This window comes from Trichocoleus sp. DQ-A2, assembly GCF_039961915.1.
Classification (GTDB): Bacteria; Cyanobacteriota; Cyanobacteriia; order Cyanobacteriales; family FACHB-T130; genus FACHB-T130.
Genome location: NZ_JAMPKD010000023.1, coordinates 1 through 57,671 on the forward strand (window position 1 = coordinate 1; position 57,671 = coordinate 57,671).

General features: G+C 46.9%; 53 protein-coding genes, 1 pseudogene and 1 riboswitch (1 of these 55 running past the window's edge). Of the genes and pseudogenes, 28 read left to right on the forward strand and 26 right to left on the reverse strand.

Features of this window, described 5'->3' with window-relative positions; all coding sequences use genetic code 11:
* The 7 genes and pseudogenes from NC997_RS20630 to NC997_RS20660 form a co-directional block, all read left to right on the forward strand.
* Positions 1 to 110, forward strand: a pseudogene (locus tag NC997_RS20630) (photosystem II protein D2); the annotation flags it as partial.
* Between the two features lie 673 nt (positions 111 to 783).
* A complete protein-coding gene (locus NC997_RS20635; RefSeq protein WP_190411714.1) occupies positions 784 to 879 on the forward strand; it encodes a 4a-hydroxytetrahydrobiopterin dehydratase in 96 nt (31 codons plus the stop codon).
* 179 nt (positions 880 to 1,058) lie between these two features.
* Positions 1,059 to 3,170, forward strand: a complete 2,112-nt coding sequence (locus tag NC997_RS20640) for an iron uptake porin (protein WP_190525522.1) — start codon at positions 1,059 to 1,061, stop codon at positions 3,168 to 3,170.
* 199 nt (positions 3,171 to 3,369) lie between these two features.
* A complete protein-coding gene (locus NC997_RS20645; protein ID WP_190525523.1) occupies positions 3,370 to 5,391 on the forward strand; it encodes an iron uptake porin in 2,022 nt (673 codons plus the stop codon).
* Positions 5,392 to 5,634: 243 nt separating this feature from the next.
* Positions 5,635 to 6,072, forward strand: a complete 438-nt coding sequence (locus NC997_RS20650; RefSeq protein WP_190411711.1) for an Rrf2 family transcriptional regulator — start codon at positions 5,635 to 5,637, stop codon at positions 6,070 to 6,072.
* Positions 6,073 to 6,195: 123 nt separating this feature from the next.
* The gene (gene cysK / locus NC997_RS20655) at positions 6,196 to 7,158 is read left to right on the forward strand and encodes a cysteine synthase A (RefSeq protein WP_190525524.1); all 963 of its coding nucleotides are present in this window, start codon (positions 6,196 to 6,198) and stop codon (positions 7,156 to 7,158) included.
* Positions 7,159 to 7,265: 107 nt separating this feature from the next.
* A complete protein-coding gene (locus NC997_RS20660; protein WP_190525525.1) occupies positions 7,266 to 8,102 on the forward strand; it encodes a J domain-containing protein in 837 nt (278 codons plus the stop codon).
* 148 nt (positions 8,103 to 8,250) lie between these two features.
* Here the strand turns inward: NC997_RS20660 and NC997_RS20665 are convergent, their stop codons facing one another.
* The 4 genes from NC997_RS20665 to groL all read right to left on the reverse strand — a co-directional run bounded on the left by NC997_RS20665 (position 8,251) and on the right by groL (position 13,498).
* Positions 8,251 to 8,916 carry a hypothetical protein gene (locus NC997_RS20665; protein WP_190525526.1) on the reverse strand — a complete coding sequence of 222 codons (666 nt, stop codon included), beginning with the start codon at positions 8,914 to 8,916 and terminating at the stop codon, positions 8,251 to 8,253.
* A gap of 182 nt (positions 8,917 to 9,098) precedes the next feature.
* On the reverse strand, positions 9,099 to 10,268 hold the full coding sequence (gene corA / locus NC997_RS20670) for a magnesium/cobalt transporter CorA (RefSeq protein ID WP_190432336.1): 1,170 nt from the start codon (positions 10,266 to 10,268) through the stop codon (positions 9,099 to 9,101).
* Positions 10,269 to 10,319: 51 nt separating this feature from the next.
* The gene (locus NC997_RS20675; RefSeq protein ID WP_190525527.1) at positions 10,320 to 11,480 is read right to left on the reverse strand and encodes a hypothetical protein; all 1,161 of its coding nucleotides are present in this window, start codon (positions 11,478 to 11,480) and stop codon (positions 10,320 to 10,322) included.
* Between the two features lie 323 nt (positions 11,481 to 11,803).
* Positions 11,804 to 13,498: a chaperonin GroEL gene (gene groL / locus NC997_RS20680; RefSeq protein ID WP_190432341.1), complete on the reverse strand. Its 1,695-nt coding sequence runs from the start codon at positions 13,496 to 13,498 to the stop codon at positions 11,804 to 11,806.
* A gap of 252 nt (positions 13,499 to 13,750) precedes the next feature.
* Here groL and NC997_RS20685 point away from each other — a divergent pair, with 252 nt between their 5' ends.
* The gene (locus NC997_RS20685; RefSeq protein ID WP_199306079.1) at positions 13,751 to 14,824 is read left to right on the forward strand and encodes a M4 family metallopeptidase; all 1,074 of its coding nucleotides are present in this window, start codon (positions 13,751 to 13,753) and stop codon (positions 14,822 to 14,824) included.
* 30 nt (positions 14,825 to 14,854) lie between these two features.
* Here the strand turns inward: NC997_RS20685 and NC997_RS20690 are convergent, their stop codons facing one another.
* On the reverse strand, positions 14,855 to 15,154 hold the full coding sequence (locus NC997_RS20690) for a protealysin inhibitor emfourin (RefSeq protein ID WP_190525528.1): 300 nt from the start codon (positions 15,152 to 15,154) through the stop codon (positions 14,855 to 14,857).
* Between the two features lie 134 nt (positions 15,155 to 15,288).
* The gene (gene fabG, locus NC997_RS20695; protein ID WP_190525529.1) at positions 15,289 to 16,053 is read right to left on the reverse strand and encodes a 3-oxoacyl-[acyl-carrier-protein] reductase; all 765 of its coding nucleotides are present in this window, start codon (positions 16,051 to 16,053) and stop codon (positions 15,289 to 15,291) included.
* 141 nt (positions 16,054 to 16,194) lie between these two features.
* On the opposite strand from fabG, the gene trxA reads away from it, so the two are divergent.
* Complete coding sequence (trxA, locus tag NC997_RS20700; RefSeq protein ID WP_190525530.1) at positions 16,195 to 16,512, forward strand: thioredoxin; 318 nt, start codon at positions 16,195 to 16,197, stop codon at positions 16,510 to 16,512.
* Between the two features lie 451 nt (positions 16,513 to 16,963).
* Here the strand turns inward: trxA and psb29 are convergent, their stop codons facing one another.
* The gene (gene psb29 / locus NC997_RS20705; protein WP_190425383.1) at positions 16,964 to 17,701 is read right to left on the reverse strand and encodes a photosystem II biogenesis protein Psp29; all 738 of its coding nucleotides are present in this window, start codon (positions 17,699 to 17,701) and stop codon (positions 16,964 to 16,966) included.
* 217 nt (positions 17,702 to 17,918) lie between these two features.
* Between psb29 and NC997_RS20710 the strand changes: the two genes are divergently transcribed.
* Positions 17,919 to 18,533, forward strand: coding sequence for a chromophore lyase CpcT/CpeT (locus tag NC997_RS20710; protein WP_190425386.1), 615 nt, complete (start codon positions 17,919 to 17,921; stop codon positions 18,531 to 18,533).
* A 50-nt stretch (positions 18,534 to 18,583) separates the two neighbouring features.
* On the opposite strand, the gene NC997_RS20715 is transcribed toward NC997_RS20710, so the two are convergent.
* From NC997_RS20715 to NC997_RS20730, 4 genes are all read right to left on the reverse strand, one after another.
* Positions 18,584 to 18,952, reverse strand: a complete 369-nt coding sequence (locus NC997_RS20715) for an STAS domain-containing protein (protein WP_190411700.1) — start codon at positions 18,950 to 18,952, stop codon at positions 18,584 to 18,586.
* 262 nt (positions 18,953 to 19,214) lie between these two features.
* On the reverse strand, positions 19,215 to 19,637 hold the full coding sequence (locus tag NC997_RS20720) for an anti-sigma factor antagonist (protein ID WP_190525531.1): 423 nt from the start codon (positions 19,635 to 19,637) through the stop codon (positions 19,215 to 19,217).
* Between the two features lie 74 nt (positions 19,638 to 19,711).
* Positions 19,712 to 20,758, reverse strand: a complete 1,047-nt coding sequence (gene hemF / locus NC997_RS20725) for an oxygen-dependent coproporphyrinogen oxidase (protein ID WP_190525532.1) — start codon at positions 20,756 to 20,758, stop codon at positions 19,712 to 19,714.
* A 19-nt stretch (positions 20,759 to 20,777) separates the two neighbouring features.
* Positions 20,778 to 20,936: a hypothetical protein gene (locus NC997_RS20730; protein WP_190432348.1), complete on the reverse strand. Its 159-nt coding sequence runs from the start codon at positions 20,934 to 20,936 to the stop codon at positions 20,778 to 20,780.
* Positions 20,937 to 21,123: 187 nt separating this feature from the next.
* Here NC997_RS20730 and NC997_RS20735 point away from each other — a divergent pair, with 187 nt between their 5' ends.
* The 5 genes from NC997_RS20735 to NC997_RS20755 all read left to right on the forward strand — a co-directional run bounded on the left by NC997_RS20735 (position 21,124) and on the right by NC997_RS20755 (position 25,371).
* Positions 21,124 to 21,615 (forward strand): SRPBCC family protein, encoded by a 492-nt coding sequence (locus tag NC997_RS20735; RefSeq protein WP_190411696.1) that lies wholly within the window; start codon positions 21,124 to 21,126, stop codon positions 21,613 to 21,615.
* Positions 21,616 to 21,902: 287 nt separating this feature from the next.
* Positions 21,903 to 22,967, forward strand: coding sequence for an Mrp/NBP35 family ATP-binding protein (locus tag NC997_RS20740; protein ID WP_190525533.1), 1,065 nt, complete (start codon positions 21,903 to 21,905; stop codon positions 22,965 to 22,967).
* A gap of 71 nt (positions 22,968 to 23,038) precedes the next feature.
* A complete protein-coding gene (rodA, locus tag NC997_RS20745) occupies positions 23,039 to 24,292 on the forward strand; it encodes a rod shape-determining protein RodA (RefSeq protein ID WP_190525534.1) in 1,254 nt (417 codons plus the stop codon).
* Between the two features lie 97 nt (positions 24,293 to 24,389).
* Positions 24,390 to 24,587 (forward strand): NAD(P)H dehydrogenase subunit NdhS, encoded by a 198-nt coding sequence (locus tag NC997_RS20750; protein WP_190411693.1) that lies wholly within the window; start codon positions 24,390 to 24,392, stop codon positions 24,585 to 24,587.
* 115 nt (positions 24,588 to 24,702) lie between these two features.
* A complete protein-coding gene (locus tag NC997_RS20755) occupies positions 24,703 to 25,371 on the forward strand; it encodes an HAS-barrel domain-containing protein (RefSeq protein WP_190411692.1) in 669 nt (222 codons plus the stop codon).
* Between the two features lie 51 nt (positions 25,372 to 25,422).
* Here the strand turns inward: NC997_RS20755 and NC997_RS20760 are convergent, their stop codons facing one another.
* Positions 25,423 to 25,602 carry a hypothetical protein gene (locus NC997_RS20760; RefSeq protein WP_190411691.1) on the reverse strand — a complete coding sequence of 60 codons (180 nt, stop codon included), beginning with the start codon at positions 25,600 to 25,602 and terminating at the stop codon, positions 25,423 to 25,425.
* 59 nt (positions 25,603 to 25,661) lie between these two features.
* Between NC997_RS20760 and NC997_RS20765 the strand changes: the two genes are divergently transcribed.
* Positions 25,662 to 27,779, forward strand: coding sequence for a cation:proton antiporter (locus NC997_RS20765; RefSeq protein WP_190411729.1), 2,118 nt, complete (start codon positions 25,662 to 25,664; stop codon positions 27,777 to 27,779).
* 127 nt (positions 27,780 to 27,906) lie between these two features.
* Here the strand turns inward: NC997_RS20765 and NC997_RS20770 are convergent, their stop codons facing one another.
* A complete protein-coding gene (locus NC997_RS20770; RefSeq protein ID WP_190411690.1) occupies positions 27,907 to 28,365 on the reverse strand; it encodes a hypothetical protein in 459 nt (152 codons plus the stop codon).
* A 168-nt stretch (positions 28,366 to 28,533) separates the two neighbouring features.
* Complete coding sequence (locus NC997_RS20775) at positions 28,534 to 31,563, reverse strand: valine--tRNA ligase (RefSeq protein WP_190525535.1); 3,030 nt, start codon at positions 31,561 to 31,563, stop codon at positions 28,534 to 28,536.
* 177 nt (positions 31,564 to 31,740) lie between these two features.
* Between NC997_RS20775 and NC997_RS20780 the strand changes: the two genes are divergently transcribed.
* Positions 31,741 to 34,032 carry an AAA family ATPase gene (locus NC997_RS20780; protein WP_242031276.1) on the forward strand — a complete coding sequence of 764 codons (2,292 nt, stop codon included), beginning with the start codon at positions 31,741 to 31,743 and terminating at the stop codon, positions 34,030 to 34,032.
* Positions 34,029 to 35,228, forward strand: coding sequence for a restriction endonuclease (locus NC997_RS20785; protein WP_190525536.1), 1,200 nt, complete (start codon positions 34,029 to 34,031; stop codon positions 35,226 to 35,228). The genes NC997_RS20780 and NC997_RS20785 overlap by 4 nt, the downstream gene beginning before the upstream one ends.
* A 108-nt stretch (positions 35,229 to 35,336) precedes the next feature.
* Here NC997_RS20785 and NC997_RS20790 read toward each other — a convergent pair whose 3' ends face one another.
* Positions 35,337 to 35,540, reverse strand: coding sequence for a hypothetical protein (locus NC997_RS20790; RefSeq protein ID WP_190411686.1), 204 nt, complete (start codon positions 35,538 to 35,540; stop codon positions 35,337 to 35,339).
* Between the two features lie 138 nt (positions 35,541 to 35,678).
* Positions 35,679 to 36,791, reverse strand: a complete 1,113-nt coding sequence (locus NC997_RS20795) for an acyltransferase family protein (protein WP_190525537.1) — start codon at positions 36,789 to 36,791, stop codon at positions 35,679 to 35,681.
* Positions 36,792 to 36,938: 147 nt separating this feature from the next.
* On the opposite strand from NC997_RS20795, the gene NC997_RS20800 reads away from it, so the two are divergent.
* The 5 genes from NC997_RS20800 to sipA all read left to right on the forward strand — a co-directional run bounded on the left by NC997_RS20800 (position 36,939) and on the right by sipA (position 41,033).
* Positions 36,939 to 37,112: a hypothetical protein gene (locus tag NC997_RS20800; RefSeq protein WP_190525538.1), complete on the forward strand. Its 174-nt coding sequence runs from the start codon at positions 36,939 to 36,941 to the stop codon at positions 37,110 to 37,112.
* 142 nt (positions 37,113 to 37,254) lie between these two features.
* Entirely contained in the window at positions 37,255 to 37,692 is a 438-nt protein-coding gene (locus tag NC997_RS20805; RefSeq protein ID WP_190525539.1) for a nucleoside deaminase, read from the forward strand.
* Positions 37,693 to 38,376: 684 nt separating this feature from the next.
* Positions 38,377 to 39,093, forward strand: coding sequence for a hypothetical protein (locus tag NC997_RS20810; RefSeq protein ID WP_190525540.1), 717 nt, complete (start codon positions 38,377 to 38,379; stop codon positions 39,091 to 39,093).
* A 291-nt stretch (positions 39,094 to 39,384) separates the two neighbouring features.
* Positions 39,385 to 39,520, forward strand: a riboswitch (cobalamin riboswitch).
* Positions 39,521 to 39,562: 42 nt separating this feature from the next.
* On the forward strand, positions 39,563 to 40,615 hold the full coding sequence (locus NC997_RS20815) for a sirohydrochlorin chelatase (RefSeq protein ID WP_190525541.1): 1,053 nt from the start codon (positions 39,563 to 39,565) through the stop codon (positions 40,613 to 40,615).
* Positions 40,616 to 40,724: 109 nt separating this feature from the next.
* The gene (sipA, locus tag NC997_RS20820; RefSeq protein WP_190525542.1) at positions 40,725 to 41,033 is read left to right on the forward strand and encodes a regulatory protein SipA; all 309 of its coding nucleotides are present in this window, start codon (positions 40,725 to 40,727) and stop codon (positions 41,031 to 41,033) included.
* 90 nt (positions 41,034 to 41,123) lie between these two features.
* On the opposite strand, the gene NC997_RS20825 is transcribed toward sipA, so the two are convergent.
* From NC997_RS20825 to NC997_RS20855, 7 genes are all read right to left on the reverse strand, one after another.
* Entirely contained in the window at positions 41,124 to 41,972 is an 849-nt protein-coding gene (locus tag NC997_RS20825) for a hypothetical protein (protein ID WP_190525543.1), read from the reverse strand.
* A 277-nt stretch (positions 41,973 to 42,249) separates the two neighbouring features.
* Positions 42,250 to 43,134, reverse strand: a complete 885-nt coding sequence (locus NC997_RS20830; protein WP_347276067.1) for a lysophospholipid acyltransferase family protein — start codon at positions 43,132 to 43,134, stop codon at positions 42,250 to 42,252.
* Between the two features lie 305 nt (positions 43,135 to 43,439).
* Positions 43,440 to 44,372, reverse strand: coding sequence for an endonuclease/exonuclease/phosphatase family protein (locus NC997_RS20835; protein ID WP_242031278.1), 933 nt, complete (start codon positions 44,370 to 44,372; stop codon positions 43,440 to 43,442).
* Positions 44,373 to 44,529: 157 nt separating this feature from the next.
* Positions 44,530 to 46,299 carry a pentapeptide repeat-containing protein gene (locus NC997_RS20840; RefSeq protein WP_190525545.1) on the reverse strand — a complete coding sequence of 590 codons (1,770 nt, stop codon included), beginning with the start codon at positions 46,297 to 46,299 and terminating at the stop codon, positions 44,530 to 44,532.
* A 111-nt stretch (positions 46,300 to 46,410) separates the two neighbouring features.
* Complete coding sequence (locus NC997_RS20845; RefSeq protein WP_242031280.1) at positions 46,411 to 47,886, reverse strand: hypothetical protein; 1,476 nt, start codon at positions 47,884 to 47,886, stop codon at positions 46,411 to 46,413.
* A gap of 108 nt (positions 47,887 to 47,994) precedes the next feature.
* Positions 47,995 to 48,777 (reverse strand): TIGR03943 family protein, encoded by a 783-nt coding sequence (locus NC997_RS20850; protein WP_190525546.1) that lies wholly within the window; start codon positions 48,775 to 48,777, stop codon positions 47,995 to 47,997.
* 94 nt (positions 48,778 to 48,871) lie between these two features.
* The gene (locus tag NC997_RS20855; protein WP_190411675.1) at positions 48,872 to 49,885 is read right to left on the reverse strand and encodes a permease; all 1,014 of its coding nucleotides are present in this window, start codon (positions 49,883 to 49,885) and stop codon (positions 48,872 to 48,874) included.
* Between the two features lie 32 nt (positions 49,886 to 49,917).
* Here NC997_RS20855 and NC997_RS20860 point away from each other — a divergent pair, with 32 nt between their 5' ends.
* The 4 genes from NC997_RS20860 to NC997_RS20875 all read left to right on the forward strand — a co-directional run bounded on the left by NC997_RS20860 (position 49,918) and on the right by NC997_RS20875 (position 54,687).
* Positions 49,918 to 50,073: a hypothetical protein gene (locus NC997_RS20860; protein WP_190984779.1), complete on the forward strand. Its 156-nt coding sequence runs from the start codon at positions 49,918 to 49,920 to the stop codon at positions 50,071 to 50,073.
* 94 nt (positions 50,074 to 50,167) lie between these two features.
* On the forward strand, positions 50,168 to 51,262 hold the full coding sequence (locus NC997_RS20865; protein WP_190525547.1) for a diguanylate cyclase: 1,095 nt from the start codon (positions 50,168 to 50,170) through the stop codon (positions 51,260 to 51,262).
* A gap of 259 nt (positions 51,263 to 51,521) precedes the next feature.
* Positions 51,522 to 53,063: an ATP-binding protein gene (locus tag NC997_RS20870; protein WP_190525548.1), complete on the forward strand. Its 1,542-nt coding sequence runs from the start codon at positions 51,522 to 51,524 to the stop codon at positions 53,061 to 53,063.
* A 130-nt stretch (positions 53,064 to 53,193) separates the two neighbouring features.
* Positions 53,194 to 54,687, forward strand: coding sequence for an ATP-binding protein (locus NC997_RS20875; protein WP_190525549.1), 1,494 nt, complete (start codon positions 53,194 to 53,196; stop codon positions 54,685 to 54,687).
* A 49-nt stretch (positions 54,688 to 54,736) separates the two neighbouring features.
* Here NC997_RS20875 and NC997_RS20880 read toward each other — a convergent pair whose 3' ends face one another.
* Positions 54,737 to 55,351, reverse strand: a complete 615-nt coding sequence (locus tag NC997_RS20880; protein WP_190525550.1) for a L,D-transpeptidase family protein — start codon at positions 55,349 to 55,351, stop codon at positions 54,737 to 54,739.
* Between the two features lie 301 nt (positions 55,352 to 55,652).
* Between NC997_RS20880 and NC997_RS20885 the strand changes: the two genes are divergently transcribed.
* A complete protein-coding gene (locus NC997_RS20885) occupies positions 55,653 to 56,228 on the forward strand; it encodes a hypothetical protein (protein ID WP_190525551.1) in 576 nt (191 codons plus the stop codon).
* Between the two features lie 154 nt (positions 56,229 to 56,382).
* Here NC997_RS20885 and rimM read toward each other — a convergent pair whose 3' ends face one another.
* Complete coding sequence (gene rimM, locus NC997_RS20890; RefSeq protein ID WP_190525552.1) at positions 56,383 to 57,030, reverse strand: ribosome maturation factor RimM; 648 nt, start codon at positions 57,028 to 57,030, stop codon at positions 56,383 to 56,385.
* Between the two features lie 265 nt (positions 57,031 to 57,295).
* Positions 57,296 to 57,671, reverse strand: partial view of a valine--pyruvate transaminase gene (locus NC997_RS20895; protein WP_190525553.1) — the final stretch only. 902 nt of this gene lie beyond the right edge of the window; only the last 376 of its 1,278 coding nucleotides appear in the window; its start codon lies beyond the right edge, outside the window; its stop codon occupies positions 57,296 to 57,298.

The following is a 57,671-nucleotide window of genomic DNA, read 5'->3' on the forward strand; positions in this document are numbered from 1 at the left end:
AGAATATTCTCCTCAATGAGGGCATCCGGGCTTGGATGGCTCCTCAGGATCAACCCCACGAGAACTTTATCTTCCCTGAAGAGGTTCTGCCTCGCGGTAACGCACTGTAATGTCAGGAGTGAAATATTGAGTTAATTTTCTCTAACTCAGCATGGGCGGGGCGAGCCCGCTCCTACAGCACTCCTCATTGAACGATACCCCGCCACTCGCGGGGTATTTTTTTTTCAAGCCACCCCACATCCGCTCTAGCCTGTGCTAATCTAAAGGAAGGGAATGAATCCTTAGCGATTTTTACCCTACTCCTTTTGAGAATTAGACCGTTCAGGCAACAAGGAGGTGATGCCCATGAGTGATAGTAGTAAATTTATGGGTCATCAAATTAGCGTTAACCGGCTGAGCGTCGGAGCTGTTCTCTAAAAGCCGGTTTTAATCCCCTAGTGGGATTAACTAAAGGCTGAAAGAGCTAGGCTGGTATTTGGAGTTCCTTCCGACAGTCTGGTGCTAATTTGAAGACCCGCTAGACCGCCCTCACATTGAGTGTAATGGTGATACCAAAACGCTTCCCGTGGGGGCGGATAGTTTTTTAGGGGCTTTTTTTCAGGAAGGCGATGGCGTAGATACTCAGCGAGCTGGCAATTAACAAAGCATTCATCAGCTATCAAGTTAGCCAGGGAAGCAGTAGAAGAGAAAATGAAAAAAGTTTGGAGAAGCGATCGCCCAGATTAACAAATTAGTTGCTGTTGCTGCATCTCAATAGAAACAAAGCATCATCTACGAGAAATTTTGTACAATAAGGTAACGCTAACACTGACAACAGATGATAGCGATGGGTTGACAACAAAAGACTTTGATAGGGCGCAAGTCATTTTTAAAGAGTGACTTAGGTCATCCGAAAAATAACACGAAAAATCTCAATAAGCGCTCTAGCAATCATTTCAGGCGCTGGTGAGGTGGTGGCACCGTCCAATCTGTGTTACGATGACTTGAAAAATCAAGAAGGATTGTCACTCTTTCTGAAATATCTTTCTGAAAAAGTGTGTGTGAGGAAAAGAGGAAAGATGGCTAAATTAATGTGGAAATCTCTGCTAGTAAGTCCAGCAGTTTTGGGAGCGGCACTCGTGCTTTCTTCAGCAGCGATCGCTGCTGAAAAGTCCGTAACCTCTGAAGTGATTCAGCCCCAAACGACTGAGGCAAACCTATCGAAAGTGCAGCCAGTGGCTTTGGTTACTGCACCCCAAGCCCCGGAAGCTAACTCAGCCCCCGTGTTTTCAGCAACCGCTAAATCAGCCGAAGCGCTGAGTGCAGTTGAGGTTGAAACGCCAGAACAGTTGGCAGTAGCGCCGATACAAGATGCAGGAACCGCCAACTCGGCAGAAGCACTAAAGGTAGAGAAGCTCGATAGCACGTCTGTACCTGTAATGCCAGTAGTAGAGACGCCAGCTAAGGTGGCTGCAACGCCCATCCAGGACGCAGCAACCGCCAACTCAGCCGAAGCTCTAGGCGTAGACAACAGCGTGTCGGTTCCGATGGCAGCACCGACGAACGCCAAGCTGGCTCAAAGCGCCCCAGCAGGAAATACAGTTGACAACAACAGCGTTTTAGAACAAATCAATCGCTACAGTCGGGAAGGAAATAACTCCCAAAGCCAAGTCACCAACGTCTCCCAACTGTCGGACGTGGAACCAACCGACTGGGCATACGAAGCACTGCGAAGCTTGGTAGAGCGCTATGGCTGTATAGCAGGATATCCGGATGGCACCTATCGGGGCAACCGGGCAATGAGCCGGTATGAATTTGCGGCGGGTTTGAACGCTTGTTTGCTGCAAATCGAGAAATTAATTGCCGCGTCTACAGCAGATTTCGTTACCAAAGAAGATTTAGCCACACTTCAGCGGCTGATCGATGAATTTGGGGCAGAACTGGCAACCCTCCGGACGCGGGTAGATAACCTGGAAGGACGGGTGACGTTCCTAGAAAACCATCAGTTCTCGACAACCACCAAATTGGTGGGTGAAGCGATCTTCGCAGTTACTGATGGATTTGGGGATAACGACGACAACACGAATCTCATTTTTGGCGACAGAGTCCGTTTAGACCTGCAAACTAGCTTCACAGGTCGAGATAAGTTGCACACCCGTTTGGCAGCAGGGAACCTCGCAGCTTTCGGCTTTGGTACCCCTATCGGCGATATCGATGGTGATGGTATTAATGATGCAATTCCAACAGCTGAGGGAACCCAGACCTTTAACCTCGGCTTCGGCGACGAAAATAACAATAACATTGGCTTAGACTGGCTGGCGTATGAGTTCCCGTTTGGAGCTTCCCAAGTTTACATATCAGCCACTGGAGGACGCCATGCCGACTACACCCCTGTTCTGAATCCTTACTTCTATAACGGAGTCAGTGACAGTGGTGAGGGATCCCTCTCAACCTTTGCTCAGTACAGCCCCATTTATCGCATTGGGGGTGGAGCTGGTGCTGGTCTGAGACTGGGTGTGGGCAGAGCACCAATTCTCGGTCCCACTTCATTAACTGTTGGCTATTTAGCAGATAATGATTCCGCGAATAACCCAGGCAGCGATTTTGGTCTGTTCAACGGCGACTATTCGGCGTTGGCGCAGCTTAACTTTACCGTCAGCGATCGCTTCGGCTTGGCTGCAACCTACGTCCACGGCTACCATAACACTGGCAACCCGATATTCGATATCGGTCGCGGAGAGGGTGTGGTTGGTAATTTGTTCGCTAATAATCCAGGAATCCTTACGGCGGCTCCAGTCGTAAGTAACTCCTACGGATTACAAGGTGCTTTCAGATTGGGTGACAGAGTTTCACTCAGTGGCTTTGTCTCTTATACCGACGTCAGAGTGATTGGTGACGGGGATGGTGAAATCTGGAGTTATGGATTAGGGGTAGCCTTCCCTGACCTAGGTAAGCGGGGTAACGTTTTGGGTATCTTCGCAGGTGCCCAACCCTATCTTTCAAGCCTCGAACTTAACGGAACCGAAATAGACGGTTTGGACGGGAGAGGATACCACGTAGAAGCTTTCTACAAGTACAAGCTGACTGAAAACATCTCAGTGACTCCTGGCGTCGTCTGGCTGACGGGTACCAACCAGCAGGAGGGCGACGACGCTTATATCGGTACGCTCAGAACTACGTTCAGCTTCTAATAACACAAAAGCTAGGCGGCTGGGTTAATCCAGCTCGCCCAATATTCTGACATGAAACCAATCAAGCCTCGCTCAATGCGGGGCTTTTTTGTATGATTTATTACCTAATGCAATTTCTAGGCCGTGGTAGGATGACAGGAAAAATTAAGAAGGATGTAAATCTTTCTTAATTAAGGTGTGTGTGAGGAAAAGAGGAAAGATGGCTAAATTTATCTGGAGATCGCTGGTATTCAGCCCAGCAGTTTTGGGGGCAGCATTGGTAGTTTCATCGGCAGCGATCGCTGCACAAACGCCTGCCGCTAAAGAAATGATTCAGCCCCAAACGGTAGAGGCACTACCAGAGTTGCAGCCAGTAGCGATCGCTACTGCGCCAGAAACCCCAACAGTCAGCTCAATCCCTGTGTTTTCAGCTACCGCTGAGAAGTCAGAGTTAGAGCAGAAAGTGGCTGCGACAGAAGCGCCAGAACAGTTGGCAGTCGCACCCAGCCAGGAGCCAGCAACCGCCGACTCAGCTCAAGCGCTAGAGGTTAAAACGATTGAAGGCACATCTGTACCAGTGATGCCAGCAGCTGACTCAAAGCTGGCTCAAACAGCCCCAGCAGGAAATACAGTTGACAACAACAGCGTTTTAGAACAAATCAATCGCTACAGCCAGGAAGGAAATAACTCCCAAAGCCAAGTCACCAACGTCTCCCAACTGTCGGACGTGGAACCAACCGACTGGGCATACGAAGCACTGCGAAGCTTGGTAGAGCGCTATGGCTGTATAGCAGGATATCCGGATGGCACCTATCGGGGCAACCGGGCAATGAGCCGTTATGAATTTGCGGCAGGTTTGAACGCTTGTTTGCTGCAAATCGAGAAATTGATTGCCGCTTCCACAGCAGATTTTGTCACCAAAGAAGATTTAGCCACACTTCAGCGGCTAATTGATGAATTTGGGGCAGAACTGGCAACTCTCCGGACGCGGGTAGATAACCTGGAAGGACGGGTGACGTTCCTAGAAAACCATCAGTTCTCGACAACCACCAAACTGGTGGGTGAAGCGATCTTCGCTGTCACGGACGAGTTTAGCGATCGCGAGGACACCAATACCATTTTTGGCGATCGCGTTCGTTTAGACTTCCAAACCAGCTTCACGGGTCGAGATGTATTGCACACCCGTCTTGCTGCGGGTAACACTACACCTTTTCAACCTAATGGTTCATTCGAGGGCAACCAGACCTTTGACCTTAATCCCGGTAACAACAACGATATCGCTTTAGATTGGCTGGCGTATGAGTTTCCCTTTGGAGCTTCCAAAGTCTACATTGCCGCTGCGGGAGGAATTCATGCCGACTACGCTCCCGTCCTCAACCCTTACTTTTATGACGGAGACGGAGGTACCGCCGCACTTTCGTCATTTGCTCAGCAGAGTCCTATTTATCGAATCGGTGGCGGTGCCGGTATCGGGATCAGGCTCGGTGTAGGTACAGCACCGATTCTCGGTCCTACTTCCTTGAGCCTGGGTTACTTGGCAGATAATGGCAATAATCCTGGCTCATTTACCAGACCTGATGGCGGAACCAGTGATTTTGGTCTATTCAACGGAGACTATTCGGCGTTGGCGCAACTGAATTTTACAGTTAGCGATCGCTTGGGCTTAGCTGCCACCTACGTCCACGGCTACCATAACGCGGGTGACGGGATTTTCGACCTTGGTGGAAGTCCGCGATCGGCTGGCGGTAGGCCGGTAACAGGTACTCTCGGAGCTAACGATCCAACTCTTGCAACTGGAACAGGCGCTCGGTTTCCATTAGTACTGGCTAGGGATACCGCACTGATCACTAACTCCTATGGTCTTGAGGCTGCCTTACGACTGAGCGACAGATTCTCCCTGAGCGGCTTCGTTGGTAAGACTGATATTAGCGCGGTTGAAAATAGTACCAGAGGCGAGGTCTGGTACTACGGATTAGGTGTGGCTTTCCCCGATTTAGGTAAGCGGGGGAATATCCTGGGAATTTTTGCAGGTGTAGAACCCTACTTGGCAGGTCTTGAAGTTCAAGGCAGCCCAGTCGGGATTAAGAACGATCTCTCTTATCACCTCGAAGGATTCTACAAGTACCAGCTGACGGATAACATCTCTGTGACTCCCGGCATCATCTGGATTACCGCTCCCAACCAAAATGACGATAACGAAGATGCCGTTATTGGCACGCTCAGAACAACGTTCAGCTTCTAGGGAGACGGAAGTAGTAGCCCGCACATTGCTAGGACAGGTGGTAATGGGTAAGGGGTGATTACTCCCTCTGTCCCTCTTCTCCCTTGCTCCCCTGCTCCCAGCTTTTGTGTCGTAAATTTTGCGAACCCGGTTATGCCCCGTATTAGCGGGGCTTTTTTATTGGCGAATGCTTAAACCGACAAACTCCGGTGGAGAACCGGGGTATACTGGAATAGACGATCCCTCACACTCGATCTCAAGCTTGTGGAACTTTCCTGTAAAACAGAATATGCGCTGTTGGCTCTGTTAGAGCTAGCGTGTCACTACAACGACAACGAACCGTTACAAATTCGGCAGATTGCGGCTCAACAAAATATCCCCGATCGATATTTAGAACAGCTGCTGGCGACATTGAGGCGTGGCGGTTTAGTGCGTAGCCAACGTGGAGCAAAGGGAGGCTATTTGCTGTCGCGGGAACCTTGGAAAATTACGCTCTTAGAAGTTGTGAGTTGCTTGGAAGGATTGGATGCCAAACCTTCTGAGAACAACAACACTTCCAAAACGGTAGAAAGTGCCGTGGTAGAGGAAATCTGGCAGGAAGTGCATCAAACAGCTAATTCGGTCTTACAAGGATACACGCTTCAAGATTTAGCAGAAAAACGGGATTCTAGGCGTCAGCTAGACATCATGTATTACATTTAAAAATTAAAAATTGAAAACTAAAAATTAAACATGAAGTATGCTTCTTTTAATTTTTAATTTTGCACTTTTTAATGATTGATGTTGACTTCTGACTCCTCATAACCAAGAAAAAAACTAAAATCTATGCGGATTGCTCAAAACATTACAGAATTAATCGGTCGGACGCCTTTAGTACAGTTGAACCGCATTCCCCAAGAGGAAGGCTGTTTGGCTCGGATTGTGGTGAAATTGGAGGGGATGAACCCAGCTGCCTCGGTCAAAGACCGGATTGGGGTGAGTATGATTAATGCGGCAGAAGAGCAGGGGTTAATCCACCCAGGCAAAACAATTTTAGTGGAACCGACTTCTGGGAATACTGGTATTGCTCTAGCGATGGCGGCAGCAGCCAGGGGCTATCGGCTGATCTTGACAATGCCAGACACGATGAGTACCGAACGACGGGCGATGCTGCGGGCTTATGGAGCAGAACTGGAACTGACCCCTGGCATTGAGGGGATGAGCCGCTGCATTCGTAGGGCGCAAGAAATTGTTGACAGCACGCCTAATGCTTATATGCTGCAACAGTTTAGCAATCCAGCCAACGTCCAGATTCACCGGGAAACCACTGCTGAGGAAATCTGGGAGGATACAGACGGACAGGTGGATATCCTGGTCGCTGGAGTAGGCACTGGCGGCACGCTTACGGGTGTAGCAGAGGTGATTAAACCACGGAAACCGGGTTTTAAAGCGATCGCTGTTGAACCCATCAGTAGCTCAGTGTTGTCCGGCGGACGCCCTGGCCCCCACAAAATTCAGGGCATCGGTGCTGGGTTTATTCCCCAAGTGCTGAAAGTTGAGCTGATTGATGAGGTGATTGCAGTGACAGATGATGATGCGATCGCCTACGGTCGTCGTCTTGCTCGTGAAGAAGGACTGCTTTCCGGCATTTCCACGGGTGCTGCCCTCTATGCTGCCATCAAGGTCGCTCAGCGCCCCGAAAATGAGGGACGATTGATTGTCATGGTTCAGCCCAGCTTTGGAGAACGCTACTTAAGTACACCCCTGTTCCAAGATCCAGAACCGCGAGTGCCAGCTGTGCTGGGTTGACGCTACAGTAACTGTTAGTGGTCATTAGTTAAAAGCTCATGAGCTATGAGTCATTAGTCATACCTCTACCTACTAATGACTCATGCCTCTGACAGAAAGCTATTTCCATGACAGATTCCACTCACTACGACACCCTTGATATTAGTCCCGCAGCGACTCCGGTACAGATCAAGCAAGCTTACCGGCGTCTAGTGAAGCTGTTTCATCCAGATGGTAATCGCGAAACAGCGAACCACGAGCAAATTGTCCGGATTAATGCTGCTTACGAAATACTGGGCGACCCTCAACAGCGGCAGTCTTATGACCAGATGCTGCTCAAAGATCGCCTGAGACACGAACAATCTGTTAACAATCATCCGTCGCGACGAGCCGAATCATCAGCGACATATACTTCGGCGCGCTCGCAGCGATACCAGCAAGCCGATGCTTCGGCGCGATCGCAGCGGCAACCGCAAGCCGACACCGAAAACCGATACTACGCGCAGCGACAACAGCAAGCCAACGCTGAAAACCGATACTACGCGCATCGACAGACAGCAATAGATGCCGACGAACAACTGGAGCAATGGCTTCAGAAAGTCTATGTGCCGGTCAATCGCTTGATCTGTCGCATTCTCAATCCTCTGGCAGACCAACTAGACCAACTTTCAGCCGATCCTTTTGATGATGAACTGATGGAACAATTTCAGGCTTACCTGAAAGAGTGTCGTAACTATCTCAAACAAGCTCAGCTGGCTTTTCGTTCTTTGCCTAATCCAGCCAATGTTGCTGGCGCAGCAGTTCACCTTTACTACTGCCTCAATCAAGTAGCAGATGGCATTGAAGAGTTAGAACTTTTTACGCTCAACTATGATGAAGGCTACCTGCACACGGGTCAAGAACTTTTTAGAATTGCCACTGGTTTGCGCTGCGAAGCGCAATACGCAGTCAAAGACATTGCTTAACCATTAAAAATTAGAAACTAGCTTTTTTTTCTCGTTACCAGTAAGGGCTTTTTCTGTCCCGTCCCCTACTGTGGTAACGGGGCTTGGATGAAAGTACAGCCTCCCCAGTGACCAAAACAAAAATAAAAATTTAAGAATTTCTCAATTTTTATTTTTTAGTTGTTTCTCTGGGATTCCAACGCATTACATCTGTCCAAGGAGCTTTTTTAACTGTAAAGTCACAAGACAAAATGTGAGTAACGGAATTGCCCGTCTCACTCGTAGACCTCAATAAATGCAGCACCAGCGTTAGAGAAAAGCGCAGCGTACTCTCAGGACTAGAGAGTTTTTTGAGCTTGGATGGATCAAAAAGGGGCGCTGAGATTTTCAAAACATCGGTTTGCAAGTCGCGCTGGAGAACGTCTTCAACAGTTATTTTTTCTTTAAGAATTTTTCCAGATCCAATAAAGCTATAAACTTGACGCTGGGAGAGATCCAGAATCATGCTGGGCGTCAGGCGAATCACTCGCCGCGATCGCCCGTCAAAATCTGTTAGCGAACTGCGATCCCAATCTACGTCAATTGAATGCTCCGCAGATTTATTGTCAATCTGGATTGATAGTTCGCGCAGTCGATCTAGTTGGTATCGCTTTTCCAGCTTAAATTGGATATCGACGCGATCTCTTAGATTTTGTGTTTCCAGTTGTCCATTTAAGGATTCTCGATCGAGATGGACAATCACTTGATTTCTATCTACCGATTTAAAAACTCGGTATAAAACGTAAGTGACACAGATGATGTAGACAGTCAAGATGAATAAATTGCGATCATCCAAAATTAGTAATTAGTAATTGGTAATTTTTAGTTGGGAAAAGTTTTTAATTAGAAGTTTCACTTTTGGACATAAAAAACTTATTACAATTCAAAATTAAGTAATTAAAAACCAAAATTTTTGCCTCCCATTAATTTTTAGCAAAAAATTACAGTTTATAAGAAAAGCAATTTATGGACATGATACTAGTCATCCTTAACTGTGGAAAAATTATCAAACCAGCCGCGCCGCCAGAAAAAGTAAATTAAACCAGATGCGATCGCTATCATCAATGCCCAGCAAAGCGGATAGCCTAAATACCAGTTTAGTTCCGGCATATTGAATGGTGATTTTTCTGTATTAAAGTTCATGCCGTAGATTCCAGCAACAAAAGTGAGGGGAATAAAAATACTAGAAATCACAGTCAAAAGCTTCATGACTTCATTCATTCTGTTGCCAACCGAAGACATATAAACATCCATTAACCCAGAGGATAGTTCTCGATATGTTTCCACCATGTCCATTACTTGAACCGCATGATCGTAACAGTCTCTTAGATAAATTCGGACTTCTTCACAAATAAGAGGACTCCCATCTCGAATTAAGGAATTTATGGCATCTCGCTGGGGCCAAATAGCGCGACGGAGTGCCAACAATTCGCGCCTAACTTGATATATTTTGTCTAGAGTCTTGCGTGTAGGATTGGCGATAACTTCTTCCTCTAAATCTTCAATTCGCTCACCATAAACTTCTAAAACCGGAAAAAATCCATCAATAATTGAATCCAACAGTGCGTAGGCTAAATAATCGGCACCGCGCTTGCGGATAGTGCCCTTATTGTGACGAATGCGATCGCGCACAGGTGTAAAGCAATCCCGGAGTGGTTCCTCCTGCACAGTGAGCAAATAGTGTTTCCCCAAAATTAAACTCACTTGTTCGCTGTAGAAGCCAGTGCCTTTTTCTTTAGGCATCACCATCCGGCTAATAAGCACCAGATGGTCTCCCTGATCATCCACTTTGGGTCGCTGGGGTACATTTACCACATCTTCCAAAACCAATGGATGTAAATGAAAAACCTGTCCCAATTCTCGCAAAATTTCTTCATCTCCTAAGCCCAACACATCCACCCAAGAAACCGACTCGGTATCCAAATAGCTAGCGCACGCTGCTGGGGTCTCAAGTGGCATGCAGATGCGGTTTGCCTCGTTGTAGTCAATTAAGATAATTTTGGGTGGCGGAGAATTTTTATTAATAAAAATTGTTCCTGGTAGACTACCGGGTTTATCGTAAAAGTCTTCAAACAAAGAATTATCATCGTCTTCGTCTACATTGTATTGTGTAACTACTTCCGCAGGCTGGGGGCGTCTTTGTGTCATTTGCATTTACTCCTATTCAGTATTTATTTTAGAATTTTATCTATTCTTTATTCAGCAAAATTCTCTTTTAATTAATTCAATTTCCTCCTGAAAACTATTAGCATAATTCCACCCAAAATATCCTGCAAATTTGCGATCTTCATTAGTATCGAATATATAAACATGGTGTATATTGGCAAAATTAACATACATTTGTATACTACCGCTACCATCTCTAAAATTTAGATGCAGTAATTTTTTATCAAAGATATAGTTTACTGGAGTTAAAACATTTTTAACTTCAGGTATTTTTTTTAAGCGAGATATAACATCATACATAATATTTTTACCAGATAAAATATTATCAGTAATTAAATTAGCTGTTTTAGAACAATTCATATACCAGTGATGAGCATCAACAACTCCTAAAGCTAAGGCTGCATCCACTTGACCGACAGTATAGGCAGTATTTTCCGCCAGGTTAGCATGATCTAAAATATACTCATCTTGTAAAAATATGTTATCAGACGAATTAATGTTAAAGCTTGTCCGAAGCGGATAGGCAATAATATCAGAGGAATGAATTATATTAATCCATCTCAAACCTTGGTTTTTATAATTCTTAGCAAAACATTTAACTTTATTAGGATTAATACCTAACATGGTGTTAGAGAATAAAATAGGAGAACCCATTGTGGTAATACTCCTTAGGTAAACTTGTCTTTTGGAGGTGGAATCACCTAGTCCTTTAATCATTGTACGAATATGAAACGCCGCATCATCAGAATCAAATCTATCGGAGAACAAACTATCCCATAGGATGACGCTTCCCAAGGAATGGGCAACAATATGAAGGTCAGTTTCTTCAGGGTTACGTCTTATAAAGTCCTCTAGTTGATCTGCAATCAGTTCTCTAATTTTTACGCCCCGTTCTTGATTAAGGTAGGTGAAAGCATCTCCAACGAATTCAGATAGAAAGCCTTGTCTAAAGTGTTGATACCTCAAAATGGTTTGAATATCTAAATTTGGAGATTCCTTTTTAACTTCCTGTAAATCTTGATGAATCCAGTTCCACATCCTCCCAACATCATTTAAAACATCGCCCCAAAAACTATAATAAAAGTGAGGGAGTAATTCACCTCTTTTGGTAAACTCTTCTGTAATAAAACCTTTCAATTTATCTCCATATTTAACATCCCGTGTAGCAACCCCGTGAAGAAAAAAGACTAGCATTGTTAAAGTTAATCCTCTATCTGAAAGAAAAATATCTAAGGAACTACCTTCATATAAGATTCCCGATGATTTACCTAAAGTAACAGTATTTACTGAAAATTTTCCTAAAATGCTGATTAAACAGAAGTTTGAGGAATTATCCCAGTTAAGTAGGTTTGAACCCTATAATTTTTCAATACTGTAACACTCTTACAATGAGCGATCGCTACAAAAAAGCAGCTTGCCGTTTGAGACAAGCTGCTTTTCTTTCAGTCCACAAAGGTGGGCTTTGTTTTTTTAGCTTCAGGTTTCAACCTGTGGGCGCTGGGGACGCGAACAATGGACTACATCATGCCCATGCCGCCCATGCCACCCATGCCGCCCATGCCACCCATGCCGCCCATGCCGCCCATGCCGCCCATGCCGCCCATGCCGCCCATATCCGGGGCACCAGCCGCTTTCTTCTCAGGCTTCTCGACAACCAGGGCTTCAGTGGTCAACACCATCCCGGCAATCGAACCGGCATTTTGCAACGCCGAACGTACAACTTTCGCAGGGTCGATAATCCCAGCGGCGATCAGGTCTTCAAATGTGTCGGTAGCCGCGTTGTAACCGATATTCAAATCAGTCTCGCGCACCTTCTCGACAATGACAGAGCCTTCGACACCGGCATTATCTGCCATCTGACGCAGGGGGGCTTCTAGAGATCTGCCCACAATGTCAGCACCGACTTTTTCTTCGGCGTCCAGACTATTTTTAATGTCAGCAACTTTCTTGCTCAGGTAAATCAGCGTCGCGCCACCGCCAGGAACGATACCTTCTTCCACAGCAGCTTTGGTCGCGTTGAGGGCGTCTTCAATCCGCAGCTTGCGGTCTTTGAGTTCGGTTTCGGTCGCCGCACCCACTTTGATGACGGCGACACCACCGGCAAGCTTAGCAATTCGCTCTTGCAGCTTTTCTTTGTCGTAGTCAGAATCCGTTTCTTCTAGCTGCTTGCGAATTTGGGCAATCCGCTTTTGCACATCTGCCGTCTTGGCATCACCAGCGACGATGGTGGTGTTTTCTTTATCAATGGTGATTTTCTGAGCGGTTCCCAGCATCTCCAGGGAGACGGTATCTAGGCTCAAACCAACTTCTTCTGAGATTAGCTGACCGCCAGTGAGAACGGCGATATCTTGCAGCATCGCTTTGCGGCGTTCGCCAAATCCAGGCGCTTTGATGGCGGCTACATTCAGTACGCCCCGCGCTTTATTTACCACCAAAGTTGCCAAAGCTTCTCCTTCGATGTCTTCGGCAATAATCAGCAAAGCTTGACCGGAACGGGCAACTTTTTCCAAGACGGGAATCAAATCCTGGATAGAGTTGATTTTTTTATCCGTCATCAAAATCCGGACGTTTTCATATTCCACCACCATCCGTTCGGAATCGGTGATGAAGTAGGGAGAAATGTAGCCGCGATCCAGCTGCATCCCCTCGACGACATCCAGTTCCGTTGCCATCGATTTGGATTCTTCAACGGTGATCACGCCGTCTTTGGTGACTTTATCCATCGCTTCGGCAATCATTTTGCCGACTTCTTCATCGTTACCAGCGGAGACGGTTGCCACTTGCGCGATCGCACTACCTTCCACTGGTTTCGCGATCGCTACAATCTCCTCCACTAAGAAGGCGATCGTTTTTTCGATTCCCCGCCGCAAACTCACTGGATTTGCCCCAGCCGCTACGTTCTTCAAGCCCTCACGAATCATCGCTTGAGCCAGAACCGTCGCCGTAGTCGTGCCATCACCCGCAATATCTTTCGTCTTGGATGCCACTTCCTGAATCAGTCGAGCGCCTGTATTTTCCAGGGGGTCTTCTAATTCAATTTCCTTGGCAACGGTGATACCATCGTTCACAATTTGGGGTGCGCCAAACTTCTTCTCTAGAAGGACATTCCGCCCTTTCGGCCCCAGCGTAATGCGAACGGCGTCTGCCAGGACGTTCACGCCCCGCTCTAGTGCCCGCCGCGATTCGTCATTAAATGCAACGATTTTTGCCATGTTTTAGGTTTTCAGAGCGCTTCCATTAGTCAATTTAGCACTCACTGGCACAGAGTGCTAATCCGAGAGGATGAGAGTCCTCACCTCGACTGATATCGGGGAGGTACATAATAAACAGCTAGAGCAATCAATCGCACGTTTGAGTTACTTTTTGTAACGAAATTGCCGAATTCTCGATAACTAGAGCGGATTGGATTGAATGCGTTTATCATCCACTTTTTGATGCTCTATAGTTGACAAAGGAAATCATTTATGCGTTCACCAAAAAAAAGAGCGGTAGGGCTGCAACCTTGCTGCGATAGACTTCATCCCATTTGTTGTATCGTTCCTCCTCATATGCTCAAGGAGGTTCTCCAGAATGGCAACCCTGAGCAGCGGGCATGGGCTTTTCAAACCTTAACCATGTCAGAACAGTTTCGCGGACGACGCTTGACGGTGGGAAATATCTCGTTTGCAGCATCAGCGGGTGAGAAGCGTCGTACCATCTTTGATGCCAAAAATGGCAACGATCTACCAGGCACGTTGGTGCGGAGTGAAGGCGATCCTCCCAGCGAAGATGCCGCGATCAACGAAGCCTACGACGGATCGGGTGCGACTTATGACTTGTACGAGGAGGTATTTGAGCGGAATTCCATCGACAATCGAGGGTTGCGTTTGGACTCGACGGTTCATTTTGGCGTGAAGTATGACAACGCTTTTTGGAACGGCGACCAAATGGTCTACGGTGATGGGGATGGAGAGATTTTTGAACGCTTTACCAAGGCGATTGATGTGATTGGGCACGAGCTAACCCACGGCGTCACCCAATATGAAGCCAATCTAATCTATTACGGCGAATCTGGCGCACTGAATGAATCTTTTTCCGATGTCTTTGGTTCCCTGGTGAAACAGCGGGTTCTCAATCAGACAGCCGAAGAAGCTGACTGGATTATTGGGGAAGGGTTGTTTACCGCCAATGTTAAGGGCGTTGGGATTCGCTCAATGAAGGCACCGGGGACAGCATACGACGACCCAGTGCTAGGCAAAGACCCTCAGCCTGCAACTTATAAAGACCGCTACAAAGGGCTGGAAGATAACGGGGGCGTACATATCAACTCAGGAATTGCCAACCGTGCCTTTTATTTAGCAGCGGTGGAAATTGGCGGCTACGCCTGGGAAAAGGCTGGAAAAATCTGGTATATCGCTTTACGCGATCGCCTGCGCTCTAGAGCGAATTTTAAACGGGCTGCGAATACTCTGATCGCCGTCGCTGGAGAACTCTACGGCGAAGGCTCTCAGGAGCAGAATGCAGTCCGCAAAGGTTGGCAAGAAGTAGGAGTGATTTAAATTAAAAAAGGAAGAAGCAATTCTTCCTTTTTAATTTCTGCGTGCGGCTGCCATCAGCCATTCCAGCAGCGGTCTTAAGTTTCCAGGTACGGCGGATTCACTCACTAAAACAGTATGTTGCTGAGTGTTTTCTTCCACCGTTAGCTTGTACTGAAAGCGGTCGGGTTGGGGAGTGTTGGAAGCGATCGCGGCAGGCAAATCAAAGAAATCAGCTGCGTCAACCAGGAGGCGCAGCTGATTTGCTTCATTTGCAGGCAGAGTGGTAGTGTCAAGGACTTTTGTCAGGCGCATCCCAGCAAAGCCGCCAGTCCGTTCAAAAGAAATTCGCATAGTTTCCCTCGCAGGCAGCAAGACTAACTCCATAGTAAGCAGAGATGGATGTTCCTCTTTGTCTGCCTGTGTCTTTCCTACTCAGACCGAGAGGAGAGCACCACTACGCTCACAGTCCTCTGCCGCTATGGTCGCTATGCCATCACCATACCGCCGTCTACATTGAGCGTTTGACCCGTGATATAGGCGGCAGCCGGATCGGCAGCGAGGAATCGCACTAACCCAGCAACCTCCTCTGGCTGACCGTAACGACCGAGGGGAATGAATTTTAAGATTTCCTCTGATTTGAGATTGCTTGTCATATCAGTGGCGATAAATCCAGGGGCAACAGCATTTACTGTGATGCCGCGAGTAGCGAGTTCTTTGGCGACGGTTTTCGTAAATCCAATCACTCCCGCTTTGGCAGCGCTGTAGTTTGCCTGACCGGGGTTGCCCATCTGACCGGCAACGGATGAGATATTAATAATACGCCCGGAGCGTTGCTTCAGCATCACCTTACTGATGGCTCGCGTACACAAAAAGACGCCAGTGAGGTTAAGGTCAATGACAGCTTGCCAATCTTCCGGCTTCATCCGCAACAACAGGGTATCGCGTGTAATTCCAGCATTATTCACCAATACATCAACGCGCTTCCACTTCTCCATCACAGTGTTAAGGAGGGCGTCTACTTGATCGGCTTTGGATACGTCTGCTTGGAGGGCGATCGCGCTACCGCCTGCTGCGGTAATTTCACTCACAACTTCTTCGGCTGCCCCACTAGAACTGGCATAGTTAATCGCTACATTGGCTCCCGCAGATGCCAAGTCTAAGGCGATCGCTCGACCAATTCCTCGTGAAGCGCCGGTAACGATGGCAACCTGTCCGCGCAATCTTTGCTGGCTCTCTGGCAATGCTTCCATCAATAAATTCCTCTCGATCCGTTATGAACGCGGTTATTTAACCGCGCTAACGATCTTAGGTCGATTCGTACCTCGGACTGAACGAATCAATACTCCAAAAGATTACGATTGTCGTGAAAGAGCAGAAAACACTTTGATCGCATGGCAACTAAAAAGCAGTTCAACAATTTCCAAGAGTTACTGTCTGGGTCTGAAAAGCCAGTGTTGGTGGATTTTTACGCGACTTGGTGCGGTCCCTGTCAGATGATGGTTCCGATTCTGGAGCAGGTGAGTGCCCAGATGAACGAACGGTTACAGGTTGTAAAAGTTGATACGGATAAATATCCAAATTTGGCGAGTCAATATCAAATTCACGCCCTGCCAACGTTGGTTTTATTTAAAAATAGTCAGGTAGTGGAGCGCATTGAGGGTGTGCTGACAGCCCCACAACTTATCCAGCGCCTAGAAGCGTTGGTTTAAGGCTACATCGGCAGTATCTGGGTGTAACCAATAGCTCTCTTTGGCGAAAGCATCCACAGATGCTGACGATCGCAGACGCGGATATGTACGGGAGCTCCTATCTTACCGCCTTCTGAGTCAGCTGCCAAACCAGCCCGGAACTTGACTTCCGGGCTAATCTTTCAACTTGGTGCATATCTCGGAAAGCTGGGAGAAGTGCTGCGAAGGGAGGCTGCATTTTTACCGCCGAGATGCCAAACCGAAATTCATTTCTGGAGAGCAGTTGGTAATCTACAAAGCTAAAGAAAGCGAACCCTTAAATCAGTTGCCAATAGTCATTAGTTTGTTGCTAATGACTATTGGCAAATGACTAAAGACCCATTACCACTTACTGATGTTTAGCCCATCAAAAGGGAATCGGATGAGCGATCGCTATCATACGGAAGGCTTTCTCAGCTTCAACACAAGTTGCCTAATCTTGAGAAGTGCCTGGAGCAACGCTTGATTCTGGAGAACTATTGGGAGGAGCCACCACAACCCCTTTATCCCCACGTTGCTCGCGTTTTTTTCGATCTGCTTTTAGCATATCTTCCATAGCCAGCTGCATTTGAGCCATTTTCTCCAAATTGCTGCGATACAGCTCTAGGTCTTTGAGTAATTTATCTTCTGGCAGGTTTAAGGCATTACAGATTTGCTTGAGCGCCTCAATCCGCTGCTTTTCGTCTTTTACCAAATCGGAATCTGCTACTTCCAGCAGCGTAAATAAACCAATCGCAAACAAACGGCTGTACTTAAACGGAGAATTGTTAGCGATCGCCTGCACAGCAGCGTGCAAGTCATCAGCGCCGTGACTAGGAGCCGTTGGGTTTAACCAGGCAACGATATCCTTCCCACCCAGACGCATGGCTAATTCTTCCAGCCGCTGGGCATCCTGCTTGTACTGTTGCGGCTCGTTCTCGACTGCTCGACAGAGGGCTTCAAAAATCGGTTCTTTATCTCGTTCTGGTCGATAGCCTTGCATGAAGCGGTTAAAGGATGTCACCACGCCCAATGCATAAATGGGGTCGTAGCGAAAGTCCACATTGACCGAAAGCAAGTGCATTTCCACCATCAACTCTTCTACCACCCGCCGGTAGATGGAGTTAATGGGGCGGGTGTGTAGGGTATAGAAAGTTCTTTTGGTGTCTGATACAGTGCGGACGTTATTCACCGGAAAATTTTAAGTTTGAGGGCGATGTAAACTCATTGTCACAGCTTTTGGACACCTTTGCCAAGGCAATGTCTTGTAGAGACTCCCGGCGATACAATGCCGGGGATCGCAGAAATTAGTCATTGGTAATTGGGAAAAGGGTCTTAGAAGTTAGAGATACGCCTTCCTTATCCTAAATTCCGATTGCTGATTACTCATTATCGATTAGCCATTCCCAATGACTTTTTCTCCTGAACTAACGCTCCTGGCTCAATATATAGCTGGAGAATTTGAGAATTCAGAACAAGCGACAAGAGAACCCGCTTGGTACGTAAACCTCCGCCTTTGGCTGCGACCCGTACCGCTGTTTGCAGAAGATAGCCTCACCCTGTTTGCAGAGCAAGCGAACATCCTGCAACTGGATCGTCCCTATCGTCCTCGGATTCTGCGCCTGCGCCACAGCGACACCTCTCAAGCCTCGCTGATGGTGCAATACTATATGCTGAAAGATCCCGATCGGGTCAGAGGTGCCGGTCAAAATCCAGCCTTGCTGAAGACGCTTACACCAGAACAGATGGAACTTCTCCCCGGCTGTACCCTCGCCGTCATTCAGCAACCCTTAGCTCAAAATACCTATAACTTTTCTACCGCACCCGCGACTGATGCCCCCTGCTGTTTTACCTATCAAGGAGAAACTTACCAGGTTTCTTTAGGGTTTGAGGCGCGGCATCAAGAATTTAGAAGCTATGACAAGGGAATTGACCCCCAAACAGGCAGAGCCATCTGGGGGGCACTGCTTGGCCCCTATATTTTCACTAAGCGCGAAGATTTTTCCGCTGAGCTAGCAATTTGAAATCTTTTGTCCTTAGTTAAGGACGATTGACTGCATAACTCATGAATAATTTAGCTGACCATGCTGCGAGGCACTCCTTCAAGAGCCTCTTCCTCGGTTTCAAAAATTTCAAACACCGAATCCATCATGGTGACTTCAAAAACGAGTTTTGCCTCTGGATGGACGTTACATATGCGGAAACTGCCTTTTACTTTGTCAGCATCTCGCATTCCTGCCACCAAGGATGTTAGACCAGAGCTGTCAATAAAATTAACTTGACCGAGATTCACAACTACGTGGCGACTGAGTTTGGAAATACATTCCTGCAACTTCAGACGAAACTGCCATGCGGTTGTAATATCCAGGCGTCCAGTGGGGGCTAAGACGATGACTGTCGTCCCGTCTTGAGTCGTATGTGTTCTCTGATCGATATGAATCACCAAGACCTCCTTGCTCCGGAAGCTCCGTCTATATTTAATATCTAGATAGGAGCCGCATTTTACTACGATTGCTCCCATGATTTGAGCTTTCAGTAGTCTAACTCTAACTTAGAGATTAGAGCTACCAAAAATTCAGCTCGCCTAATCTTAAAGCAAAGCTTGAAAAAAATTACATTAAATTCGGCTTCTAACAGACTAGATTTGAGCGATCGCCCACTAAGATAGCACTCAGAATCATACAGGTAGAAGATTCCAGTGTTACTCACAACTCTGCTTCAATATCCGGAAAAAAGGGATCGCCTCCTCTTCTAGGGGAGAGGATGCTTCCAGGGGCATCCGGAGGGTTGAAGCAGTCGTTGCAGTTCTCGTAGATTTCTAATACCGAATCCATCATGGTGATTTCCAGCACCACCTTGGCGGCTGGAAGCAGATTGCAAAGGCGGAAACTCCCGTTTACCTTGTCCGCATCTCGCATCCCTGCCACCAATGAGGTGAGACCAGAACTATCAATGAAATTCACTCTCCCAAGATTTACGACCACATGACGACTGAGTGTATAAAGACTCTCTTGTAATTTCACGCGAAATTGCAAAGCTGTGGTGATATCCAGCCGTCCTGTTGGTGTCAAAACGATAATCTTCGTGCCGTTTTGGGTCGTGTATGTTTTCTGGTCGATGTGAAGCACGGACACTCACCTCTAAAGATGGGCAAGTATATCAACCGGGTGCGATGAGAGCGGGATTTTTCCCGTAGTCTAACTCAGACCGGCGATTCCGAGGGAAGTGTCCAGTTTGCCCAATCTTGTGGCTTTAAGAAAGTTTCATAAAGCTCGGCTTCTGGGGTGTTCGGTTCGGGTTGATAACCATATTCCCAGCGAACTAGAGGCGGTAAAGACATCAAAATTGACTCGGTGCGCCCGTTCGTCTGAAGACCAAAAATGGTGCCTCGGTCGTAGACGAGGTTAAATTCCACATAGCGACCGCGACGATAAAGCTGGAAATTCCGCTGGCGATCGCTATATTCCATTTTTTGCCGCCGCTCGGCAATGGGAACGTAAGCCGGTAAAAATGTCTGACCGCAATGCTGCACAAAAGCGAACAAATCTTCCCAGTTGCGAGGTTCTGGCGTACCCACTTGGTTGCTGTAAACAGCTGCTGGTCCATCGGCGTGCGGGCCGCGATACAAAGCTCCTTGACCATCTTGATAGTCAAAGAAGAGTCCTCCAACGCCCCGCGTTTCTTGGCGGTGCTTCAGATAAAAATATTCATCGCACCAAAGTTTAAACGTGGGGTAGTACTCTGGGTGGTGGGCATCACAGGCTTGCTTTAAAGTGCGGTGAAATTGGGCGACATCTTCCGCAAATGGGTAGTAAGGGGTTAAATCGATCCCACCGCCAAACCACCAAACTGGCCCTGCCTCAAAGTAGCGATAATTGAGGTGAACCGTCGGGACGTAGGGATTGCGCGGATGCAAGACCATTGAGGTGCCAGTCGCATAAAAGCCGTGCCCAGCCGCCTCCGGGCGTTGCGCCAGAATCGACGGAGGTAACTGTTGACCCCAGACTTCAGAAAAATTAACGCCACCCTGTTCAAAAACTGCGCCCTCGCGGAGGACGCGGGAACGACCGCCGCCGCCTTCTTCTCGTTCCCAGGCATCTTGTTGAAATTTCCCAACTCCATCCAGTTGTTCCAAACCTTCGCAGATTTGGTCTTGCAGCTGCTGCATAAACTGGCTGACCCTAGCTTTCGAGTCATCTGGGGGCAAAACCTTAGCAGAAGTAGTTACGTCCGTCTGAAAAGCTGTCATAATCTCAAGTCAATATTGTTCACAAAAGCGATTGGGAAAGGAAAAAGGTATTGAATTGAATAAATCGGGATGGGAGTTCGCCTGAGTTCACCCAGGATACCGGCTTGTACGGGCGCGATCGCTTGTACCACGTCAGCTTGCTTTTCGGGGTGAGGGTGAGCCGCTTTGATCGGGTCAAAGCACTCAACTCTATGCGATCGCAGGGGAACTTACAGCCTATCTTAAATCGGGTCTGCTGAACCCAAGCAGCAAGTTGAATAAAGCGTCTACAGGCTATCGAAATATCCTACAGGGGGATGCTACCTAATGATCCCAGGGATTAAAGTAATAAGTTCCCTTGAAGACTTGGTGCGAGGAGGAGTGTTGTGATTCTCAATTTTTCCTTAAAGTTTATCGCTGGTCGAGAGGGTTTTTCCTTTAAGTTTTCCCTGGTTCGGACTTACCGCGCCGTTAGTTCTGCTTCGGTGGATGTCCTCTGGCAAAAATTAATCAATATTGGCGATGTATCCTGGCATCCTCTACTTGCCAGCACCAATGTCCCCAGCGGGTTGATTGCCAAACCGGGATTGATTTACAAGGTAGTCACGCGCTGGCTACCTATTCCCATCCGGGTTTTTGTTGAGCGTGTCCGTCCCTGTGAGTTACTCAGTGTGAGAATGCTGGCAATCCCAGGAGTTGAGAAACGGGTGACGTACCAGGTAGAATCGACGGTCTGCGGCACGTATGTATCTTATTCAGTGACGTTGCGCGGTTGGTTGTCACCTTTAATTTGGTGGATGATTGGGTCTTACTCAGCTCGTGTTGCCACTGAATTAGCCCAAGCTGCCGAACAGGTGGGTTTACAAGCTCAAGGCTAGAAACTAGAGAGGACTGAGGACTGAGGACTGAGGACTGAGGGCTGAGGGCTGAGGGCTGAGGGCTGAGGGCTGAGGGCTGAGAACTGAGAATACAGGTTTCAGGAGAGGGGGAGAGGCAAATAGAGGGAGTTATCAATTAGTAATTAGTAATTAACAATCTAAATTTAGACCCTGAACTGCATAGCGCGATCGCGTCAAACAAACCGTTAAGATACTTGAAGAGAGAGAACCCCGATCGTTTTGTCCCAGGTGCAATATCTGGGATAAGGAATGCAAGTAACCTAGTTATGCTCGATGCCAGCTCAGTTTTAGAAGTATTGCGACCCGTGCAAGATCCCGAACTCCGCAAGAGTTTGGTCGAGTTGAACATGATTCGCAATGTGCAAATTGACTCCGGAAAAGTCAGCTTCACTCTGGTGCTGACGACACCTGCCTGTCCACTACGCCAGTTCATCGTGGAAGAGTGCGAACAGGCACTCAAGAAAAATTTGCCAGAAGTGACAGATGTCGTGGTAGATGTCACCGCTGAGACACCCCAACAAAAGTCGCTTCCGGATCGCGCCGGAATTGCTGGTGTAAAGAATATCATCGCGATTTCTAGTGGCAAGGGCGGTGTGGGCAAAAGTACTGTAGCGGTGAATGTGGCAGTGGCTTTAGCACATTTAGGAGCTAAAGTCGGTCTGATTGATGCGGATATTTACGGGCCTAATGACCCGACAATGCTGGGATTGTCAGACGCCAAGATAAGCGTGCGGCAAGGTGCCAATGGTGAAGAGTTGGAACCGGCTTTTAACTACGGCGTCAAATTAGTTTCAATGGGGTTTTTGATTGACAAGGATCAGCCGGTGATCTGGCGGGGTCCGATGCTGAATGGAATTATTCGCCAGTTTCTCTACCAAGTACAGTGGGGGGAACTGGATTATTTGATTGTAGATATGCCCCCCGGCACTGGAGATGCCCAGTTAACGCTAGCGCAAGCGGTGCCAATGGCTGGGGTAGTCATTGTAACGACGCCGCAGACGGTGGCTTTGTTGGATTCGCGTAAGGGCTTGAAGATGTTCCAGCAGTTGGGAGTATCCGTGTTGGGAATGGTGGAAAATATGAGTTATTTTATTCCGCCGGATATGCCCGACAAGCAGTATGACATTTTTGGCTCTGGAGGCGGTGAAAAGATGGCGCAAGAACTCGGCGTATCGTTGCTGGGCTGCGTACCACTAGAAATGCCCGTGCGAGAGGGGGGCGATGCAGGAGTGCCGATTGTGGTTGCCGATCCAGAGTCGGCTTCTGCGAAAGCGCTGATGGCGATCGCTCAAGCGATCGCGGGCAAAGTTTCTGTCGCTGCCTTAACTTAAGAAAAATTAAAAAGGTAAAGTAAAAAATTTGCCTTTTTAATTTTTAACTTTTAATTTTTAATTGTTTAGCAATGTTGCATAAGTCACTAACTGGTTTTCGCTGGCGATCGCTGCTTTCCCCTTGGCAAGAGGTAGATTGGCTGCTATTGGGACTGATTGTTGGACTCACCATTTTTGGAGGTGTGATGATCCGCAGTGCCGAACTTAACCAGGGATTGACCGACTGGTGGTGGCACTGGCTGGTGGGCCTCATTGGGCTGATATTGGCGATGTTTATCGCGCGATCGCGTTACGAGAACCTGCTCCAGTGGCACTGGATTCTTTATGGCATTACCAACTTGTCCCTGATCGCGGTGATGATTATTGGTACCAGCGCCAAAGGTGCCCAAAGATGGATTACTATCGGCGACTTTAACATTCAACCCTCTGAATTTGCCAAATTAGGCGTAATTATCACCCTAGCTGCTATTCTCCATGCTCGGCCCGCCTCCACGATTCCCGCTGTTTTGAGAGCTTTGGGCGTGACTGGGGTTCCCTGGATTTTAGTATTTGTGCAGCCCGACCTAGGAACCTCCTTGGTGTTTGGAGCGATTGTGTTAGGTATGCTCTACTGGGGGAATGCCAATCCCGGCTGGCTAATCCTGCTAGCTTCTCCGGTGATTTCGGCTATCTTGTTTAACGTATTTATGCCCGGATGGTTCATCTGGACGGCAATCATGGGCATTATTGGTTGGCGCACCTTACCGTGGCCGTTGTCGGGTGCCATTGGAGCGATCGTCGTCAACTTGGTGGGAGGCGAGTTAGGGCAAATCTTCTGGGGAGTTTTGAAAGACTATCAAAAAGACAGATTGATTTTGTTCCTTAACCCGGATCTAGATCCCCTCGGCGGCGGATACCACCTGATCCAATCTCGTATTGCCATTGGTGCAGGCGAACTGTGGGGACGAGGGCTTCACAAGGGAACCCAAACCCAACTTAACTTTATTCCGGAACAGCACACTGACTTCATTTTCTCTGCCATTGGTGAAGAATTCGGACTTGCAGGCAGTTTCTTTCTGCTATTTATCTTTTGGTTGATCTGCCTGCGCTTGGTGATTATTGCCCAAAATGCCAAAGACAACTTTGGATCTTTATTAGCAATTGGCGTCTTATCGATGATTGTGTTTCAGGTGGTCGTTAACCTAGGCATGACGATGGGACTTGCACCCGTAACCGGCATTCCCCTTCCCTGGGTTAGTTATGGTCGTTCGGCGATGTTGAAGAATTTTTTGGCGCTGGGGATTGTAGAGTCTGTGGCAAATTATCGACACCGATTGAAGTTTTAGCTTTTTGTCATTCGTTATAGGTCGCTGGTTTGACCTATGACGAATGACAGCTAACTGCTATTAAGCTAATAAATGAAAACTTAACCGAGAAAAAATCATGATTCTGCCTGGAGCGGTCGTTCAAGTAAAGAACACTAACGATATCTACTACGGCTATAAAGGGCTAGTCCAACGGGTTGGCGAGGGAAAGGCAGCAGTCCTATTTGAAGGGGGAAATTGGGATAAACTCGTCACCTTCCAACTATCAGAATTAGAACTTGCAGAGACAACAGCAGGTCGCAAAAAAGCAAAATAAGATTGGAAAAAAGTAATTGGTAATTAGTCATGCTTCAAAGTTCATGGTTTTTACCTAAAGAAACATGAACGACTAATTACCGATTACCCATTACCGATTATCCATTACCAAAAATATGCGACTTCCCCTGCCACAGTTTGCCACAGGCGATCGCCCCGCCAACCATATTGCTGAGGTGATTGAGACGGCAACGACTGAATTCCTGGCACAGTGTCTCGATCCAGAAGACTTGAGCTTCCCTGTCATGCCAGCCTTTGGCAGTTGGGTCAAAGCTACGGATGAAGAGTCGGGAAATCTCGTCTTTGCTGTTGTTTATCATGCGGCGACCAGTCCCATTGATTCCATTCACCGCGCAAGAGCCTTGGGGCTATCATTGCAGGAACTGCGAGAGCAGCAACCCCAAATATTTGCCATGCTGAAAACCGAGTTCCGCGCCGCTATTGTTGGTTTTGAAGCTACCCATCAAGGGGTCAATGGTTCTAAGCGCCTGGGTGGAACGATTTATCAGTACCTGCCGCCTCGTCCGCCGCAAATTCATCAAGCGGTTTACCAGTGCGAACCGGAGGAAATTGTTCACTTCAGCGAACAGATGGATTTCTTAAGAACCTTATTGCAGGTCATGGGTGCGCCGGTGGAGGCGCTGATTGCAGCAGCGATTCGAGAAATTTATCAACTACGCAAGGCTGACCGTGACTGGTTGGTGCAGGCAGGACGGACCCTCAGCGTCCTTCTCAAGGACGACTACGACCGCTTGAGGTATATTTTGAGCCAAATCCGTTTATAGGCAGCGGATGCCCTAGAAACTTAACGCCTAAAAATTAAAGGTGTCTTGTCCTCAAAATATCCGTCCTTCGCGCTTAGGGCGCAAAAACTTCTGTAACTCTACTTCCATTGGGGCACCCCGTAGATCCAAAATATATTCATCTACTGCACCCAGCACCCCTATTTCTTTAGGGTAGGGCGCAAAAAACGGTTTTTCTGTAGGATGTCTCCAGTGATACCACCATGTTTTCAAAAGTCAGCATCGCTGACTTTTGCAAGCATCGCTTCAAACTCATCTCCAAGCCGCTGTTTATGGAACCGATTTTGCATGTGTTCCGAGAGGAACCAATTGTTCCCTTCGCTCTTTTGCTAGTAGTCATCTTGACCGTGCCCATCCTTTTTGAGCGGCTGCGACTGCCAGGACTGGTTGGTTTGCTGGTAGCGGGAGTGGTTCTTGGGCCTAATGGGTTGCAGCTGCTTCAGAAAGAATCAGAGACGATGAAGCTGCTATCAGATATCGGGTTAGTTTACCTGATGTTTGTGGCAGGGCTAGAAGTTGACATTGAGCAGTTCCGCAAAACGAAGCATCGCTCTGCCGGTTTTGGCACGTTTACCTTTTTAGTGCCCCTAATTATGGGAACAATCGTGGGGCGTGTATTCAACTTTGACTGGAACGCTTCAATTTTGATTGGCTCTCTGTTTGCCTCCCATACCCTCTTGGCTTACCCGATTGTGAGCCGTCTTGGCGTAGTAGGGAACGAAGCCGTCACGGTGACAATTGGAGCGACCATCTTCACTGACGTTGGCGCTCTACTGGTATTGGCTGTTTGTGTGGGAATTCATGGGGGTGACTTCACGGTTGTGAAGCTACTCACCCTTTTTGGTTCTTTGATTGTCTACTCTGCCGTCATTTTGTTTGGCTTTGACTGGGCGGGTCGAGAGTTTTTCCGGCGCACTGGGCAAGAAGAAGGCAATCAATTTTTATTTGTACTCTTGGCACTATTTCTCGCATCGTTGGGTGCCCAGCTAATCGGTGTGGAAAAAATTGTCGGAGCTTTCCTTGCCGGTCTGGCGGTGAATGATGTTGTGGGGGAAGGGCAAGTAAAAGAAAAGGTGGTTTTTGTCGGAAGCGTCCTGTTTATCCCCATTTTCTTTGTGGATATGGGGCTACTGATTGATATCCCAGCATTTATTAAAACGCTCAGCTCTATCTGGCTGACCCTAGCGATTGTAGTGGGTTTGATTGGTAGTAAGTTTTTAGCGGCTCTGTTGGCTAAATTTGTCTACCGCTACAACTGGCGCGAGATGCTCGTGATGTGGTCGCTGTCGCTGCCCCAGGTTGCGGCAACGCTGGCTGCTACTCTCGTCGGCTACCGGGTTGGACTACTAACGGAAGAGGTTTTAAACAGCGTTATTGTCTTAATGCTGGTGACGGCAACGCTAGGACCGTTGATTACCAGTCAGTTCGCACCCGGATTAATCGTAACGGAAGCTGAGCCACTAGAGAGCGATAAAACTCGACTGGATGGGGAAAAGGCATCGGCAAGCCATCCTTTTACAGTAGTTGTACCCGTCTACAATCCGCAAACTGAGAAGTATTTGATGGAAATGGCAGCGCTATTGGCGCGGCATGAAGCTGGACGAATTGTGCCTTTAGCGATTACGACAACCAATGCTCAGATGGACGCACCGCAGATGGAAGCTGCGTTCCAACGCAGTGAGATGCTACTTGAGCGAGCCACGGAACTGGCTGGGGAACTGGGTGTGAAAACCGAGCCGTTGCTGCGCCTAGATGACGACATTGCTCGCGGAATTAGCCGCGCTAGCCGCGAACAAAAAGCGAGTTTAATTGTGATGGGCTGGGGCAAACGGACGGGCTTCAGGGCGCGTTTGTTTGGCAATGTGATTGATAGCGTGCTGTGGGCGTCCCATTGTCCAGTTGTGGTGACACGCCTCTTGGATTCGCCTATGAATTTTCACCGCATTTTGGTGCCGGTGGAAAACTTGACGGGGCAAGGGACGCAACCGTTACGGTTTGCGAAAATTCTAGCCGATTCCAATCAAGCTCAGGTAACGTTGTTACACGTCTGCAATGCTAGAACTTCGGCTGCTAAGGTAGCGTGGACGCGATCGCAACTGTCTCTTTTAGCCTCGAAGTGGGCACCGGAGACGAACTTTGAGATTGAAGTGATTAAGCATGAGAATGTGGCGCAAGCGATTCTCAATACAGCTCGTTCGTTTGATTTGATTGTCTTGCGATCGCTACGATACCGCACTGCGGGCGGTCTGGAAGTTAGCGATATCACGACCCAGCTGGTTCAACATCTCGCTTGCTCTGTGGTGCTGTTAGGGGAGCCGCAACGAACCACCACCGGCGTGCTTCTCCCCAAGCCGTCGCCAAGGGTTGCCAACGATAATGTCTTAACGTGAGTAATTCGTTTCTCACCTCTACCCCACCCTTTCCTTGTAAGGGGTGGGGTTTGGGGTTTAGAGTTCTTATCTCAGATCCCAGAAGTATTGCCAAGGGTTGCAAACGTCCCCTGATGCGGCGTTCCCTCTAGTTACTGCCTCTCTTTTTTAGGTCTGCTTCTAAGGCTTCTAGTTGCTTCTTCTTCTGTTCGAGTTCTTGTTCTAAAGTTTGAATTTGTTCGCGACGCGCTTCCATTTCCAAATTTTTGCGAGCTAATTCCTGACTTTGTAAAGTAAGGTCTTGCCGCCAGTGTTCAGCACGTTCGGCTTCCTGCTGCAAAAAAGCGGGAGTAATACTACTTGTCAGGTACTGCTGCACTAAATCCAAAACCCAGTTTTTGGCTTCGTGAATACTTAGAATCTGCTGATTCTCGCCAAGGTCTGCCAGAACCAACAAACCTTCGCTTAAGGATGGAATCTCAGCGGCGGGAACGACAGATTCCTTCTCCACCACTGCCCAGATATTGTCAGAGGTTTGCTCAGCTAGGATTCGCAATTCCAGACTGCCCGATGATTCATTTTTTTGCACTTCGGCAAAATATCGCATTGGTATTTTGTCTTTAAATTAATAAAACTGGGCACCCTAACTTTACGGGCGTATTCTACTTTAAACAACCCTTTTCTTCTTCCCTCCCAAGAAGGAGTGTGTAACCCAGAGTGGGATTCGTAGGGGCGAGATATCTTTGCCCCTACGCGATCGCTTCTACAGTCTCTTCTACAGTTGCGCGAGTCGTTCGCGCAGCATTTCTGCCTGTGTCTCGGCTTCGGCAAGGGCATCCCGCGCTCCCTTGACGACATCAGCGGGTGCTTTATCAACAAATTTGGCATTGCTCAAACGTCCCGAAAGGGCTTTTGCTTCTGCTTCAACTTTGTTCAAATTTTTCTCTAACTTGGCACGCAGAGCATCCACATCGACGACACCAGCGAGGGGAATCGAAACTTGCACCGTACCCACGACACCAGCGATCGCTTGTGGCGTATCCGCTTGTGCGGTACTCGCCGGTTCTGGGGGAGAAACGGTGGATGGAGGATTCGTCGCACCAACTTGTTTGGCTTCTGAGACACGGGTTCCGAGAATTTGTTTTGCCACTGTTGCCACCGCAATTACACCAGTGCCCACTAAAAAGAGCAAGGGCAGCAACAGTAAAAATGGTAAGAAAATTGGGCTAATTTTAAAGTTGCCTTTTTCGTTGGCAGATACCGCCTGATTGGGTGTTTCGGCAGATGAAGGCGGCTGTTGTGTTTCGGCTGTCCCTGGGATGGTTAATTCTTCCACCTTCGCCAAGTCTTGAATATAAGACTGCCCAGCCAAGAGGATATGCCGTTCGCGATCGCTTTCAGTTTGCAAGATTGCTGACACCTTCACCCCAGGCTTAATATCTGCTTCTGCCCGTAAGTTGCGAATCGTCCGAATTGTGCCAATCAGCAGCTCAAATTGTTGCTCTAAATCCGGGTTAATGAGTGCTGGATCGGATTTGGGATAAGATTGCAACGCTAAGCTTTTGCCTTCATTCGCTTGAGTCAGCGTATGCCAAATTTCCTCGGTAATGTGCGGCATGAAAGGATGGAGTAATTTTAGAATTCCTTCCAGCACATAAGCGAGAGTTTGCTGAGCAACCAACCGCGAGGAAGCGGGGGCGTCTGGGCGCAGGCGAGGTTTGACCAGTTCAATGTACCAGTCGCAGAAATCGCCCCAAAAGAATTCATACAGTCCCTTAGCGGCTTCACCAAGACCATAGTTGTTGATGTAGTCGCCGGTTTGCTGCACTACTTGATGGTAGCGGGAGAGAATCCAGCGATCGCAGAGTTCGAGATCCCCGCCGTTAGTTTTTGTTTCGCCCTCCCCATCAACGGGGAGGATTGGGGTGGGGTTCCCCAATTGTTGCGGCGTCTTGCCATCCAGATTCATCATCACAAACCGGGCAGCATTCCACAATTTGTTCGTGAAATTGCGGCTAGCTTCAACCGAAGCCGATTCATCGGTCTTGCGGTTGTACTCCATCCGGATATCTTGACCCGCCCCAGCCACTTCTTTAATTAAGGTGTAGCGCAGGGCATCGGTGCCGTATTTGTCAATCAGCAACAGCGGATCGATGCCATTGTTGGCAGATTTAGACATTTTCTTGCCATTCTCATCCAGCACTAAGCCGTGGATGTAAACGTCCTGGAAAGGCATCTGTCCCGTAAAATGTCCCGCCATCATCGTCATTCTGGCAACCCAGAAGAAGATGATGTCAAAGCCTGTCACGAGGGTTGTGGTGGGGTAGTAGGTTGTGAAATCCGACGTCTGTTCGGGCCAACCCAAAGTAGAAAAAGGCCACAGACCAGAAGAGAACCAGGTATCGAGAACATCTGGATCTTGTTCCAGCTTGACATTTTCCCCAAATTCTGAGATTGCTTTTTCTCGTGCCTCTGCCTCGGTACGTGCGACAACAAACGGCGTTTCGTCAGTAATTGCGTCGCCTGTTTCACTCACTGCATACCAAGCCGGGATTTGATGTCCCCACCACAGTTGGCGAGAAATGCACCAATCTTTTAATTTCACTAGCCAGTCGCGATAAACCTTCGTCCATCGTTCTGGCACAAACTCCGGTGAATTCCGATCGTCTAGAAACCCTAGCGCCCGGTCAGCGAGAGGGCGAATTTTAACAAACCACTGAGTAGAGAGGAGGGGTTCAACGGGGACTTTCCCGCGATCGCTATAAGGAACCTTATGCTTATACTCCTCCACTTTCACCAGAACGCCGTCTGCTTCCAGTCGCTGCACCACATTCTTCCGAGCAACAAAGCGGTCTTGCCCCTGAAATTCTCCAGCGTTTTCGTTTAAAGAGCCGTCCTTATTCATAATGTTGATAAACGGCAAAGAGTGACGCTGACCCATCTCAAAGTCATTGGGGTCATGAGCGGGTGTCACCTTCACGCAACCCGTCCCGAAAGCCGGATCGACTAATTCATCGCCAATAATCGGAATTTCCCTCCCCATAATGGGCAGCGTCAGCGTCTTCCCAATCAAATGCTTATAGCGGTCATCGTTGGGATTCACCGCCACCGCTGTATCGCCCAGCATGGTTTCGGGGCGAGTCGTCGCTACTTCAACATAGCCGTTGCCATCGGTGAGGGGATAGCGGAAGTGCCACAGATGCCCGTTGACTTCTTGATTATCCACCTCCAAGTCAGACACGGCAGATTGACTCGCGGGACACCAGTTCACCAGGTAATTGCCGCGATAAATCAGTCCTTCCTCATACATTTGGATAAAAGCTTCCAACACTGCTTTGGATAAGCCTTCATCCATCGTGAAGCGTTCCCGCGTCCAATCTACCGAGACGCCCAAACGCCGCAGCTGATTCACAATGGTTCCCTCAGATTCGGTTTTCCACTGCCAAGCCCGTTCTAAAAACTTCTCGCGTCCCACCTCATGGCGAGTTTTTCCTTCTGCTTTCAGTTGTTTTTCCAGTACGGCGTTCACCGCGATACTGGCGTGGTCGGTTCCCGGTACCCACAGCGTGTTGCGTCCTTTCATCCGGTGGTAGCGTACGAGGGTGTCAATCAGGGAACTCTCGAAGGCGTGTCCCATGTGCAAGCTACCCGTGACGTTAGGCGGCGGAATCACGATGCAGTAAGGAACGCCTGGATGATTGGGGTCGGCTTTGAAGACTTGGTTTTCTTCCCAGAACTTCTGCCACTTGGTTTCTGTCGTAGTGGGGTCGTATTGGCTGGTGAGGGCGGGGATTGTTGCGGTCATGCTGGGAAGACTAAATGAAGACGGCTTTACATAAATTTTGCCATACGGTAGGGGAGGGATAGAGAGAATAAACCGCGAAGACGCTCTAGCATTCGCGGTTTATTAATTTAAAAAGCGATCGCACTTCCACACCAACAAGCCAACATTCGAGCCAGCAGCATTGAGAGCAGAGTCAATATGAGTGATAGGAATATTCTTGCTTGGGGCAATGTATATTACGCCGCCAGAAAGATCTGTACTTCAGTTGAGCAGGACTTGGGAGCCTTGGAATGGATTTTGCAGGCATGGCAAATACTAATTCAAAGCGGACTTGCGACATATTCAAGCGAGACGGAATACTGCGAAGTAGTCATACGCTTTATGGCTCTTATTGGCTTCTACCTTGAATCTTGTGAAGATTATGGTTTCGATTGGGAGGAGTACGTCGAAGCTAATTGCCTAAAGTGGGTGGAGAATTTTAAACTCAGCAATTCTGACATTAAACAAATCATTGAGCCTACCTTTAATAGGAACTTTGATAAATATGATGATGAAGAGAAATTCAAAACAAGCGAACTTTTGTACTTAGTAAAGAATGCCCACAAGAAAGTATACTCCGTGCTGATAGAGGGCTTTGGGAGTAAGTCAATGCTCTTTGACTCTATCTGGCAAAGCCAGCAACCAGAAACTCAACCACTAGAAATTGACGAAGAGTATGATTTTTACGAAACTGATGCTGAACTTCTGAGTGACGCAATCTTAGGGCAAGAGATGGATGTTTTGGCGAAAATATATGAACAGGCGAACGTTACAGCTATTAAGGAAGATATAGATCAAGTTGCGTTTTCAGCTAAGCAAATCGCTCATCAAATAGCTGCTTGGACGAAGATGTATAAACAGGCGAACGTTACAGCTATTAAGGAAGATATAGATCAAGTTACGTTTTCAGCTAAGCAAATCGCTCATTTTTTTAATGGGAAAATTATTACAGTTATTAATGATAAGGTCACTATGGAATTTAAGGGATCTAGAAAAATGATAGAGAATGAAAATTCAGAATGCCTTTTTTCCTACTATAGTTTTGATTTACTACTGAAATGGCATAAAAAATATCATCAAAATCCTCTTGAAATTATTAGTTCAGATGATTATGACGATTTTATGGAATATGTAGAGCAACCGTTTATTGAATTGTGCCAGCTAGTATCCGCTCAACTACCAGTCCATCTTGCTGCTAAAACAGTAAATTATGGTTCTATTTATGATTGTATTGTGAAAGAGCTTACGATTCGTTTAAATGGGGATTGTGAGACTGAATTACTAGGTCTAGAGGAGTATTTTAGCCCATTCCCATTGCTATACATCCGAATTAACCCTTACTCTTTAGCTTTTGGTTATGTAATTGAAACATATTCTAAGCTATTCTTACAAAGTCAGCAGAAGAATCCAAAAGCTCTGTTAGAGATTATATCAAATAATCCTACGCTGTTAATCAAAGATACAAATGAAATTGTAATTCCCAAGATAGATATTCTACAACAGTCAAGAAAGGAGTTAAGCAATAAAATTGCACAATATTTTAGGAATTATTTACCCTTACTTTTACTGGCTATCTGTGATGAGCCAATACCTGCTATATATCAATATTTAAATGGTGTTAATAATGAATATTTATTAAATCAGTTTACTGAAGATACAGCTATTGAAGAAGTAGAAATAAAAAGATGGATACGCGCCATTGAACGCAAGAAGCAAGCCATTTTCTATGGTTCACCTGGAACTGGAAAAACTTTCATAACTCAAAAAATTGCCCAATACTTAATCGGCGGAGGTTATGGTTTCTCGGAACTTGTACAATTTCATCCTGCGTATACCTATGAAGACTTCATTCAAGGTATCCGTCCACAAAGTCAAGATGGGCAATTGAAATATTCGCTAGTTCCAGGTCGCTTTCTGGAATTTTGTAAAAAGGCAGAGTCTTGTCAAGGTCTCTGTGTTCTTATTATCGATGAAATTAACCGTGCGAACCTGGCTCAAGTTTTTGGAGAATTAATGTATTTGCTAGAATATCGTGACAAAGAAATTCCCCTTGCTGGTGGTAATACCTTTCGCATTCCCCTTAATGTCCGTATCATTGGCACAATGAACACCGCAGATCGTTCTATTGCTTTAGTAGATCATGCACTACGCCGCCGATTTGCATTCATCGAACTCCGCCCAAATTATGAGGTACTACGGCGATATCACGAAAAGAAAACGAGTTTTAATGTGGATAAATTAATTGACGTGCTGAAGCGATTGAATAACGCGATCGCAGACAAACACTACGAAATCGGGATATCTTTCTTTTTGACAGAAAAGCTGCCTGAAGATATAGAAAGTATTTGGCTTATGGAAATAGAGCCGTATCTTGAAGAGTATTTCTTTGACAACCTGAAAAAAGTGGATGAGTTTCGCTGGGATAAACTTAAGCAAGAGTTATCACTATGAACCCAGCACAACCAAGAATTATCGAACTGACTGAATACGAAGTGAAGCCGTTAGCGTCTGAAGAGATGCCTCATTCAGTAGCAGTGGAATTGTGCCAGAAGTATGAAAAACAAGTAGATGTAAACTTTCCCAACTTTAAAACAGCTCACAAATGGCAACTCAAAGCTAAAGGATGGGTGGGATACATTCCTTTAACCACTGACCTTGGCATTAAGCTACAGCCAAAGGTGACAATAAAAAATCTCTTTGGTATGTTGGAATATGCCTACCAGTTAAAGAGTTTTCGCTTTATTGATGGGCTGATTGATTGCGAATTTATAGAGGATTTTTTTAGTCAATTTGCTCATGTTTTAGCACAGAAAATTTTAGATCGTGGACGAAAAGGTTTTTACCGCACATACTTACCAAAAACCGGAAATCTGACGTATGTTCGGGGACGATTGGATGTGCGGCAAACTATCCAGAAACCTTGGGATGTCAAACTTAAATGTCACTACGAAGAACACACCGCTGATATCGAAGAAAATCAGATTCTTGCTTGGACACTTTTTATTATTGGTCGCAGTGGGTTGTGTTCAGAAAGAGTGTTGCCAAAGGTACGACAAGCTTATCATGCACTCCAGGGAAGTGTAACGCTTAAATCCTATAGCGCAGAAGATTGTATTGGGCGACGTTACAACCGTTTGAATGAAGATTATCGGTTATTACACGCCCTATGTCGGTTCTTTCTAGACAACTCTGGGGCAACCCATGAAAGGGGCGATCGCACGATGTTACCCTTTTTAGTTGATATGGCGAAACTGTATGAACTGTTCGTTGCTGAATGGCTCAAGGAAAACACGCCATTAGGTTTTGTCCTCAAGCAGCAATATCCAGTAACAATTGGCCAAAATCAGCGGTGTCCTATTGACCTGATACTATGCGATCGCTCGACTGGTGCAATACGTTATGTGCTGGATACAAAATATAAAGCGCCTGACAAAGTGGCGATCGCTGATATTCACCAGATGAGAAGCTATGCGATGGCGACCAAGTGTAACGAAGCGGTTTTGATCTACCCGAAACGCTTGAATGAAGTGCTGGACTCCCAAAATGATGAATTTCGGCTCCGCAGCCTAACCTTCTCCTTAGATGGCGATCTCGATCAAGCAGGTCAGAAATTCTTACAAGATTTATTTGCTGACAACCTCTCCTGATTCCTCTTAAGACTTCCTTCGGGCTATACAGCGTCTTCGCAGTTTGTTTTTTGAGCGATCGCAAAGCGTATGCCGTTTCTTAGCAGCTTTTTGACCAATATCTTCGATTCATTCCCCTAGTTTCAGCAAACCATGACGGACACCATAAAATAGCCGATTGAGCATGGTTTGTTCTTCTTCATCCAACCAATCTTTAGTGAGCAGAACAGTTTGCAGCTGGTACTGATTCACGGGAGTAATCCGGCGGGAGACGAATATCTGAGCAACTAGATCCTCGATAGTCACTTGGGTCGGAAAAAACTCAGCTGTCATGGTCAGATCAAGAATTTGATATCTCTACTCTCAGCTTTTTCCGAACCATCCCCAGTGATGCAAGCTAGAAAAAATTGTGACAACACCTTAAAAACTAAGTGATCCCGGTCATTTCTGGAGTCATGAGGAAGTGCTGTCTCAGATTTTCAAAAACCACTTTTGGCGATACATTGCGTACAGAATCGCCCACCAGAACAACAATGTCATGATGGCGAACAATAAAGAGGCGTTCATCGCTCCCGCCCAAGACACAAAGGCATTCTCATAGATCCAGTTATAAGTAGTTGGGGCGGTTTCGCCGGTTCCGACGTGGGTTTTAGCTAGGATTTTAATCAGCACAACTGAGGCGACGAACGCGAAGATAGCGTTTAACCCCATAACTTCAAACGGCTTTCCCCATCGACGGAACTTCCGCACTTCCATCAATTCATAACAAGCTGCCAGCAACAGCAACGCCCAACCAGTTGTGAAAAGCACAAAAGAACTCGTCCACAGTTTCTTGTTGATGGGAAACGTTAACCCCCACGCCCATCCAGCGACTAGGCAAGCAATGCCAAACAAGACCAAGCCGATACTGGTGCGTGACTGTACTGGTTGGGTGCGTATCCAGTCAACCGTAAAGTAGCCGGTGAGGACGGTGACAACTGCTGGAAGAGTGCTGAAAAGACCTTCAGGATCTCCCATTGAGTTGAAATTATCTCCCTTATACAGATGCGCTGTGCCAATAATCAGGCGGTCAATATAAGCGCCAAAATTCCCTTCCCTCGTTAAGACACCAGCTCCATAATCGGGAACCGGGATCAAAGACATCGCCATCCAGTACCCAATGAGTAGCAGTGCTGCGAGTACCCACTGTCCTTTGCGTGGCACGTTAAGAACTATCAGAGCAGCCACCAGGTAGGCAAGGCTAATCCGCTGCAAGACGCCCATGATGCGGATGGAGCTGAAGTCATAATTCCAGAAGCCGTTCAGCAGCAAACCAAGAATAAAAAGAATCGCCGCTCGGCGTAAAATTTGTCTATAAACATCGGCAGTAGGGCGGTTCCCTTCCGCGTATTTGGAAAGGGAAAAGGTCATTGCCCCGCCGACAATAAATAGAAAGAAGGGAAATACCAAGTCTGCCAAGGTGCAGCCGTGCCATTCTGCGTGTTCCAGGAAAGGATAAACTTGGTCGGCAACTCCCGCCTGATTAACTAAAATCATTCCCGCAATGGCAATACCTCGAAACACATCGAGCGAAGTCAAGCGCATAGTAGAGTTTCCAGAAGCAAGACATTAATAAATAACAGGGTGATAGGCATCACTCTATCGAACGAAGACGTTCATCTTGTCGCTTAGGGTAACATCACGGGGAAGGAAATCAAAATAATTCCCGATTAATTAAAGAGTTGTAGGAGCGTGATGCTAGCTCTAGCCGTTCAAGCTTATACTAGGGTCACGAAACTGCTCGATAAAATTTTGGTATCGCGAATTACTCGTACTGACCCGCAACAACTAAGCGCGGCGTTGTTGCAGGCTTTCTTGAAGGAAGTCGAACATATTCTGATGGACGGAATACTTTCCTGTGGTTGATATAGATTGCTAATGTTCAAAAATTAAGCAATTGTTTTTTAGCATTTTATTCAGTTGATTTAAGGATGATAATTTATAGCCTTACCTTAAAATAGGATAAGATAAGTCTTATCCAGAAAGATTTTTTTGTCGCAGGAGTTGGATGAAAATAGAAAAGTTTATGAAGATAGCCCTGGAAGAAGCAAAGCTAGGAGATGCTCCTTACGGTGCAGTAATTGTTAAAGACAATCAAGTAATTATTAAAGCGCACAATACTGTCGAAACGGATAATGACCCAACCGCCCATGCAGAACTTAACGCGATTCGTTGTTTAACAAAAGAAATGAAAAATCCTTCTTTAGAAGGTTATACCTTGTACACAACTTGCGAACCGTGCCCAATGTGTACAACAGCTTGTATATGGGCAGGGATATCTGAAATTATATTTGGAGCTTCCATTCAAGACTTAATTGAGGCTGGTGTTCCCCAGCTTGACTTATCTAGTGAAGAAATTATTAGAAAAGGGTTTAAGAAAATAAAAGTGACCAAAGGAATTCTAAAAGAAGAAGCTTTACAATTATTCAATCATTCATGCGGCTAGGTTAATTGGGTAAAGGCAGCTTAGCGGAGGTGTGAAAATTATTGTGACACGCTTACCCACTGATGATACCCCTTAAAAAGGGGACTTTGAGTGGTTCGGGTCCTTCCTCTTTAAGCTTCTCTAAGGCAGGGTGGTTTCATTTATTAAAAGAAAATTATGTAGCGTTGATTTTGGTTGGCGGTAGGGGCTTTTTGATTGCCATGCCCCTACAAAATGTCGCAATGCCTCGATATTTTCTAAGGGTTGTATGAAACCACCCTGCTTTTTAAACTTCCTTAGGGGGAGCGGATACTCTCGGATATTAGGAGGGACATCCTCTTCCGCAGGATTTCGTTAACGTGCCACTTCAGCAGCAATTAAAGGTAAAATTTCCAGTTTTCTAAATAAACCTTAATTCAGCTCATTTAGAAAGCATATCAATTGGCAAACCCTCTTCTGTACTGGCGAAGGTAACAGAAGAGGGTTCGCTGTGGAAAATCAAGAAAAATTAAATGGGGTGATTCCGTCTAGGAGGAAGCGTTTCAGAAGAACTAATATTTACTTTAAAGTCAATTCGTATTTTTCCTGAAATAAAGATGTAGTAATTATTAAATTTACAATTTTATTAATTTGACTTTATTCTAACTTTATTTAAATAAACGTATTCTGGTTTTAGTAAGCAGAGCATCTACAAAATAACAAGTCATGAAAAAGCTTTTGATGTTGGTAGCGATCGCGCTGTTTGTTCCATTCTTTGCCCAGCGCTCCGAAGCCGCCACGATGCTTAAGGTGTCGCAAGAATCTAAACCAGGTTTGGGTGATTTTGATAGTAATATCTTGGGGTTTGTTGACGCTTTCAGTACAAATAAAACAGCAGCCAATTACTACCAGTATAGCAAAGGTTATAATTCATCCTTTAGTAACCCAGTCCTGAGTTTAACGGCTAAGCAATCTCACCTTTTTTTTGTAGATGCTATTGATGGGCTGTCACTGTTCATCGTTCATTCTAAGCCGGGTAATCTAACAGGTGGAGCAGCTAAAATGAGCTTTAACTTGTTGGGAGATACGGCGGAATTAAAAATTGTAGACGATTTAGGTGAGGCAACTGCAAATTCCACTGGCACCGTCTTTACTTCAAATCAGAGTTGGGGAGCTTGTTGCACTGATGGTTTAGCCATTGGTTCGCTTGACAGCAATTGGGAAATGTTGGTGCAATTCACTGCGCCGCCTAGAGAGTTGAACAGATGGCAAGTGTATTCTTCATCAACCTCGGCAAATATTTCACTCTCGATGCAAACAGGGCGTCGAGTAAAATTAAACGTTGCACCCGTATCTACACCTGAGCCTTCAAGTATGACTTCCTTAGTTTTTGCCGGGTTAGCACTGGCTGTACGTCGTCGCACTCAGGGCGGTATTTTGTAATGGAGAATTTGTATTTTTTATCAGACTTCTATGTATGGGGTTAGCTTTATACAGTCAGCAATGGTTTGGATTGATAAGGTTCTATAAGCTACAAAAAATGGGAGCATCCCGCTTTTGTAAAAAAGCCACAAACGGTCAATCAATTCTAGAGTTGCTCGAGCGAGCGTCAAACTTGCGAATGATACTCGATAAAGTTGGAAAAATTTTCCTTCAGTTTTGATGGGGCATCAAAAACTGGCATCTGGAGAGTCTTGGGAATACCCCCTCCCCCTGGATTTTGAGCTGCGACCGGATCGGCTAAGATATCAAGGCACACGTAAAGGGTAACAACGTGGGGAAACGCCGGTGCAAATCCGGGGCTGTGCGGCAGCTGTAAACGAGATGACTCTCGGAAGCCAGAATGCCTACTTAGTACTACCTTCATACAGTCTAACTTCCTGCCTTGCACGGGAAAGGAGCAATCAAATTGATGCCTAGTATAAATTCAACCGATCTGATGGGACTGCAATCCCCTACTCCCCAGTCGATTCAATTGCCGCCGCTACCTTTGCGTCGTCCGTTGTTGATGGTTGGTCATGGCACCAAAGATGAGGATGGACGGCAGAGTCTTCTAGATTTTGCCGATGCGTATCAAGCGTTAGACCCGTCGCGTCCTGTTTTACCTTGTTTTCTAGAACTCACTACCCCCACGATACAGGAGGGGGTGGATCGCTGTGTAGAAGAGGGTTACACGGAACTCTCTGTATTGCCGATTTTGCTATTTGCAGCTCGACACAATAAGTTTGATGTTACGAATGAGTTAGACCGGGCAAGGGTTAGACATCCCCAGGTGAAGTTTTACTATGGGCGTCATTTTGGGATTACGCCAGGGATTTTGGATTTGTGGCGATCGCGTCTTTCGGAATTAGACCAACCCCAGTACAATCGCTCAGAAACGGTTCTGCTCTTTGTCGGTCGGGGTTCCAGCGATCCTGATGCGAACAGCGATGTTTATAAGCTTGCCCGGATTCTGTGGGAAGGTAGCGGCTACGCCACCGTTGAAACTTGCTTTATTGGCATTACCCATCCCCGTCTGGAAGAAGGGTTCCGCCGTGCTAGACTCTACGAGCCTAAACGCATTATCGTCCTACCGTACTTCCTATTTACCGGCGTCTTAGTTAAAAAGATTTTCGACATCACGGCGCAACAACAGGAGCAATACCCGGATATTTCCATGACTTGCCTACCAGAAATGGGCATTCACCCTCAGTTGTTGTCTGTATTAAGAGAACGAGAAATTGAGACGCAGTTGGGGCAAGTGCAAATGAATTGCGAAATGTGCAAATTCAGGATAGCAGCCAATAGCAACAGTAACGGGCACACTCCCGCCCACGATCATTCCCATCATGGACATGGGCATGGGCATGGGCATGGGCATGGGCATGGGCATGGGCATGGGCATGGTCACGATCATGCTCACCCTGCTGAAGATCCATACAGAAATGTAGAGCAATATCACCAAAAGATTTGGCAAGCGCCTTGAATATTTGATAAGTAGTCATTAGTCAGTTGTTATTAGTCATTGGTGTCACTCGCAAAGAACTTAGAACTAATGACTACTGACACCCAACTACTTCATTACCTAAAAACTGATGTCTAAAGAATTTGTAATTGGTGAGCGAGTCCGTGTGGTAACGTTGCCGCCTTACGTTAAAACAGCGGAACCGATGCCGATGCTGCGTCCTCCTGATGTGATTCAGCTTGGGGAAGAGGGGGTCGTTGTTGACCGGCGTCCAGGGGGATATTGGAGCGTCCGCTTTGCCAGAGGAGTTTTTTTGCTGGATAGCCAGTTTATAGAGTCCGTGCAGGCGATCGCTGATACCGAATCAGGGACAGAGGCAACTGATGTGCGATCGCACAATGTACTACCGGAGCAAAAATATATCGTTGACCCCAGCTGAGTCAGAGGCGAGCGCGTGTCCTCAAAGCAAGGCGTTCGCCTAGCGCTGACTTGTCAGTTCGCACCTCAACAATCGCTAACCCCGATTAAATTACTTCCGCTTTTTCTGGTTTTTCTTGCGTGACTCCTTGGACATCTTTTTTTTAGACTTGGCTTTGGGATCGCTCTTGCCAGGGCGAAAGCCTTTTGCTTCCTGAGAAATTGATGAACCCGTGAAGCCAGGATCGCTGACCCCCTTTCTTTGAAAGCTCTGGTTAAATTCTTTCTTCGGTAATTCTTCAGGCGACTTCAAGCCCAATCCCACCTGCACATCATCCCAGTCTCCTACCAAGAAACGATCCACGGTATCAGCAGCAAAGACACGCTCTATCAGCGGCGCGGACTCTACCGCCTTCAGATCGACCAGGGAACCTATGAGAAAGCTATTCAATTCTGAGCCGTTTTCTGCAAACGATTCCAGTTGATGGGTGAGAATCGCAACACACTCAGGACGAGCCTCAGGATGATCGATTGCAATGTCTTCCAGACAGTTAAGAGCCGTTGTGCGGGGGAATATCGCCTGAGAGGTATCCGCTAGATAAGCCGCCAGAGCCGGAATCGCGGCTTGCCCGATCATGCTATAGACTAATGGCAGTTCTTCGGCAATCCATTCCCAATAGTTGCTTTCCTCTTTCTCAAACAAGCCCATGAGCGGCTCAATGCCAGCCTCAGCGCGGAGTTGGCCCAATGCTCTCCAGGCATGAATGGGTGCCCAGGATTCGAGCGTGTCTTCATCATCCCGGTATAACTCGTTGTCTGTTGCCATGCGGATCAAGTTAGGAATGTCCGTGGGGGCAATACCGAGTTCCAGATAGTCAGGCCAATTGTCAAAGTCCATCTCGGCGCAATTGCCATAGGTGAGCAGCTGGTTTACTGGTGGTGGATAACTCTCTATGCTCATCTCAACCCCTTTGTTTTCATCTCGATTGCTTCTCCCTAGATTCACTTGAGCTTTGGCACCCTCAAGTCCTCATCTCTATCACGATACCGAGGATGAATCAATATAGATAATTAGTCGCGGGATAGCGAAGCAACGTTACTCTCAAGCGTGCTTCGCCTTCATTAATTCACCGCTACTAGGTGAAAAAGTGAGTTGGGAGGGGAAGATCCCCGGTGCGATCGCCCTCTTGTATTCTTTTCTCTGGCTTCTTCGCAGTTGGTTTAGTTCCTGTGCCTTTTTAGGGTGCGGATGATTGCCTCGCGCTAACTTCTAGAACTAAACGGTCTAGTGCAAGTTGCATCTGGGTACAAACTTTTTCATAGCAAGCATTCACATAAGCGCGATCGCTAGCTGCTGCACGACCATAGCGTTCAAACACAATTGGGGCGAGGACGCGGGTATGAATTTGCACTGGTAGCGGAAAATTCGGGATCGGGCCAATTGCCACTCCCCAAGGCAACCCTAAATAAAGTGGAAATACACCCGTTTCAGCATCTAACTTCCAGGGAAAGCCCCATTCATGCAGTTGTCGCACTTGCTGGTAGAAATCTGCTAGAACAATCAGCGTCTCGTGGGCACCATGAGAAATAATCGGTACAATTGGCGCTTCTTCCCGCAGTGCCAGTTTGATAAATCCCTTACGCCCTGCTAGATGAATTTGATAACGCTGGTTGTAAGGACGAAACATATCTTCAGCCCCGCCAGGATAGACGAGTACGGATGCACCCTTCTGGAGGGCAGCGATCGCTACTTTCGGATGCGCGATCAGCGCCCCTACCTGGGCAGCTGGCACCGCGAAGATAGGAGTTTTCCAAGCTGACGGATGCATGAGTCCATAAGCTAAGCGTTCGTAGCCAAACCGGCGGAACCAGTCATACAAAAACATCGAAGTATCGGGCGAAGCCAAACCTCCATTATGGGAACCGACAACCAGCACCTTCCCTTCGGGGGGCATATGATGCCAGCCATCCGTTTGAACCCGAAAATAGTGGCGGTAGAACCATTCCCATACCGGCATCCAAGCTTTAATCACATCGGGATTTCGCTCTTCTAGCGACCAACCATCAAACTGATGACCGGCGGTTTTGCCGTCACTGCCTCTGCTACCCGTAGAAACATTAATATTGTCAAACAATGGTTCTTAACCACCCGAAACTCATAAATTGCGTTCTTTAGGATAATCTGCTGCCGAGTCTATTGGCAAACATTTTCCCTTTTTCTAGCGATCGTTTCCCAATCTTTTTCGGTTAAGGCTCGATCCCCAAACCCTGATTAACAAAAGGGGCAAATTTCCTCCCTTTTAAGGGGCTAGGGAAGGGATTTCTAAGGAGCGAACACCACTAAGGGGACATATTGCATTGCTTTTGCTCTCAGTTTACCTATCTTGCCCTCATTTCTACCTTTTGTGTTGTCTGCGCCTGGAGTGGTTCATTTCTTTTCTGGAATTACCAAGTCTGCAATTAAAGGTCGGTGGTCTGAACCAACATTCGGCCCAGTGCGAATATTCTTGACTTTAATTTCTGGACTGATTAAACAATGATCGATAGGAATGGATAAAGCAAAAGAGAAAGGTGGGAGAGTTTGAGAATAAGAAGCTTTCATAGGCCAACTCGGTAGAATCCCAAATCCTTTCTGGGCATTATGCAGCCCAGTTTTATTGATAAATCTTTTGTAATAAGGAGACCACATAGTTATATTTAAATCCCCAACCATTACAACTGGGGTTTTCAATTTTTGTATATATTGGCTGATTTTGTCTAGCTGTTGATTCCGAGAATGAAAGAAGGTAGGTTTGACGGGCGGTAGCGGATGAGTGGCAATCAGGGAAATCAATTGTCCGTTCATCGTAAAGTTGCCAACAATACTATTATTTTTATCTGTCCCAAAAAGATTGATAGAAGCGTTGGTGAGAGGCTGCTTACTATAAACGGCGATACCTAGATTATAAGGATTAGGTTTTTTAATGGAGTAGGGAAGAATATCAAGAAGAGAATCTAATTGTTTTATCCAAGCGTCGTTAACTTCTAAAAAGACAGTAATTTCTGGTTTTTCTTTTCTAACGACAGATAATATTTTTGAATAGCTTTTATTTTGCGTATTCAGATTTGAGCTTAAAATTCGGATAGATTCAATATTATTCCCCGGTTTTGGCGATAGAGAAATATACCAAGGGAGTATCTCTGCTAAGAGTAGAGAAATACAAAATAGGCTAATCAAGATTAAGAGTTTTTTGCGAGTCAGTAAGAGTAAGGCAAATAACACTAACCCTACAATGAGATATTGCAGTTTAAAGTGAGAAAGCTGTTCTAAAAAGATATTCCAGCCAACTAAGCTAAGCAAAGAAAGCAGCGTTATCCCCAAAATCCCCAAGAATAATAAATAGGGAATTAGCTTGATGAAGAGATGGTTGTGGGAATTTTTATTCAGCGATCGCATACACGGTATCACCAGCGCCTCCCTTGAGCGTACCAGGTTGAACGCGGGTGGGGCTAGAGCTGTCTCATCTACATAGACAACTCTATTTTTGCGGAAGATGGGGCCAAATGAGCACGATCGCTAACCGGAGTGACTCCCCCACCATTGAAAAACGCACCGTTTCATCCGCCGTCTTCTCCCACTGCAACAACTGCTTTTGGAACGTCTGGTCTTGCTTTGCTCGCTTTACCAGCGCCTGACTAATCATTGTCTTTTGGATTTCTTCGGTCGAGATCCCCTCGTTCTTCAGGAAATTCAACAACCGCTGCACGCTTTCGACCAACTGCTCTGGCGCTTGGGAGAGGATAATCAGTTGGATCTGTTTCACCACCTCTTGATAAATCCGCAGCCGATAATCGGGTGGAGGCGACGGTAGTAACGGTGGCGGTGGTGGTGGCGGTACCTTCAGCGTTACAGGTGGATTTTCTGGGCGAACCTTGATTTCCAGCAGATCCAAGATCGCTTGTCGCTTAGACTCCACCAACTGGAGCATCTCCGGGTAGATCTGCAAAACTCGTTGAGACAGAGTTTTCGCATTCACAAAATGACTCGACGCCAGTTTTAGCAGATACTGCTCCTCCTGGGGTTGGTAAGACTTAATACTGAGTTGCAAGTCAGGAGAATCGAGTTGCACCTGAGCCAAAGTAAACACTAGCGCTTCCCAATTCGGAGCTTCTTTCAAAAAAACTTCTATGGTAGTGGCACCCTCCGCACCCTCCGCGTCCCCGGTGCTATCGTCCTTGCCAAATTCCCCCGGCTCAAAATCCCGACCGATTGGAAAGCGCTCAGTCGGTTTTTTAGTCGCGTAATTAAACCGGGTAAAAACATAACGGCACTCCACCTTAGAAAGATCGACATCCTCAAGATGCCAGTTGCTGATGCAACAGCCGGTCAGTTGCGCTTGGTCCAGATTGGTGCGAATCAGATGACTTTCTAGAAGATAGGCGTCGCCCAAATTTGCCTCGGACATCGTGCAGTCGCCCAGGTATGCCCCGCTCAAATCAGCTTTCCGCAGATCCGCCCCGCGTAAATTTGCCTCGCTCAAGTCGGCACGTAACAAATACACATCCTGCAAGATCGCTCGCAGTAAATAAGCTTTTCGCAAACTGGCTTTGAGTAAATACGCTCCCGTTAAATTTACCCGACTCAAGTCAGCACTATTGAGAATCGCCTCGCTCAAATCGGCACCGATGAGAATTGACCGATGCAAGTCTGCCTCAGTCAAATTTGCCGCCCGCAAGTAGGCTGAACTGAGGTCGGCTTCCGTCAAGTTGGTGCCGACTAAAATTGCATCTCGTAAATTCGCAGCTTCTAGATGCGCTTCCCGAAGATTTGCACTGCTGAGGTTTGCGCCAACCAAGCTAGCGCGACGGAGATTTGCCTCCATCAACTCGGCTTCGATTAACTGAGTGCCGTTGAGTTTGGCATTTTCGAGATTGATTTGATCCAGCTTCGCCCTACGCAAGTCAGCACCGCTCAAGTCGGCTTCTTGAAGCACCGCCCAGTTGAGGTCGGCGTCTTGGAGAGTGGCTAAACGCAAGTCCACTTTCACCATCCGAGCGCGACTCAAAATTGCCTGGTTAAGATTGGCACCTGTGAGGTTGACACTCCGCATATCGGCTTGGCGCAGACAAGCACCAATCAGCTTGGATTGGTTCAGAGAAGCCCAACTGAGGTTGGCACCGCTCAAGTTCGCTCCGGTTAAGTTTATATCGCGGAGATTGACCCCGCCGAGGCTGGCTCCACTGAGGTCTACATAGGAAAAATCGCGTTCTCCTTGTCGGTACCGATCGAGGAAGTTATGTATTTGCACACCCTTGAAGGATAAAAATTATTAAATTTTAAAAATAAAAAATTTAAAAGGCAAAATTTTTAGGGATTTCCTTCTTTATTTTGCCTTTTAAATGAGTAAAACTTGGCTCTTTTATGGTACCCAGCGCGGATGAAATCCAGCGAAAGGCAGCGCCTCTGGTTGGATCTGGGCTTGGGGTTGTGCAGCTTCTGGCTGGCTCAGGGGAAGCAGCCAAAGGCGACTGGTCGCGATCGCTTGTCCTTCACTGGTTCTCAAACTGTCTGCCGCGGTTGCCGTCTCGTTGGTCACAACTTGGTCAAACAGCAGCGCTAACCCATCCGGTGCCAGACTCATCTGAATATCCCGCTGGGTGGGCAGGAGCAACAGCGGCTCGATCGCCTTTGCATCCAGAGTCCCTTTCTCTGTCTGGAGGTCAATTTCCGCAATGTAAGGCTGTTCTTGGTACTCTTCTCCTGGCAGTAACTGAGTCAGCAGGCAGTAGAGCGTTTCCTTATAAGGAGCAAACTGACAGTTGAGGATTGAGCCATTTGTTCGCAGCAGTTCTTTCTGTGCGCCTTGGTTGGTGACTAAAAAGAGCGATCGCGTGTAATCTGTATTAAATTTCACCATCGCTGCTGCCGAGCCATCTCTGGCAAAATCCAGCGCCATCCCAAACTTGGGCAGAAAATCTAGCGGTTTGGCTCCTGGTGTCAGCGGCAGAATCGCGATGCCCTCTCCCTGAGCGCTTGCCACCGAGGCACTATCCGGCGCAATCAAAAAATCCCCGCCCGGTTGGTTATTCAGCGGTTGCGGCGGTGCATTCGGTCGGACTACCCACAAGCCAAATTCGGCTGGATTTTGGCTGTTCACCCGCTGAACAACAATCGTTTGCCCATCCGCCGCTAAGTCAAATTTGAGATTCTGGTAATTTTTATTATCTAAAACCAGATTCATTCTGCCTGGGGGATCGAGATCCTTTTCAGATTTTCCTTTGGTTTTGTAATGGAGTCCGGTACTGACGGTGTACAGTTGTTGCGCCAATACACCGGGTTGGTTATTCGTCGCGTCGGTGGCAGAAAACAAAACCTTGTCACCATCTGGATACACCTTAAAGTCCATCACCACGAGGTCTTTAGGCGTCAGAACGGTTTTTTTGTTTTGGGTGAGGTTGTAGAGGATTAACTGTCCCTGTTCTTCTTTCTCAACGCCCAGGTAGATAAAAGCGCGATCGCGGGTGCGAAACTGACTCGTAAACGGCTGAATTGCCCTTCCTGTTTTTCCTTGAGTCCCCAAGCGCTCTCGCGCCCCCTGTAATTCCACTTTATAGTCGGTGTCATAGGATGCTGGGGAAGTGAGGGTATAAGACATCTTCCGCCCCGCCCAACTGAATTTACCCCCCAAAGGTGGAGCGATTCGCAGATTTGCTTCCACGCTGCTGTGTTCCATCGGGCGGCTAAAGGTGAGGATAAAGGAAGTATCCTCAACACCTATTTTTTCTCCCTGCCAGTTGAAATCCCGCACGCGAGGTCCGGTGACTAAAAAACAGTTCGTGCCGCAGGCATCGCCACCCCACACGACTAGCCCAATCACCACGCTTAGCACCAGCATCAGCGCTAGCGCCAGACGGTCAACAGGTTGCCCCCATTTTCGATTTTCGATTTTTGATTTTCGATTTATCACTGCCTTCGTCCTCGCCAATCTAAAATCTAAAATCGTCTAATAATCATACGGGTTCTTCGGTGCTTCTATTTTTTTGAGGGAGTTTGCCTTGATGGTGAGTTGGCGTTTGTTTTCTAGAGTTTCAGTGATCATCTCACCTTCAACTTCTAACCAAGTATCAGGGGCATAAGCTGTCCGGTTTTCAGTGAGTTTCACTGGCAGTCCCACGGGATAAGCATCTGCGGCACAGCAGGTAATCACAAATTGCGAAATTAACAGATATTGCTCAGAGAGTTTTGGTGGATGGACAACAAATCCCTTTACTTTAACTTTTTGACCCGTGTAGGTATCGGGTTCTGGATTGAAGTTGAGCGTCCGCACCCAGTCCATGAGCGATCGCTCTTCCGGTCTTGTTGAAGAGCGAAATGATTGGGGTTGCACTCGTGTCAAGGTCAAAGAATCGGTAATTCCCCGAGCGAGCGCTGTGCTTGAGTTAAAGGCGCGGGGGGCAACCAATAAACCAGCGATTGCCGTCAACAGTAACAATACACTGCTCCAACCAGGAGGAAATAGGGTGATGTGCTGAAGAACTGCCACCGACCGCTTTTCCTTCCGGTTATTTAATATTTTCCCAATCAGTTGCATGGCGCTCAATGCCGCCATAATTAACAAGCAGATGGCAGTGACAACAACATATTTAAAGTAATCTTTGTGAATCAGCAGGTATAACTGACCCGTGAACCAATATTTCAGGAGCAAGGCTCCCCAAGCCGTTAGTGCTAGGACATCCAAGCCGGGAATTATAAATTTTTGAGAAATAATTTTTGGTTGATTGGTCATTGGTAAGGGTACGAATCGCTAATTTAAGACGGGTTGATTGTGAATCGTTCTAGGAATCTGTTTTCCCTGAGCCAATTGCAACTCACCACTCATCTTAGAAAAAGTACGTATACAGGAGAGTCATTATAAAAGTCAGCTGAGCTGCAAGACCAAATAGGTAAAACACAGCTCTGGGTTTGAAAATGGATAACATCAAACCGATGCCTTTGAGGTCAATCATGGGGCCAAATACCAGAAAGGCTAACAAGGAGCCGCTGGTAAATGTTGTGGCAAAGGAAAGGGCAAAAAAGGAATCGACCGTTGAACAAATGGACACGAGAGCCGCTAATCCCATCATCGCAAGGATGGAGGTGATTGGTCCCTGACCCAAGCTGAGGATCAGTTCGCGGGGAGCGAGTACCTGAATCGCCGCTGCGATCGCGCTTCCCAAAATTAACACGCCTCCCAATTCCCGCAGCTCTTGCACTGTATTATCAAGGAACATCCGCAGCTTGAAAGGCAGGGGTTTTGACGTAATCGATTGACCCATCATCCCACCGCCGGAGACGCCAACGGCGCTCATTATCGGTTGCGGTTGTCCCAGCCAAAACGTGCCGGATTTTAACAAGGTGGGAGTATCGTCTTCCCGTGCCCCTTGAGTTTGCATCTGAGGTATGGCGCAAGCGATCGCGGGTTGCAGTAACGGCTTCAGATTAGATTGAACGCTGAAAACCGAGGCAATAATCGTCGCGATCGATAAAGAAAATACCACCCGCAAAACGACAATTTCTGGCTGATCTCGAAACGCTACCCAGGTTGACCAGATGACGATCGGATTAATGGTCGGTGCCGCTAGCAAAAACCCAACTGCCACAGGTGCAGGCACTCCCTGCATCAGCAACCGTCGCGCCACCGGCACGTTGCCGCACTCACACACCGGAAACAAAAAGCCCGCACAACTGCCTACAAATGCCCCCAATATGGGGTTCTTCGGCATAGCAGAAATCAGCTTGCCCTCATCAATCCACAACAGGAGCAAACCGGAGAGCAATACCCCCAGTAGTAAGAAAGGCATTGCCTCTACCAGCAAACTCAAAAACAAGGTGAAAGCGTTGTGCAGTTGATTCATGCTTTGGATCGTGAGAAGCCTTTTTTAGCTTTATGAGGTTGCCAAGACATTTTAGCGGTTATTACTACTCATCACTAGGGCTGATGAATGTGCTAGTGGACGAACCCGATTACCAAAAGTTGCTCGCTTTCTCCCTTATCTATCGGTTGCTTTACCGTAAATTTACGGAGTTTACCGAACCTTTGTAGTTTGTAACACGGACGATTGCTAGTGAAAATGCTATCCTAAGCTTGAAGTATACTCAAGCTTCCATTGCTGCGTTTTCATGCAGCGGGGTACCCTGTGCTGAACGCATTTTTATCACTTCCTTTGTCATCCAATCGAAGCCAGCAAGACTTGTGTTTAGAGTCCACGCTGCGATCGCTATCGCTTCACGATTGTCAGATTGAAGATCATCAACTTGGTTGGGAAGTAACTCAGACTCTTAAAGCCAATCCGCTACTCCCAGGCGTCATCTTGATGAAGCAGGGTCAATTCGCTGGGATGATTTCGCGGCGGCGATTTTTGGAATACATGAGCCGTCCCTACGGATTAGAACTCTTTTCCAAACGTCCCATTGAATGTTTATATCGTTCTGCCGAAACGGAAACTTTGATTCTGAACGGCGATACATTAATTGTGGCGGCGGCGCGTCACTCTTTGCAACGAGCGGCTGAGTTACTTTATGAACCGATTGTGGTGGAGGTCGCGCCGCAAGTTTATCGATTATTAGATGTACATGAATTACTGATTGCTCAGTCGCAAATTCACGAATTAGCAACTGAACTGCTCACTCAACTTTATACTCATCTGGAAGCAGCAAACCAACAATTGCTGCGCCTTGCCACTTCTGATGGTTTGACTGGGGTTGCTAACCGACACCGTTTTGATAGCTATCTCGATTCCTGTTGGCACCAGATGCAGGCGAGTAATTCAGCATTATCGCTGATCTTGTGCGATGTTGATTTCTTCAAAAAGTACAACGATACCTACGGTCATCAAGCGGGTGATGACACTTTGCGACAGGTAGCGGGTGCCATCCAGCAAGCAGTGCAGCGACCGGAAGATTTAGTGGCACGCTATGGGGGCGAAGAATTTGCCGTGATTTTGCCGCACACATCGCTAGAGGGTGCCCTTCAGGTCGCAGAACGCATCAGATTGACTGTGAAAGCCTTGAAGATAGCCCATGTTTGCTCAGAAGTAAGCGAGTGCATCACCCTGAGTTTAGGCGTTGCCACGATCTTTCCTAGCTCAAATTTTTTACCTGCAATGCTGATTGCAGCGGCGGACGAAAAGCTTTATCAAGCAAAACAGACTGGACGAGATCGGTCTCAAGGTCATTTGCTTCGCATTCCGCGCGATCGCTCATCCGTTTTTGAGCCATCTGCAACTTCTTGAATACAAATTATTCCGCTTTAGATAAATATATAGAGTTGTTTTAGTTTAGTAAAAAGTGTAAATTATTGTATTTTTATAACAATTAAAAAACCTCTTGAGTCGTCATTTTTTAACCAAAGGTTAATCAAATCTTTAAATCATATTTAAAGTTAAACTAAGGTTTTAGCTGTAAAATTTATAACTTAAATCAGTAGAATGTGGGGATAAAGTAAATTTTGCATCTCCCTATACAGCGAATAAGAACTGATTGAGGTAATTTATGATGGCTTGGCAAGAATCTCCGCCGGAATTATCAGTTCTTCCTCTGTCCCAGATAAAGAACCTCAATTTAGAGTCAACCCTTCAAGAGCTTCCGCTATACGATTTTCAGATAGAAGCCTCTGGTCTGGGGCAGGAAGTTAACAAAGAATTTGAAGGAAATGCGCTGCTACCAGGGGTCATTTTAACGATAGAAAGTCAGTTTGCGGGAATGATTTCGCGGCGACGATTTTTAGAACAAATGAGCCGTCCTTATGGACTAGAATTATTTTTAAAACGACCCTTACAATCTTTATATCAATTCGCCAGTACCCATGTTTTGAAACTTTCTGGCAATACGTTAATTGTAGCGGCGGCAAAGCAGTCTTTGCAACGACCTCCTGAGCTACTCTATGAACCGATTGTGGTAGAGTTAGCGCCAGGAATTTACCGATTACTAGATGTACATCAATTATTGGTGGCACAGTCAAAAATTCATGAACTCACAACCGAGTTGCTCAACGAGCAAACCAAAGCTCAGATGCTGCAAACCGAAAAAATGGCGAGTTTGGGACGGACGGTTGCTGAGGTTGCCCATGAGATTAGAAACCCCATTAACTGCATTAATGGGAATTTTGGTTTTGTAGAAACTTATTACAAAAATTTAATCGGTTTATTGGCAGCTTATGAAAAAGCTGAAACTTTGAATACAATCGAAGAATTGAAAGAGGAAATTGAATATGATTTTCTTCTAGAAGATTTGCCTAAGTTGATAGGAAGTATGAAGCTGAGTGCGGAACGATTAACAAAAATCGTTGGCAGTCTGCGAAACTTTTCTCATATGGATGAAACCAAGAGACAGCCTGCTGACTTACACGAATGTATTGAAAGTACCTTATTAATTTTAAATAATCCCATCAAGCAGGGGATTCAATTAATTAAAAAATATGGCGATTTACCACTGGTGAATTGCTACTCAGGTCAACTGAGTCAGGTATTTATGAATATCATTAGTAATGCGATTGATGCACTCAAAGATCGAGTCACTGACGGGTCGGATTGGCAACCCCAGATAGAGATTACGACGGAAGTTTTAGAAATCCAAGATTCTGAATGGGTTGTAATCCGGATTGCGGATAATGGGCCGGGAATTCCACCAGAAATTCAGGATCGGATTTTTGAGACGTTCTTTACTACAAAGCCGGTGGGCAAGGGAACGGGATTGGGATTGGCAATTAGTTATCAAATTGTTACTGAGAAACACGGGGGTCATTTATCGGTGCGATCGCGTAGTGTATGTCCAGAGGATTGCTCGCCTTTGGCGTATCCTCCTCCTAGCACCGCCTCCCATAATGGTTCCGTAGTTGAAGCGTTGTCGGTGCCCGTAGCTTCCGCCGTAGGAATAGGAATCGCAGATTCGTATCCCCGGCAAGACAGAATCTATAGTGCGGCTAGCGGATGCGAGGCACCAGCAGCGGCACAGTTGCTAGCTAATTCCAGGGAGATAGAAGATTCACAACCAAGGATGGGCACAGAATTCGAGATCCGATTGCCACTCGGTTAAGGCGCTTGTTCACAATTTTTCTGGAAAATAGTAGCAGAAATTAACCTCAAGGGCAGGTGGAAAACTGCTGAAAATGGTAGTCTATGGTCATAGCTGATTCCAGCTTCACTGCTGCATTTGTGGGCGTTGTGTGTCGGTACCAAACGGATTTATATCACTTCCGTCCTTGTCCCAAGGGAGCGATCGCGACCTCTCTATAGAGTCAACTCTTGGGGAATTGCCGCTGTACAACTTTCTGGTAAAACCCATCTGTCTGGGTGTGGATATTGCCCGAATTTTTGAGAAGCATCCTCTACTGCCAGGAGCCATCTTAGTCGAACAGGGTCAGTTTGCTGGGATGATTTCGCGGCGGCGGCTTTTGGAGTACCTGATCCGTCCTCATCGACTAGAGCTGTTTTTGCACAAACCGCTGCACATCCTCTACAAGTACGCCCACTCTGAGGTTTTAATCCTTCCCGATAGTACGCCGATTTTGACAGCAACCCACCAGGCGCTGCGGCGATCGCCTGAATTTTTGGCAGAACCTGTCGTAGTGCAAGTGGGAGAATCTGATTATCGGCTGTTAGATGTTCAGGATTTGAATGTTGTTTCTTGGCAAATCCGGGGAATCGAAGCTCAGGTGCGATATGAACGCACCCAAGCTCAGATGATTCAAAGTGAGAAAATGGCAAGCTTAGGGCGCTTAGTAGATGGAGTTGCTCACGAAATTTTAGACCCGGTTGGCTTTATTTGGGGGAACTTAACGTATGTCTCAACTTATACTGAAAACTTGATAGAATTGCTGTCTGCTTATGAGACACATCTGCCGCAGATTCCTGAAGAAATTGCGGCTCTGAAAGAAGACATAGAATTTGATTTTGTACAACAGGACTTACCCCGCTCAATTGCCAGCATCCGAGCCGGAGCAGAACGATTGAAAAAGCTCGTGATGAGTCTGCAAAACTTCTGCCATATTGATGATGTTTATCCTAAGCCTGCCGATTTACACGCTTGTTTAGATAGTATTGTTTTGCTTTTAAAAAGTCGTGTAAACAACGAAATTGAAATTATCAGAAATTATGGTCATTTGCCGCCGGTACAATGCTACGCGGGTCAATTGAATCAGGTTTTCATGAATATCCTGACGAATGCGATTGATGCATTGATTAATCAAGCAGTCGTTCAGCAGTTTACTCAAGATTTTCAAGGAACATCGCCCCCGAATATTCAAGAGAAACCTCGGATCGAAATCACGACTGAGGTTTGTTCGCACAAGGCAAGTCAGACAGGAGTTTCTGATTCGCGCTGGGTTTCCATTCGCATTGCCGATAATGGCCCTGGGATGTCTCCGGAAGTACAGCAGCAAATTCTTGAGTCTTTTTCTGTAGAGAAACGCTCTGCTAAAGAGACGAGTTTATCGGTAAGTTATCAGATTGTGACGGCGAAGCACGGTGGAAAATTAAGAATGCGATCGCGTAGTGTATGCCGTTTGGGCGACTCGCTTAGTGTATGTCCTGAGGATTACTCGCGCAGTGGATGCCCAGAGAGCGGATCTCCTCAGGGGTATGCCACTCCTAGCAATTCCAGCGGAGAACCTAAACCAGGCATTGCCACCGAATTTGAGATTTTGTTGCCTTTGGTTTAATTAAAAATTAACAAGCCGCTGTATTTTTAATTGGGCAACTTTCAGGACTCTAAGGCTCTACTTTTACAGGAGTTCCGATGTTGACCTGTGCATACAAAGCCAAAATATCCTGATTACGCATCCGGACGCAGCCGTGAGAAACTGCCTGTCCCACCAGTTTTTCCTGGGGGGTGCCATGAAACCCGATAAAATTGCGTCCGTCTGTCCAAAAAGCAATCCACCTGGCTCCTAAAGGATTATCTGCACCTGGAGGAACGACTTTTCCATTCCAAGGATGCTGCCAAGCTGGATTGCGTAGCATTTGCGTCACCTTAAACGTGCCTGTAGGCGTCTCCCAGCCCTTTTTACCGACTGCGATAGGATAACTTGCTTTCACCTGATTGTCTCGGTAGACATAGACGCGGCGATCGCTTAATTTAATCACTAAATGAGTATCGGGCGTGGTACTCGCTGGGGAGAGTTCCTCTAAAGGCAGATACAGAGAGGGTGCCCCCAGCGGAGGCAATTGGGGTTCCGAAGGCAATTCGATCGTCGCCTCTCTGGTAGTTGCCAAAGCTTGTGTTGGAACTGAGGCAGCCGTCTGCTGCCGAACGCCCAGCAATAGAATGGCTGTACTGAAGCACAGCAGCTTGAAGCTTCCAGATGGTAATTTACCTCCCAGCATTCCTGTCCTCTCTTTTCCCTGGTCAACGACTCTTATCGAATTATTATCTGAGATCAAAACTGTAAATCACACTGAGCTGACTGACTTGTTTAAAATTGGATTTTCCTAGTCTTGTCAAGTCTCACAAAGTCAGATTTTATTCCCAGCTCTACTCCTAAGGGCTTATATAGTCCGGTAGATTGAATCTTCAGTAGAGCTAGATAGGATTTGGGCAATAATCCAGGCATTTTCATCCGTTGTTGACTACAACTGTTGCCGATAGTCAAGTTTATTACCCAAATATTTTAAAAGTGAGGGTGTAATGCGTTTACAAAAAACCAAAGTATTGACAGGTACGATGCTAACACTGTTACTCTCGGCAGTATCAGTGTTGCCAGCGATCGCTCGCCCAGTAGAAGGTGAATCCAGGCAGCTCATTAGCCAAACAAACACCGACACACCTACTGCCAATCCAACCAACACCAACACAACTACTCCTAACTCAACCGATACGAATCAAGTAGTTAGAGGCACCGTCAGCAGCGTTAGAGGCAATGTAGTCACGCTAAGACTGCCAGACGGTACAACCAGAAGTATGATGCTCTCACCAGAGGATCTAACTCGGTTGAACCTCATGCCAGGAATGGAGATTAGCGCCACATTGGATGACCAGAATATGGCTAGCAATGTGAGTATGGTTGAAGCAGCCGATGCGACAGATACTACTCGCCTCAACAGAACCCGTCGAGTGGAAGAGACAACGATTCAGCGAAGAACGGTGCAGACAACACCGTCTCCTGGTCCGACAACAACCACTGGAGAGACCACAAGCACTCCAGATACAGCTCAAACCGAACCGCAGACGACTGAGGCAGCGCCAGTGCCAGCGCTTTGGTAATGACTTAACCAGCATTCTTGAGCAATTAACAAAGAATCGTTAATGTAACCATGCCGTCCTTTTGGGGACGGCATGGTTATTTTGGGAAATAATTTTCCGAGATAGATTCCGAGATAGATGCTTGGTTGCGATCGCGCTGGGATTCTGAACAAATTCAAACGTCCTGATTCATTTCTAGCAATCCAGGCGGTGGCGTAATTTCAATTCGTCGATTCTCCAGGTCTACCACAGGCGCGATCGCTTTCACAAAAGGAATCAAAATGGTAGACGGCTTCGGTGGTTTGGGTCTAAGAACTTTCCGTTTTTTACTGGTTCGATTGACTTCCCCTTTCTGGGGTGTTTCCGGCTCATCCTCTGGCGCTACAGCTACAGGTTGCTGGTGCAACTGCACTTCCAGTAAATCGTTGCCAGCCGGAATTACATTCACCACCACGCCCAAGTTTTCTCCCGATTCTTGAACGAAAACTTCCATCCCAATCAAGTCTAGAACGTGGTATTCATCTTCTGCCAAGATAGGGCGATCGGAAGCTTTTACCATTAACTTGGTTCCCGCTAGCGCCTCCGCTCGATCCCGATTTTCTACCTCAGCAAGCTGTACAACGTATAGATTTTTACCATCTATATACCGCCCTTTCACCAATTTCACTGGCTGCGGTTCTGTCTCGCCCGGTCGCAACATCCAACGCTCTCCCGGTTCCTCAAAGCGTTCTGGGAATTGGGATTCCGGATACACCCGCAACTCCCCTTTCATCCCTTGAGCGGCAACAATTGTGCCAATTTCTAACCACTGGTCATTGGTCATCAGCTTTCTGTATTCCGTATTCCGTATTCTTTTTCATGCCCTACCGTGTACGCACAAATCTTCTTGTACTTGCCAGTCCGGTTTTGATCCCCCTAACCCCCGATAAATTGGGGGAGCAATCAACGTTTTGCCACTTAATCAAAGATATGTGTACACGGTAGTGAATGCTTTGATAACTGGAAGGGGCGGCGACACAGAGACTTCTAAAAGTTCGCGCTTTTCTGACTTAGTTCGCATCGCCGCGAATTCTGTCCGGCAGGGCTTTCTAACATTTAACAACTGAATATACTTGCTCTACCACCTTCCCTAAGCGCTGTATCCCGATTTCAATCTCCTGGTCTGTAGCAGTCAGGCTAATCCGAATACATTGTTGCTTGTGCGCCCATTCTTCGCGCAATCCGGGGAAGAAAGAGCTACCTGGTACGACAATGACACCGACTTGCTTTAACTGCTGGTACAGTTCCCAGTCTGTAATGGGTAAATCTTGTAACCACAGCCATGCAAAGATTGCTCCTTCGCCGCGATGCAGGAACCAAGGCAAATCTTTGGGCATTGCCTGTTCGATACTGCTTTCCACAACATCAAACTTTTTCTGGTAGTAGGGGCGAATCACCGTGGTAGCGATTTCTGCTAGCGTTCCC

Bases quoted from the DNA above. Each gene is read 5' to 3' on its own strand.
- NC997_RS20795 (WP_190525537.1), bottom strand. From the start codon at position 36,791: ATGCGCTTGACTTCGCTCGATGTGTTTCGAGGTATTGCCATTGCGGGA.
- NC997_RS20640 (WP_190525522.1), top strand. From the start codon at position 1,059: ATGGCTAAATTAATGTGGAAATCTCTGCTAGTAAGTCCAGCAGTTTTG.
- NC997_RS20755 (WP_190411692.1), top strand. From the start codon at position 24,703: ATGCGACTTCCCCTGCCACAGTTTGCCACAGGCGATCGCCCCGCCAAC.
- NC997_RS20660 (WP_190525525.1), top strand. From the start codon at position 7,266: ATGACAGATTCCACTCACTACGACACCCTTGATATTAGTCCCGCAGCG.
- NC997_RS20690 (WP_190525528.1), bottom strand. From the start codon at position 15,154: ATGCGAATTTCTTTTGAACGGACTGGCGGCTTTGCTGGGATGCGCCTG.
- NC997_RS20870 (WP_190525548.1), top strand. From the start codon at position 51,522: ATGATGGCTTGGCAAGAATCTCCGCCGGAATTATCAGTTCTTCCTCTG.
- NC997_RS20710 (WP_190425386.1), top strand. From the start codon at position 17,919: ATGACTTTTTCTCCTGAACTAACGCTCCTGGCTCAATATATAGCTGGA.
- NC997_RS20685 (WP_199306079.1), top strand. From the start codon at position 13,751: ATGCGTTCACCAAAAAAAAGAGCGGTAGGGCTGCAACCTTGCTGCGAT.
- NC997_RS20765 (WP_190411729.1), top strand. From the start codon at position 25,662: ATGGAACCGATTTTGCATGTGTTCCGAGAGGAACCAATTGTTCCCTTC.
- NC997_RS20645 (WP_190525523.1), top strand. From the start codon at position 3,370: ATGGCTAAATTTATCTGGAGATCGCTGGTATTCAGCCCAGCAGTTTTG.
- corA (WP_190432336.1), bottom strand. From the start codon at position 10,268: ATGACACAAAGACGCCCCCAGCCTGCGGAAGTAGTTACACAATACAAT.
- NC997_RS20675 (WP_190525527.1), bottom strand. From the start codon at position 11,480: ATGCTAGTCTTTTTTCTTCACGGGGTTGCTACACGGGATGTTAAATAT.
- NC997_RS20785 (WP_190525536.1), top strand. From the start codon at position 34,029: ATGAACCCAGCACAACCAAGAATTATCGAACTGACTGAATACGAAGTG.
- NC997_RS20855 (WP_190411675.1), bottom strand. From the start codon at position 49,885: ATGAATCAACTGCACAACGCTTTCACCTTGTTTTTGAGTTTGCTGGTA.
- NC997_RS20860 (WP_190984779.1), top strand. From the start codon at position 49,918: ATGAGGTTGCCAAGACATTTTAGCGGTTATTACTACTCATCACTAGGG.
- sipA (WP_190525542.1), top strand. From the start codon at position 40,725: ATGTCTAAAGAATTTGTAATTGGTGAGCGAGTCCGTGTGGTAACGTTG.
- NC997_RS20740 (WP_190525533.1), top strand. From the start codon at position 21,903: ATGCTCGATGCCAGCTCAGTTTTAGAAGTATTGCGACCCGTGCAAGAT.
- NC997_RS20780 (WP_242031276.1), top strand. From the start codon at position 31,741: ATGAGTGATAGGAATATTCTTGCTTGGGGCAATGTATATTACGCCGCC.
- NC997_RS20825 (WP_190525543.1), bottom strand. From the start codon at position 41,972: ATGAGCATAGAGAGTTATCCACCACCAGTAAACCAGCTGCTCACCTAT.
- NC997_RS20750 (WP_190411693.1), top strand. From the start codon at position 24,390: ATGATTCTGCCTGGAGCGGTCGTTCAAGTAAAGAACACTAACGATATC.
- NC997_RS20850 (WP_190525546.1), bottom strand. From the start codon at position 48,777: ATGACCAATCAACCAAAAATTATTTCTCAAAAATTTATAATTCCCGGC.
- NC997_RS20815 (WP_190525541.1), top strand. From the start codon at position 39,563: ATGCCTAGTATAAATTCAACCGATCTGATGGGACTGCAATCCCCTACT.
- NC997_RS20805 (WP_190525539.1), top strand. From the start codon at position 37,255: ATGAAAATAGAAAAGTTTATGAAGATAGCCCTGGAAGAAGCAAAGCTA.
- trxA (WP_190525530.1), top strand. From the start codon at position 16,195: ATGGCAACTAAAAAGCAGTTCAACAATTTCCAAGAGTTACTGTCTGGG.
- rimM (WP_190525552.1), bottom strand. From the start codon at position 57,030: ATGACCAATGACCAGTGGTTAGAAATTGGCACAATTGTTGCCGCTCAA.
- NC997_RS20775 (WP_190525535.1), bottom strand. From the start codon at position 31,563: ATGACCGCAACAATCCCCGCCCTCACCAGCCAATACGACCCCACTACG.
- NC997_RS20880 (WP_190525550.1), bottom strand. From the start codon at position 55,351: ATGCTGGGAGGTAAATTACCATCTGGAAGCTTCAAGCTGCTGTGCTTC.
- hemF (WP_190525532.1), bottom strand. From the start codon at position 20,758: ATGACAGCTTTTCAGACGGACGTAACTACTTCTGCTAAGGTTTTGCCC.
- rodA (WP_190525534.1), top strand. From the start codon at position 23,039: ATGTTGCATAAGTCACTAACTGGTTTTCGCTGGCGATCGCTGCTTTCC.
- NC997_RS20770 (WP_190411690.1), bottom strand. From the start codon at position 28,365: ATGCGATATTTTGCCGAAGTGCAAAAAAATGAATCATCGGGCAGTCTG.
- NC997_RS20790 (WP_190411686.1), bottom strand. From the start codon at position 35,540: ATGACAGCTGAGTTTTTTCCGACCCAAGTGACTATCGAGGATCTAGTT.
- cysK (WP_190525524.1), top strand. From the start codon at position 6,196: ATGCGGATTGCTCAAAACATTACAGAATTAATCGGTCGGACGCCTTTA.
- NC997_RS20845 (WP_242031280.1), bottom strand. From the start codon at position 47,886: ATGCTGGTGCTAAGCGTGGTGATTGGGCTAGTCGTGTGGGGTGGCGAT.
- fabG (WP_190525529.1), bottom strand. From the start codon at position 16,053: ATGGAAGCATTGCCAGAGAGCCAGCAAAGATTGCGCGGACAGGTTGCC.
- groL (WP_190432341.1), bottom strand. From the start codon at position 13,498: ATGGCAAAAATCGTTGCATTTAATGACGAATCGCGGCGGGCACTAGAG.
- NC997_RS20885 (WP_190525551.1), top strand. From the start codon at position 55,653: ATGCGTTTACAAAAAACCAAAGTATTGACAGGTACGATGCTAACACTG.
- NC997_RS20810 (WP_190525540.1), top strand. From the start codon at position 38,377: ATGAAAAAGCTTTTGATGTTGGTAGCGATCGCGCTGTTTGTTCCATTC.